Consider the following 57671-nt stretch of genomic DNA (forward strand, 5'->3'; position numbering starts at 1 on the left):
AGGCTGTCGGCTTCACCGGTTCGCGCAGTGGCGGGCTCGCGCTGATCAAAGCGGCTCAAGCCCGGCCCGAGCCGATTCCGGTGTACGCGGAAATGAGTTCGATCAACCCGGTGTTGCTGTTTCCGGCAGCGCTGCAGAATCGCGCCGAGGCGTTGGCCCAAGGGTTTGTGGCTTCGCTGACGCTGGGCGCCGGTCAGTTCTGCACCAATCCCGGTCTGGTCATCGCCCACAAGGGGCCGGCGTTGGACGCCTTCATTGGCGCCACCACCGAACTGATCCAGCGCAGCCCCGCGCAGACCATGCTGACGCCGGGGATCTTCAACGCCTACGAATCCAGCGTGAATGCCCTCGCGGAAAACCACCGAACGCGTATTGCCGCCGTCGGCCAGCGAGCGACGGAACCGAATCAGGGCCAGGCTCATGTGTTCATCACCGACGCCGCCGACTTCCTCGCCGATCATTCGTTGCAGGCCGAAGCCTTCGGCGCCGCGTCCTTGATCGTGCAATGCGCCAGCGACGCTGAAATCCGTCAGGTGCTCGAACAGCTGGAAGGCCAGTTGACCGCCACGCTGCACTTGGATGACGAGGATCTGCAACAGGCCCGCGCCTTGCTGCCGACCCTGGAGCGCAAGGCCGGACGCCTGCTGGTCAACGGCTGGCCGACCGGCGTTGAAGTCTGCGATGCGATGGTGCATGGCGGGCCGTTCCCGGCGACCTCCGATTCGCGCACCACCTCAGTGGGCACGGCGGCGATCCTGCGTTTTCTGCGCCCGGTCTGCTATCAGGATTTCCCCGACAGCCTGCTGCCGGCCGCGCTCAAACACGCCAATCCACTGTCGCTGCGTCGCTTGCTCGATGGCCAAAGGGAAACCGCGAAAAATGCCGAATAACCCGCACGACATCGCCGTGGTCGGCGCCGGCATCATTGGCGTCGCCAGCGCCATGCGCCTGGCCCGTCAGGGTTTGCGGGTGGTGGTGATCGATCCGCAGGAACCGGGCCACGGCGCCTCGTTCGGCAACGCCGGGCATCTGGCGACCGAGCAGGTGTTTCCGATTGCCGACAGCTCGATCCTCAAACGTCTGCCGGCCATGCTCATGGACCCGATGGGGCCGCTGCGCCTGGACTGGAAATACCTGCCCCGCGCCCTGCCCTGGTTTACGCGGCTGTTGCTGAACCTGCGCTCGGCGCCGTTCCAGCGCACCGTTGCCGGGTTGCGCGCGCTGAATGAAAGCTCGCTGGGTGCCTGGCACCGCTTGTTGAATGACATCCAGCGTCCCGAGCTGCTGAAGATGGAAGGCTCGCTGCTGGTGTTCGAACGACCCGACTCACGCCCGGCACTCGAAGCACTGCAGCGACGCATGCAACAGCAACAAGTGCCAGTCGATTGGTGGCAGGCCGGAGCGGTACGCGAGACCGCGCCGCAACTCAGCGAACAGATTCAGGGCGGACTGTTTTTCCCGAACACCGGGCATTTCATCGATCCCTACCGCGTCGTGCGTGAGTTGGTGGAAGCGGCGAAAGCCAGCGGCGTGCAGTTTGTGAAACAGGCGGTTCAGGGCGGGCAACTGCATCAACATGGCGTCAATCTGATGACCGGAACCGGCACCCTGTCCGCTCGCCAGGTACTGATCGCCTGCGGCGCCCACTCGGCAAAACTCACCGCTGCACTGACCGGCAAAAAAGTCCCGCTGGACACCGAGCGCGGCTACCACCTGATGCTGCCTCACGAACACAACCGGCTGCCCTTCCCCGTCACCTCGCTGGAACGCAAATTCATCATGACCCCGATGTCCGAAGGGCTGCGCCTGGCCGGTACCGTCGAATTCGCCGGCCTCGAAGCCCCACCGACCATGGCCCGAGCGTGGCAGTTGCATCGGTTGAGCAAGGGGTTGTTTCGTGATGAATTGAGTGTCGAGGCGGCCACACCGTGGATGGGGTTTCGGCCGTCGCTGCCGGATTCGCTGCCGGTGATCGATCGGGTGTGTGACGGGAAGGTGTTGCTTGCGTTCGGGCATCAGCATCTGGGGCTGACGCAGGCGGCGGTGACGGCGGAGATGGTTGAAGAGATGGTTTCACCATCGGCGCAGGACACGGCTCGTATTCTGCCGGTGCGCGAGCCCTATCGGCTGGATCGCTTTTGAGTGGCCGTCTATCGGGCGCCCTGCTGATATTCACGGGGCGTACACCCGAACTCTCGGCGGAACACCGTGTGCAGGTACTGCGCGGATTTGAAACCGCACGTGCGGGCAACGTCCGCAATCGCCGTGTCGGTTTTTTCCAGCCCGCGGGTGGCCGCCGCCAGTTTGAAACGCAGAATCTCGTCATGCACGCTGCAGCCCCGCGCCGCGCGAAAATGCGACTCCAGCGAGGAACGCGACACGCCGACATAAGCCGCCACTTGCGCGGTCTTGATGCCCTGGCAGGCATATTGGCGGATGAACAGCAGCGCCTGCATCACGTAGGGGTTGCCCAACGGTTGATGCAAGCTCGACACCTGGACGTTGATCGCTTCGGGCGGGATCAGGACATGCACGCCCGTTGACGGTTTGCCGTGGAGCATCTGGTGCAGCAGTTGCGCGGCGGTGCGGCCCATGGTTTCAGTGCCCTGGATCACCGAACTCAGGGGGACCCGGGTCAGGCTGCGGGTCAGCGGGTCGTTGTCGATGCCGATCAGCGCCACCTGCTCCGGCACGGCGATGCCGGCGGTCAGGCAGGCTTGCAGCAACTGCCGGGCGCGGGCGTCACTGACCGCGATGATGCCAATCGGCTTGGGCAGGCTTTGCAGCCAGGCGATCAACTGTTCGACGGCGCTGTCCCACAGTGGTGCGCTGGTGCCCATGCCGCGATAGACCTCGGCGTGCAAGCCGTCCCGTTGCATCAATCGTAGAAAGGCTTTTTCGCGCTCCTGAGCCCAACGATTGGCCTGCGCCTCAGGCAGGCTGAAGCAGGCGAACCGTTGCAGCCCGGCCTCGACCAAGTGTTCGTAAGCCAGTGTGATCAGTGCGTTGTTGTCGGTGGCGACGTACGGGATTCCTTTCGGATAAGCCCGCTCATCCTGATAAGAACCACCCACCGCCACCACGGGCAGCTTGATATCGGCCAGCGCCTCGCCGATCAACGGGTCGTCGAAGTCGGCAATGATGCCGTCGCCCTGCCAGCGCTCGATGCCCTTCAAGCGGCAGAGAAAATCCTCTTCCAGAAACAGATCCCAGGACGCGCGCGTGCTGCTCAGGTAGTTGCCGATGCCGCTGATGATGCCGCGGTCATAGATCTTGCTCCCGTTGAACAACAGGGCGATGCGGTGAACAGGCGGTACGGTTTTCATTGTTTTCAGGCTTGTTCCGGGCCCCTTGCCGTAGAGGCGGTCTGCACAGACTAGGCGCGCATAGGGCGAATCTCAATACGCAAAATCGCACTGCGTGTTGTTGATTTTCGCAATCGGCAGGCACAGGGCCGTTGCTAGTATCGGGACACGCCCCAAGAACAACAACCGAGAACAACAACCAAGAACAACAAGGACATTGCCAATGCCGTACTTCCCCGATGTCGACCGGATTCGCTACGAAGGTCCTGCCAGCGACTCTCCCCTTGCCTTCCGTCACTACGACGCCGACAAAATCATCCTCGGCAAGCCGATGCGCGAACACCTGCGCATGGCCGCCTGTTATTGGCACACCTTTGTCTGGCCGGGCTCCGACGTGTTCGGCGCCGGGACGTTCAAGCGCCCGTGGCAACACGCCGGTGACCCGATGGAGCTGGCCATTGGCAAGGCGCAGGCCGCGTTCGAATTTTTCTCCAAGCTGGGTATCGACTACTACTGCTTTCACGACACGGATGTCGCCCCCGAAGGCAATTCGCTGAAGGAGTACCGCAACCACTTCGCCCAAATGATCGATCACCTGGAACGCCATCAGGAAGAAAGCGGAATCAAGCTGCTGTGGGGCACCGCCAACTGCTTCAGCAATCCGCGCTTTGCCGCCGGCGCCGCCAGCAACCCGGATCCTGAAGTGTTCGCCTGCGCCGCCGCCCAGGTCTTCAGCGCCATGAACGCGACTCAACGCCTCAAGGGCTCCAACTACGTGTTGTGGGGCGGTCGCGAGGGCTACGAAACCTTGCTCAACACCGACTTGAAACGCGAGCGCGAACAACTGGGTCGCTTCATGCGCATGGTGGTCGAGCACAAGTACAAGATCGGCTTCAAAGGTGACCTGCTGATCGAGCCCAAACCGCAGGAACCGACCAAGCACCAATACGATTACGACAGTGCCACCGTGTTCGGTTTTCTCCAGCAGTTCGGTCTGGAAAAGGAAATCAAGGTCAACATCGAAGCCAACCACGCGACCCTGGCCGGTCATAGTTTCCATCACGAGGTGGCGACGGCCGTCTCGCTGGGGATTTTCGGCAGCATCGACGCCAACCGGGGCGATCCGCAAAACGGTTGGGACACCGATCAATTCCCCAACAGCGTCGAGGAAATGACCCTCGTCACTTATGAAATCCTCAAGGCCGGCGGCTTCGGCAATGGCGGGTTCAACTTCGACTCCAAGGTGCGCCGCCAGAGCCTCGACGAGGTCGATCTGTTTCACGGTCACGTCGGGGCCATGGACGTCCTCGCCCTGTCGCTCGAGCGGGCCGCCGCCATGGTCCAGAACGACCAGCTGCAACGGATCAAGGACCAACGCTATGCCGGCTGGCAGCAGCCCTTCGGCCAGTCGGTGCTGGCGGGTGAGTTCAATCTCCAATCCCTGGCCGAGCACGCCTTCGCCAACGAACTGAACCCGCAGGCCGTCAGCGGTCGGCAGGAAATGCTCGAAAACGTCGTCAACCGGTTTATCTATCGCTGATCGCCAATGAGGACTGTAGGCGCTGTGACATTTGCGCGACAAATCTGTAGTCCGTTTCGCCTGCTGATTCTCTACAGTTCCACCAGCCCGATATTCATCGTCAGGCCGTGTCTTTCAAACAAAAATAAAAGGACGCACCACCATGAAGAACGTAAAACGCACGCTGTTTGCCGGCGCCCTGGCGTTGCTTTCGCTGCCGGTTATGGCCGACGCCGCCCACCCGAAAATCGGCTTCTCCATCGACGACCTGCGGCTGGAACGCTGGTCCCGTGACCGGGATTACTTCGTCGCAGCGGCGGAAAAAATGGATGCCAAGGTCTTCGTGCAGTCGGCCGATGCCAACGAGCAGAAGCAGATTTCGCAAATCGAAAACCTGATTTCCCGTGGTGTCGATGTCATCGTCATCGTGCCGTTCAACGCCACCGTGCTGACCAATGCCGTGGCCGAGGCGAAGAAAGCCGGAATCAAGGTCGTGTCCTATGACCGTCTGATACTCAACGCCGATATCGACGCCTACATTTCCTTCGATAACGAAAAGGTCGGCGAGATGCAGGCCAGCGGCGTGCTGCATGCAGCGCCCAAGGGCAATTACTTCCTGCTGGGTGGCGCGCCCACCGACAACAACGCGAAAGTGTTGCGCGAAGGTCAGATGAAGGTGCTGCAACCGGCCATCGACAAGGGCGATATCAAGATCGTCGGCCAGCAGTGGGTGAAGGAATGGAACCCTACCGAGGCGCTGAGCATTGTTGAGAACGCCCTGACCCGCAACGACAACAAAATCGACGGCATCGTCGCCTCCAACGACGCCACGGCTGGCGGCGCCATTCAGGCCCTGGCCGCTCAGCAACTGGCCGGCAAGGTGCCGATCTCCGGACAGGACGCGGACCTGGCAGCGGTCAAGCGGGTCATCGCCGGCACCCAAACCATGACGGTGTACAAACCGCTGAAACTGATTGCCTCCGAAGCCGCCAAACTCTCGGTGCAACTGGCGCGCAATGAGAAACCCGCCTACGGCTCGCAGTACGACAACGGCAGCAAAAAAGTCGACACCATCCTGCTAACCCCGACCCCGTTGACCAAGGACAACATCGACCTGCTGGAACAGGACGGCTTCTACACCAAGGCGCAGATCGCCGGACAGTGACACTCACTGAGTGATGCCCCCCGCAGGCGTTCTGCTCCTGCGGGTTCAGTCCCGTATCTGCCGCTTATGAGCCTCTGCCATGTCCGACTACCTGCTGCAAATGAACGGCATCGTCAAAACCTTCGGCGGTGTCAAAGCGCTCAATGGCATCGACCTCAAGGTCCGGCCGGGGGAATGCGTCGGGCTGTGCGGCGAGAATGGCGCCGGCAAGTCCACGCTGATGAAAATCCTGTCTGCGGTTTATCCCCATGGCACCTGGGACGGTGAAATCCTCTGGGACGGTCAGCCGCTCAAGGCGCAGTCGATCAGCGAAACGGAAGCCGCTGGTATCGTCATCATTCACCAGGAGCTGACGCTGGTTCCCGACCTCTCGGTGGCCGAAAACATTTTCATGGGCCATGAGCTGACGCTGCCGGGTGGGCGGATGAATTACCCGGCGATGATCCACCGCGCCGAAGCTCTGATGCGTGAACTGAAAGTGCCGGACATGAACGTTTCGCTGCCGGTTTCGCAGTACGGTGGCGGTTATCAGCAACTGGTGGAAATCGCCAAGGCCCTGAACAAACAGGCGCGCCTGCTGATCCTCGATGAACCTTCGTCGGCCCTGACCCGTTCGGAAATCGAGGTGTTGCTGGACATCATCCGCGACCTCAAAGCCAAGGGCGTCGCCTGCGTCTACATCTCCCACAAGCTCGATGAAGTGGCCGCCGTGTGTGACACCATTTCGGTGATCCGCGACGGTCAACACATCGCCACGACCGCCATGGAAAACATGGATATTCCACAGATCATCACCCAGATGGTCGGCCGGGAAATGAGCAACCTCTACCCCACCGACCCCCACGACATCGGCGAGGTGATTTTCGAGGCGCGCCACATCACCTGCTACGACGTCGACAACCCCAAACGCAAACGGGTCGACGACGTTTCCTTCAGCCTCAAACGCGGGGAAATCCTCGGCATCGCCGGGCTGGTCGGTGCAGGTCGCACGGAGCTTGTGACCGCGCTGTTCGGCGCCTACCCCGGTCGCCACGAAGGTGAAGTCTGGCTGGACGGCAAACCCATAGACACCCGCACGCCGCTCAAATCGATCCGCGCCGGCGTGTGCCTGGTGCCCGAGGACCGCAAGCGTCAGGGCATCATTCCCGACCTGGGTGTCGGCCAGAACATCACCCTGGCCGTGCTGGACAGTTTCTCGAAACTGACCCGCATCGACGCCGAAGCCGAACTGGGCAGCATCGATCGGGAAATTTCGCGCCTGCACCTCAAGACCGCGAGCCCGTTCCTGCCGATCACCAGCCTGTCCGGGGGCAATCAACAGAAAGCCGTGTTGGCGAAGATGCTGCTGACACGGCCCCGGGTGCTGATTCTCGACGAGCCGACCCGAGGGGTGGACGTCGGCGCCAAGTATGAGATCTACAAGTTGATGGGGATGCTGGCCGCCGAAGGCGTGTCGATCATCATGGTGTCTTCGGAACTGGCCGAAGTGCTCGGCGTTTCCGACCGCGTCCTGGTCATCGGCGAAGGCCAACTGCGGGGTGACTTCATCAACCATGAAGTCACCCAGGAACAGGTGCTCGCCGCCGCACTCAGCCAGCCTGACAGCCATAACAATAAAGATCGGAAATCCGCGTAAATGAATCAGGTCAAACAACTTTTCACCCGCTACAAGATGCTCGCACTGGTGTTTGCCGTGGCGTTGATCTGGCTGTTCTTCAGCTGGCAGACCGAGGGCGGATTTCTGACGCCGCGCAACCTCTCCAACCTGCTGCGCCAGATGTCGATTACCGGGATCCTCGCCTGCGGCATGGTGCTGGTGATCATCAGCGGCGAGATCGATCTGTCCGTCGGCTCATTGCTGGGCCTGCTCGGAGGCGTGGCAGCCATTCTCGATGTTGTCTATCACATACCGCTGCTGGCGAATCTCAGCCTTGTGGTGGTGTGCGGACTGCTGATCGGCCTCGCCAACGGCTACATGGCGGCCTACCTGCGCATTCCGTCGTTCATCGTGGGGCTGGGGGGCATGCTGGCTTTTCGGGGGATTTTGCTGGGAATAACCGGCGGCACGACCATTGCGCCGGTGTCGCCGGAACTCGTCTACATCGGCCAGGGTTATCTTCCACATGCGGTTGGCGCAGGTCTGGGCGTCCTGCTGTTCGCACTGACGTTGTTCCTGACCTGGAAACAACGGCGCAATCGCGCCCTGCACGGCCTCGCGGCACACTCACTGGTGCGTGACGTGGCACGCGTGTTATTGATCGGCGCGGTGCTGGCCGGTTTCGTCCAGACCCTCAACAGCTATGACGGCATTCCCGTGCCGGTCCTGCTTTTGCTGATCCTGCTGGGCGGCTTCAGCTACGTGACCAGCCAGACCGTGTTCGGCCGACGCGTCTATTCCGTGGGCAGCAACATGGAAGCGACGCGCCTGTCCGGTATCAATGTGCAGGCCGTGAAGCTGTGGATCTTCGGGATCATGGGCGTGATGTGCGCCCTCGCCGGCGTGGTCAACACCGCGCGCCTGGCCGCAGGCTCACCCTCGGCCGGCAGCATGGGCGAACTCGACGCCATCGCCGCCTGCTTCATCGGCGGCACCTCGATGCGCGGCGGTTCCGGCACAGTCTACGGCGCCCTCCTCGGCGCCCTGGTCATCACCAGCCTGGACAACGGCATGTCCATGCTCGACGTCGACAGTTACTGGCAGATGATCGTCAAGGGCAGCATTCTGGTGTTGGCTGTCTGGGTGGATGTGAGTACGCGGACTGGGCGGCGTTGAAATGAAGGCATCTCTGAGAATGCAAAAAGCCTGCTTTTGAAGGCAGGCTTTTCGTTACGCCTGGAGCTTTCTGATATCTAGGAAGGCATCAGCCAGTGCCGTTCAGTGGTCCACCCGAGAAAAACCTTACAACCCTCCCGCTCTTGGTGAGCCAAAGTCAACCGACATCCACATACCGCCATGCGCAACCCGATCATGGCGGGAAGAAATCGCCCCTGAAATGCACTGGGTTGAGCGGCAAAGTGCACTTCAATGTTTCCAAGCACACTCTCCAATCGAGACTGATCCAGCATCGACAGGTAAAACATCATCTGGCGCCACGCATACGCTGTGTTCTTCAACATGACCAGACGTGCGTGGTAGAGCTTGATCTGCATCTGCTGCCGACTGCATATCCATTTGAAACATGCTTCGGCCATTGAGCCCAAACGATCATGTAACAGCGTCTTCAGGTCCAGATCATCAAACAGGATTGCCAGATTTTGCGTGGTCAATATTTGTTGCTGTTCGATGATCGTGCCGTTGTTCGCTGGACTCCATCTACCGATGTCGGCATTCGCCCGCCGCGCGCACAAACCAGCCAGCACACCATTATTGCTTCGTGAATTCCGTTGCTTGGGTAGTGCAGCCAACTGATCCATATCGATATCGTAATAGCGTGCGTAAAGAGATCCGGCCATTAATCGCACTGAACGCTTGGCAGCCTTTACGAACTTGCCGGAGAAAGCGCCCATGAAAATATCAGCCGCGATCTCCTCTACGAAGGGAAGATCCAGCTTGGCCGATTCGGCAAGCGAGGAAAATTCCTGAAGCAACTTGTTTGGCAGAATGGCCTGAGGAAATGCAACAAGGGTCAATGCGGACGCCTCGACCAAAGCCTGTCTGGCACCTTCAATCGCCATTGCCCCCGCCTCGTACTCGGTCTCCAGGGCTTTCACCCAAGGCAAATCATCGACTCTCACCTGACGCTGCATATTCAGCAACAATAGAGAGCGTCGACGCCTGAACGCACGATAGGTAGCGACAGACAATGCCCGCAATGCTACGTCTCGATATCCGGCGCTACAGATTTGCGCCGTCATCGCCGGGAGCACTTTCGCCACTGTATCTGCGGATGTAATGACCCTATGTTCAATCAACTCTGCAACCGTTCCCTTTCGGCAACGTTCGAGGCGTCGACGAATCGAAGGAGGAATGGTCTCTCCCACCTTCAATGAGTAAGCCTTAGCCTCTTCGTCGGTGATCGGCGTCAATAATGGCGCGAAATCAGAGATGCCTTCCGAGACTGGATATCTCGCCAGTCGCACGGAAGCAGCCTTGGCAATCAGATGGTGTGCCGAAGCTGATACGTGATGACGCTGCTGTGCGCGCTTGCTGGAATGATCTTCGGACTCAGGGTGTCCATGCTTGGCTACAAAGTCATCGACGATTCTGCGAATTCGCCCAACCTGGCGCCCCGTTAGCGATGCAGGATCGATAGAGCATTGCTTGAGCAATGCCAGCAACTCCGTCACTCGATCACTGGAATTATCCGTACGACGGGGATCAGCTTCAGTGGCGTTATCAAACTCTTTACCAAGCACCGAAGCACGCTCGAACCACCCTTCAGGGTAATGCCGGCAAGGCCAACCATCGTTGTACGTCAGCAGGAATAGCGAGACCGCCGCGTCGTAGAGAGGCAACCTGCGTTCAACAACATGCTTTTGAACGGCAAGACGAGGCTGGGGTGAGAGAACGGACAGGCGCAGGCTGATTTGGCCAGCATTGAAAACTTCAACTTCAGCCATCGAGAGCGGGCGCTCGTTGGCTGCCGCGGGAAAGAAACGCACTCGTTCGAAGAAAGGCGCGATCTGCTCGATCAACGTCCTGGCTTCTTCGACGCGTTGCTGCCCCAGAAACCAGGCCACTGTCAGCAACGCGGCCTCTTCCGGTACATCGATCCGATAGTCTTCGTTCGTCAATCGCTCTTGCAGCGTTCTGATGCCTTCGTCTGAAAGATGCCACCTATTCAAATCGAGCCGTTCGTAACCCGCTCGAATGCCGGGAATCGATGACGCCAACAGGCGCTCATGAGCGGTCAACTCGCCACCGGCCACAAGGTTGCCCGTTGCAAAGCCGCCAGTGGCCACTTCCAGCGTGATCCATTCTGGCAGGTCGGTAAACGGCGTCCGCGAGCCATACAGTGCACGGCCATGCATCAGGTTTTCGAGAACCTTTTGCCAGCGTTCGATCCGGGCAAATGCTTTCGGACTGGCGTCGTTGTCGCGTGCAGTGAGCGCGCGAGACAGTTGAAAGTGCGCATAACCGGCGTTTATTCCGCCGAGCGCACCCGATTCATCCTCAGGCCTGGACATACTTCCTTGTGACCTACTATGTAGTGGGTCCGGGGGCTGGATTCGAACCAGCGCCCACCCGGTTAGGAGCCGAGTGTTCTACCGCTGAACTACCCCGGAACAGAGCGCGCATTGTCGATGAGTCGCGAAAGTATGTGAAGCTCGGATTCAGGGATTTTGTTGCGACAAATCTCTGATCGTTAAGCCTTCATCACTCAATGCAGCTCTTATCCAAACGTTGCACGCACAAAATCAATAAAACTCCTCAACTTCGGCGTCAGCCTCGGATCCGGCGCATACAACAGATTCATCGGCGAAACCGGCACCTTGTACTGCGGCAGCAGACCCACCAGCGTGCCGCTTCGCAGCGAATCCTTGACCAGTTCCAGCGGCAGCATCACCACCCCCAGCCCCGCAACCGCCCCGGACAGTAACGGATCGCCCTGATTAATCGTCAATCGGCTTTTAATCGGCACGTCGATACAGCCTTCCGGACCTTCGAATCGCAGGTGTGAGCGGCCGTCAGAATAGGCGAACGCCAGGCATTCATGTTCCTGAAGATCCCAAGGCGTGGTGATGGGTGGGCGGCGTGCAAGGTAGGACGGCGCTGCGCACAGCACCATTTGATAGGGCATCAGGGGCAGTGCCTTCAGGCCACAGTCGGCGAGTTCGCCGATGCGGAACACCGCGTCGTATCCGCCGTCCACCAGATCGACCAGTTCATTCGACAGCGTCAGGTCCACCGACACTTGCGGATAACGAACCATGTACTCAAGCAGCTTCGGCGACAGCGAACTGACGCCGAACGTGACGGGCGCATTGATCCGCAACCGGCCACTGGGCACGCCCCGGGTCACGGCGGCCATTTCTTCAGCGGCGTCCATGTCGGCCAGAATCAGTTTCGCCCGCTGATAGAACGTGCGGCCGAAATCCGTGAGGCTCTGCTTGCGGGTGGTGCGGTTGAGCAGCGAAACGCCCAGATGCTGCTCGAGCATTTTCACTTGCTTGCCGACCATTTGCGGGGACAGGTTGAGTTCGTCCGCCACCGCGCTGAAGGAACCCAGCTCCACCGCTTTGACGAAAGTGGCCATGAGTGTGAGGCGATCCATTGGAAACTCATTGTTTCTAGTGTTGCGCCATCCTAGGCCTTTATCCGGAGCGGGCCAAAGCCTAAATTGGCGTCCATGGCACCGGATCAAGTCGGTGCAATTTCATCGATAACCGAGGAAGTACAGATGGCACGCATTGTCAGGATTCATGAATACGGTGACGCGAGCGTCCTCAAACTGGAAAACGTCGACGTCCCGTCCCCCGCAGTGGACGAAGTGCAGATCGAGGTCAAAGCCTTTGGTCTGAATCGCGCCGAAGTGATGTTCCGCAACCACGCCTATCTGCAGGAAGCGGAGTTCCCCAGCCGTCTCGGCTACGAAGCCGCCGGCGTGGTGGTCGCGGTTGGCGCCAATGTCAGTGAATTCAACATCGGTGATGCCGTCAGCCTGATTCCGCCGCTGGACATCGCGCGCTGGGGCACTTACGGCGAGCTGGCCAACGTGCCCGCCCACCTCACCGTCAAGCACCCGCAGAACCTGTCGTTTGAACAAGCGGCGGCGTCCTGGATGCAATACGTCACCGCGTGGGGTGCGCTAGTCGAACAGGCCAAATTGCAAAAGAACGATTTCGTGATCGTCACCGCCGCCTCCAGCAGCGTCGGCCTGGCAGCCTTCCAGATCGCGAAAATGGTCGGCGCCACCTCCATTGCCGTCACCCGCACCCGCGCCAAGAAACAGGCCTTGCTCGACGCCGGCGCCGCACACGTGATCGTCAGCGATGAAGAAGACATGGTTGCAGCCGTCATGGCGCTGACCGACGGCAAAGGCGCGCGGGTGGTGTTCGATCCGGTGGGCGGCCCGTCGTTCGAACCGCTGACCCAAAGCATGGCGCGCGGCGGCATCCTGCTGGAGTACGGTGCCCTGAGCCCTGAGCCAACGCCGTTCCCGCTGTTCACCGTGTTGGGAAAATGCCTGACCCTCAAGGGTTACCTCTACTCGGAGGTCGTCTCCGACCCGGCCACCCTGGCACGCGCCAAGACTTTCATCGGCGACGGGCTGGCGTCAGGTGCGCTGCAACCGATCATTGCCAGGACATTCGCCCTGGATGACATTCAGCAAGCGCACCGCTTTCTTGAAGCCAATCAGCAGGTCGGAAAGATTGTCGTCACGGTTTGAGGTGACGAGCCCCCTGCTCTGCTGTTTGCGGTAGAAACGACGAAAGCCTGCTTTTTTCAAAGCAGGCTTTCATCTATCCAGCATCCGGTTATTTCTGATGCGCCGTCAGTGCGGCATAGCCGTTCATCAAGTTGCGGTAGTTCGGAATGCGCTGGGACAGCAGGTTGCCCAGGCCTTCGATGTCATTGCGCCAGTCGCGGTGCAGTTCGCAGGCTACCGAGAACCAGTTCATCATCTGTGCACCGGCCTGGGTCATGCGGTTCCACGCCGCTTGCTGCACGGTGGTGTTGAAGGTGCCGGAGGCGTCGGTCACCACGAACACGTCAAACCCTTCCGCCAGTGCCGACAAGGTCGGGAACGCTACGCACACATCGGTCACGACACCGGCAATGATGATCTGCTTGCGGCCGGTGGCCTTGATCGCCTTGACGAAGTCTTCGTTGTCCCAGGCGTTGATCTGGCCTGGACGGGCGATGTACGGCGCGTCCGGGAACATTTCCTTGAGTTCCGGCACCAGCGGGCCGTTCGGGCCTTGTTCGAAGCTGGTGGTGAGGATGGTCGGCAATTCGAAGAACTTGGCCAGATCGGCCAGCGCCAGCACGTTGTTCTTGAACTCGTTTGGCGAGAAGTCCTGAACCAGAGAAATCAGACCGGTCTGGTGGTCAACCAGCAGTACTACGGCGTCGTCTTTGTTCAGGCGGTTGTAGGTTGGAGTGCTCATGTGTGAATCCCTTTTTAGTTGTGGAAGTGCGTTTGCGTTCAAGATGGGCACAGATTACTGACTCGCCTGAAAGCGATAAATCGTCTCAAAAGCGTTTCACCGTCAACTCAAAACGGACAATTCGCTCAAACTGCCGAGCAGATCACACAGCCAGCCCGACCTTCCCCCCGATCCTTGTCATACTGTTCACTCGCTCACAACGACAGCCAGGGAATGTTGATGCCCGGACGCAACACGCAAGCGCCCACCCCAGATGAAACACCGCGCGCGCCTCGTCAAGGCGTGAAGGCCGGTTCGACCTTTCGCCTGACCGTCAGTTTCATGCTGATGGTGGTTGTGGCTTTTCTGGCGGTCGAGAGCTGGCGGACGTGGCGCGACTATCGCTCGGTCTTTGCTTCCGCGCGCGATTCGGTGACCAACCTTGCCCGCGCCACGGCGCAGCATGCCGAGGACACCATTCGCCAGGTCGATGTGCTGACTGCGGGGCTGGCCGAGCGTGTCGAGGGCGATGGGCTGCAGAACCTCGATGTGGCGCGGATTCACAAACTGCTCATTCAGCAATCGAAAATCATGCCGCAGCTGCACGGCCTGTTCATTTACGGCCCGGACGGCCAGTGGATCGTGACCGACAAGGAGGTCACGCCCGAAACCGCCAACAACGCCGACCGCGATTATTTCCAGTACCACCGCACCCATGAAGACCGGCACGTGCGCATCGGTCAGGTGGTGGAAAGCCGTTCCACCCATGACCTGATCATTCCGATCTCGCGGCGTTTGAACAACCCCGACGGCTCGTTCGCCGGTGTGCTGCTGGGGACGGTCAAGGTCAGTTATTTCGTCGACTATTACGGTGACTTCCGCATCGATGACAAAGGCGCGCTGGTGCTGGCGATGCGCGACGGCACGATCCTCGTGCGCCGGCCGTTCATTGCCTCCGTGGTCGGCAAAAGCCTGGCGAACAGCGAGATCTTCAAGACCTACCTGCCCAATGCCAACCAGGGCATTGTCCAGATCAGGGCGGTGGTCGACGACACCGAACGCCTTTATGGCTATCGCGCGCTGACCACCTATCCGCTGGTGGTCGAGGCCGGTTTGTCCCGTGACTCCATCATCGCGCCGTGGCGCCAGGACCTGCTGAAAAACGGATTCGTGCTGGTGTTCCTGATTCTGGTCCTGGCCTGTTTCGGGCTCATCGTTCTGAGCCAGTTGCGTCAGCGGATGGCGATGGAACGGGAGATCCGTTCCGCGCACAAGACCATGCGCGACATGGCGCTGACCGACAGCCTCACAGGCCTCGGCAATCGCCGACGCCTGGACGCGGCGCTGACGGACGAGATTCGCCTGGCCCGGCGTCAGGGTTCGCCGCTGTCATTGATCATGCTCGATGTCGACTACTTCAAGCGCTACAACGACCAGTACGGTCATGCCGCCGGCGATGACTGCCTGATCGCGGTCGGCGACGGCATCCGCAAAGCGGTCAAACGCCCCTCGGATCTGGCCGTGCGCTACGGCGGCGAGGAATTCACCGTGCTGTTGCCCAACACCGACAACGCCGGGGCGATTCAGGTGGCCGAAGACATTCTGCAGACCATTCGTTCACTGGAGCTTGAACATGCCGGGCATCCACTGGGATACGTCACCGCGAGTGCGGGGATCACCACGCGCTATCCGGTTGACGATGCGGTGACCCCGGCCACTTTGCTCAAGTCGGCGGACACTTGCCTCTATCAGGCCAAGCAACAGGGCCGGAATCGCTGGTGTTCGGCGCAGGCATCCCGGCAAATACAGCCGATTGCGGCCATGCCGCGTACCGATCGCTGAGAGCAACTACCACCCGCCAATTCCAGCGTCCTTCAAGTACATAAGCAGCGTCCTACATCAGCCGTCCCTCACGCCTGATTACGTGGGCGCCCTCGCCTTCGATACCGTCTGCTGCCTGATCCGGACAGAACACAGACGATGCGAAGAAAAGGCAAAGGTACCGAACTCCGAAACCAAACGCTCAAATCAGAAGCCCGCAAACTTGCGCATGAAACACTTTCCATGGATCCAGGAGCTCTGGCAGCCGGGATTAATGCTCAGTTGCTCAGGATCGACCCGATCACGCCCTTGGCAATCAACGCATATCATCAGTGGAGCGGGCCCATTGGGTACCCATGGGATGATGTACTTGAGTGGAAAACAAAAGATGCAAAAGGTCTGGACTTGGCTTTCTGGTACGAAGATGAGCTGTGCGGTTTGTGCTATGCAACGCCACGAAAAAGCACAATCTGCATAAAAATCGTTCTTTTGCAGGGTCACACCTGCAAGGCCCATACCCTGCGAGGCTGGATCGCACCAATGGCACTACTGACAACAGAGTTCTATGCCCGAAAGCTGGGATGTACCGAAATTGAAGTTCAAGAACCTGACTCAGGTGCTATCTCCTACTACCAAACGCTTGGATTTTATTTTGACACGACTGACCGCCTTGTCTTTCCACTGGCCCCCCCATAAGATCGACTCAAGCAACCAGACACGAGAGGTGTCCATGAAACACAAGAAGCCAAAAGCTCAACCAGCGCTTGCTTCCAGACTTCGTGCCGAAGAGCCCGGTTTGCCCATCAGGGTTTCCGCTAGTCAGCGGCACTTTTTGAAAGTAGCCGCAACGTGTGGCAAAGAAATGGAGCCTGATGGTTGGCTCGCCGGTGGCAGAACCTGAATCCCGCTTTGAAAAAACCGCCTGATTGGCGGTTTTTTTTCGCTTCAATATTGGCGCGCCCCGCGCCGGGCGCTCCAAAGACAGTGACGTGAAGCAAAAGCAGGAGAATTCCGAAAGCCCGCGCTTCATGATTTATTTACCGACTCAACCTTGGAATCGGCCCACACTCCCTCATATCAAGGAACATCTGCGACCCATTCGAGAGGAAGGACATGCCATGACCACTCAAACCGAAACTGCGATTCTCGCCGGCGGCTGCTTCTGGGGCATGCAGGATCTGTTGCGCCGCTACCCCGGCGTGCTGCAGACGCGGGTCGGTTACACCGGCGGCGACGTGCCGAACGCCACTTACCGCAATCATGGCAACCACGCCGAAGCCATCGAAATCGTCTTCGACCCTGCCGTGATCAGCTATCGGCAGATCCTCGAGTTCTTCTTCCAGATCCACGACCCCAGCACACCCAACCGTCAGGGCAACGACCTCGGTCCGAGCTATCGTTCGGCGATCTACTACCTGAACGAGCAGCAACGCGATATCGCCGAAGACACCGCTGCCGACGTCGACGCATCAGGCCTGTGGCCAGGCCGGGTGGTCACCGAAATCGAACCGGCGGGCCCGTTCTGGGAAGCGGAGCCGGAGCATCAGGATTACCTCGAGCGCATTCCGAATGGCTACACCTGCCACTTCATTCGCCCGAACTGGAAGCTGCCGAAACGCGGTTGAGGTGCAGCGGGGTCGGTGTGCAACGCAGTTTTCGTTGCGTTGCGCCTGAACCCTTTCTCTGGTGCGGCCTTACGATCGAATAGCGCCCATGCCATCCACGCTCATCAGCCTCGTCACCTGGCTTGCCCTTGTAACGCCTGCCCAAGCTGACACCTGCCCCGCCGGCGAAAAGCAAGTGTGCCTCGACAGCTGCATTTGCCTGCCGGATCCGGGGCGGCTGTCTGAAGACCTGTTCCTGATCGCGGCACCCGCTCTGGCGATGGGATTGACCCAGGCCCGCGCCGAAGCCGCCAGCACCGACATCAAACCGATTCCCCCGCACATCCGGGAGCAACTGCTGCGTTGGTATGACCCCGGCGTCCTCGATGCCGTGCACTACAAAGTCACCAATGACGGCCAATACAACGCCGCCACGGCCATCCTGCAAAACCCGGATGTCGGAGCGGTTACGCTGATCGACATCATCCTGTTCCGCGACGCTGAAACCGCAGAACACAACGTCACGCTCTGGGCGCACGAACTGAAGCACGTGCAGCAGTTTCAGGAATGGGGAGTCGACGGGTTTGCGCAGCGCTACACGCAGGATTTCAATGCGGTCGAGGCTCCGGCGTATGCGATACAGGGCGAGGTCAGACGTTGGCTGCGAGCCGAAGCCCGATGATCGGACATCCCCTGCGTCCATGCCGGGGATAGCCCCACCGTTCAAGCATCAGAAAAACCCTAGGCCTTGCCCGCCGAAACCGCCGCCCTCACCTGCCCATGTTGCCGCGTGGTCACCAGCCCGATAAACGAAATCGCCAGCGCCAGCCCAATGGTCGACGTCACTTCCAGACGATGCTCGGGCGTCACCATCATCACCGCGAGCGCGGCGCAGATGAACGCGATCACCAGCCACGTCAGCCACGGAAACAGCCACATGCGAAACGTCAGCTCGACGTTCTGCCGACGCAGCATCCGGCGCATGCGCAATTGCGAAATCGCGATCACCAGATACACCAGCAACGCAATCGCACCGGAACTCGCGAGCAGAAACTGGAACAATCCGGCCGGCATGAAATAGCTGAACAGCGTCACCCCGGCACCGATCACGGTGCTGGCGATCACCGCCGCCCTCGGCACGCCCGCAGCGGAGGTCACTTTCAGCGGTTGCGGAGCATCGCCGCGTCGACCCAGCGAGAACAGCATTCGTGAAGAAATGTAGATCGAGGAATTCATGCAACTGGCCACCGCGATCAGCACCACCACATCGACCAGGAATTTGGCGTTGGGAACGTTCATCAGCTCCAGCGCGCGCTGGTAAGAGCCGACGGACGCCAGCAGCGGATCGTTCCACGGCACCACGGAAATCACCACGAAAATCGACAGCAGATAAAACACGCCGATGCGCCAGATCACCGAGCGCGTGGCCTTGGCGATGTTCTGCGCCGGGTTGCTCGATTCGGCTGCCGCGATGGTCACCGCTTCGGTTCCGATAAAACTGAACATGATGGTGATGAACGCCCCGACCACCGCCGACAAGCCATTGGGCGCAAACCCGCCATGCTCTTCCATCAACCGGCTCAAACCGCTGGCCTCACGCTCCGGAATCCAGCCCATCAACACCGCGAAACCCAGCCCGATGAACCCGATGATCGCCACCACTTTAGCCATCGCAAACCAGAACTCGAACTCACCGTACTTGGACACGCTGAACAGGTTGGTCACCACCAGCAAAATGATCGACAGCAACGCAAACAACCACGCATCGACCTGAGGAAACCACTGATTCAAGACATGCCCGGCGGCCAGCGCTTCGATCGGAATGACCAGCACCCAGAACCACCAATACAACCAACCAATGGTGAACCCCGCCCAGCGGCCGATGGCCTGATCGGCATAGGTGGAAAACGATCCCGTGTCCGGGTGGGCCACGGCCATTTCACCGAGCATGCGCATGACCAGCACGACCAGCAGACCGGAGAAGAGATAAGCGAGCAAGACGGCCGGGCCGGCGGCGGCAATGGCGTGGCCGGAGCCGACAAACAGCCCCGCACCGATGATGCCGGCAATGGAAAGCATGGTGACATGACGCGGCTTGAAGCCCTGCGCCAACTGACCGTTCGAGTCCTTCGAGTTCAAGCTATTCATTGTTTTTGTTGTTCTCTGGTGATCGACGTTTGGGCGTACTGACGACGTGTCAGGCGATCATCATTTCTTCCTCTTGCCCTGCTCCAGAGCGGCGCACCTCAAGCGCTGCAGCGTTACAAATCGGTCGGACGACGACGCAGGGCGATGAAATGATGCGTCACCTTACGTGCCCGGCGTTGATCGCAAATAGCCTGGGAGCGGCACGACGGTGTCTGATTTCGACATGGTGAATAGCGTTCGGGCCCGTTCGAGAGCGCCTTCACAAAATTAAAAAAGGTAAAAAAGGGTAAAAAAGGGGACTGATTTATTTAGGAAAAATAGATCAGTCCCCTTTTTCACAAGCCGATGTCGCTGAACAGTTGAGCGACCGCCGGCTTCAGCTCTTGGTCAGATCAACCAACGGTGTCTGCCGCACCTCGGTCTCCCGCCCGGCCTGAATGTCGCTCACCTGCTTCAAGGCCTTGTCCACGGCCGCCTTATCCGCCAACAAGCTGTAGCTGATGCGGAAGTTTTTGTGTTCCTTCGGCCCGATTGTCGGTACCAGGTTCAGTGGCCGCTGATAACGGCGGTTGTAGGAAAAACTCGTCCCCGGCTCCAGCCCGGTGACATAACCCTGGCGTTGGGTATCGGTGTTCTTCCACAGGGAAAACACCGGCAACGTCTGCGTATTGAAGCCAACCGAAACGCCCAGGCTGCCGGCCTTGTTATGCAACACGGTCAACGTATCGCCCTTGGCATCGGCATACGGCACGACGTTGTAAACAGTTTCGTCGTAGTCCTTGGTCGGTGCGCGGTAGGTTTGCCATTCGGGCAAATCGCCCTTGGCTTTGTCGTTGAACGGCGACACCTGTTTAACCGGCGCGGCGAAACGAGCGCCCTGCTCCAGAAACGGGGTGCTGAAGTTGCTGTGGTACAGCGCCTGGTATTCCTTCGGATAGTCACCGTTGTTGGTCAGGGTGTCGTTAAGCGCGAACACTACGCTGCCGGGTTCGGTGACCAGTTCGGTGGCGACGGAGAAGTCGACTTTCTTGAACGCCTGCTCTTTCAGCTCACCGCGCAGGGTAATGGCGTACGGTGGCGTTTCATCGATGTGCAGAGTGACTTTGTTCGCAGGAATGTTGGCGGCCCGGCCGTGCAGGGTCAGCAGTTCGCCGTTGTCGACGCCGGGGTGACCGACCCATTCGTATCCGCAGCGGGTCACCAGCTCGTTGAAACCTTCCAGCCAGCCCAGACCACCGCGGCCATTGAGTTCGATGAAGGACGGATTGACCACTTCCTTGACCGGCGAATCCCAGCCCATGCGCACATCGCCGACCGAGGCCTGCAAGACGTTCATTCCCCGCGTCGGCACCACCGAGATTTTCATCGTGCCGTTATCGATGTCGACAATGCTGACGCCCTCCTGCCGACCACCATGCAAGGTGCGCAGGCTGACGCTGAAGGGTTTGTCGGTTTTCACGCCGAGTTGCTGGCTGGTGATCTGCCAGTTTTGAGCAGCTTTATCGCTGTCGAGCAGAACGTAATCCCAGGCCATGGCATGGGAGGCAGCGGACAGTGCGCTGAGGGCAACAACGAGTTTGAGCGGGGTCATGGGAGCAGCCTTTCTTGGAGTTGTGTCGTTTTTATAAACCTGCTGAAACGATTCATCAAGCTTAAAAAGTGATGCGCGCTGGTAGGTGCCGAGAAAGAATGGGTACGGACAGGAAATTGAAATTGATGGGATCGCGTTATCCCGCAGACAGGAGTCCGCTTTTATTCAGGAGCGATATGGACGACTGATTTCGACATGGCGAGGTCGACGTGTTTAAGCGTTTTTCGAATGGTGTTTAGAAACGCCCGGCATTACTTCCCCACGGCTACAGCGTCTTGCGTCATTGCCTACGACTACGCCAGAATCCGCCGGCTTGTGCGTCTGGGGTGCGGGTTTTATCGTTTCCGGGTCACTGAAAAACAGTGATCGGGTTTGGTAGCCCGGATTACCTGTCGCATCGCAACACCAGATTGCAGGGACTATTTCGTCCTCTGTTTTATGGTGGCCATGCGTAGGGCGTCTTCGGACGCGCCGGGTATCCAGGTGACCGGTCTACCAACCTCCGTATGGCCACCACCCTCGTTTGGTAGCGAGGCTGATGGCTCCACTTTCTCACCCTGGAGTTACATCTATGTTCAAGCCAACACCGAACCCACCGGAAACCGATCCGGTTTCTCCCTACAAATTCCCCGATTCCCGAACGCTCAACGAAGCGGCCGAACGCGCCCTCGATCACTACCTCACCCCGCAGCAACGGATCATGGGTAGCCACCACAGACACGACCCCATGTACCTGGCTAATCCGGCCTACAACACCGAATCCCTCCTGGCCAACGCCAGCGAATCACTGGGCTCGGCCAGTGAAATGCTCAATAACTTTGCTGCGACGCTGGAGCCGGCCCATCGCAAGACTGCGATCGGGATTGCGCAGTTGGTGATGTTGAGTGAGTTGGCGGTGAATCAGGCGTTGGATCATGTTGAGGTGAAGACCTGAAAGCCAACCCCTTTGTCATGACTGATTGACAGGGCGCTTGAGAAAACGATGTCAGCCGAAGCTGCCACAGTAAATGGCAGCTATCGGCCAGAAGCAGACGTTGCATCGGGCTGTTTTTTGCTGCAGAGGATTCTTTGGCAAAAGTGCCTGAAAGTTCGGATGACGTACGCGCCACTCGGCAACAGTTCGAGCGAGAACATGCCTCATGGAGAACGTATGTGCACGAGCATTGCAGTTTCTATGGCGGGGTCTCGGAAGAAGCCAGTGCCTGGATAAGTCTTGCTGCATTGCGTTGAGAGCTTAATGAGTTAGATGCCCGCAGCTCTTTTTTGCAAAACATCTCGTGGAATCCAGAGCGTTATTAATCAAAAAACGGAGACCAATGTATTCTCCGTAAAAATAAATCCGTCACCATTTTTTTCAGATACAGCTACTCAGGATTACCCGCACGAAGATTCGCCGCATCGATCTCGCACACCAAATCGCGCAAGCTCCCGATCAGCGACTGCCGCTCCAACGGTCTCCATTGCGGAATATCGTTCTTGCGTGTCACCTCATGCCCTTGGACAAAGGGTTCGGAGAAATAAACCCGGCCGAACTGCGCTATTTCGTCCCGCTCGCAGTTGATCACCCGGATCGCCCGCGAACTACGAATCTCTGGAGGTTTACCGCTAGGGGCGGCGAGTTCAAGGTAATTGTTGATTAGGTAGAACTGGCGCAAATGCTGATTGCCCTGGTACAGGGCGACGGAATGAGCGTCGAAGTAGGTTGCCAGTTCGGCGTCCTCCAGCAGTTTGAACATTCCAGCAGGCGTCGTGGCCGGCGCTTCGGCCACGGTTTTCTGCGGCACAGTGCCGTGGGCACAGCCACCCAGCAGCAATACCGCGGCCAAGCATGACAGGAGCCTCATCGTGTGGTTCCCTGCGCCACGTCCGGGCGTTCCTGCTGCAACAGACGCTCATTGACGCTGCCCTGCAACGAACAGAGCAGGTGGGTCTTCCCGTCCTCGACGCTGAGCATCAGGAGCTTTTCCGCGGAACCTGCCGCCGGAGCGATGCCCGAGGCCGCCGCAGGGTTGTGCTGCCAGGCGGAATTGGCGTCCGCCTTGATCTGTGGTTTGGAAATGAAATACTCGCCTGCCTCCTGCCATTCCGCATGCGGCAACTTGGCCATCACTTGCTCGCGACTGGCATCTATTTCAAAACCCCAGAAGTAGTAAATGCCTTGCTCACCCAGATCCATGACCCGGTCGTAGTAGCTGGTCAGGCGCAGGCCCTGATCGTCGACAGCGGGGGTGAAGTGCTGGTAAGCGGTGTCGAAGTTGCGGCGGTCCGGCACTGGTGGCCAGGCCAGGCCGCGCTGATCGTTGCGGGCCAGCTTGACGGTCTTCCCCAGATCGGCGCGCTGGGAATACAGGTGTTTGAAAAATGAAGGCTCACACGAGACCAAGCTCTCGCTGAGGCCGATGGCCAGTGCATTACCGGAACACAGTCCGAGGAAAAGAGGTAGTAGAGCTTTGTTGCAGGAGAAGGATAAAAGGCGACGCATGTCCATTGCTTGGAGAGTTCCAGTGGGGTTAAAAGACGCAATCTTAATTGCGTCAGGACATTGTTACAAATTGAAAGGATCGGAAAAGGAGGCTGGCACCAATCAATGCAGAGCAGGTGAGATAGCCTTCCTCCCAAGGCACAGCGGGAGTCCATACCGGGGCAATTATTATGCGCTGGGACCGGGGACTGGGACCGGGGACAGATTTATTTTCCGTAAAATAAATCCGTCCCCATTTTTCTCTTAAACCCGTGATGAGCACGTTGCCTTGCAGATTCTGTGCGGCTTCCACGCCGTCCATGGACACGATTCGCGCGCGTATCCTTTCAGGGTACCTTGGCCGCAAGGACGTCAACCTTCTCGATTGATGGCGGTTCGGCAAACAGCTCGGCAGCGTTTGCCATAAGCGCCGCCGCGACCTTGCCCGAAAGATGAGCCTGCCGGCCCGCTTCATCCGGGAATGCGTCAAAGATGCCAAAGGTAGACGGCCCCAAGCGGATTCCAAACCAGGCTGTAGTGGCTGGCTCCTCCTCCACTAAAGGAAGGCCGCTCAAGAGAAAGCGCTCCACCTCTTTCTCTTTCCCAGGTTTTGCTTCCAGACGAACGAACAACGCTACTTTGACCATGACGTGGCTCCTGTTGTTACGATGCGGCTGGTGCTATCTGATCGCAATAGCTAAAAGGGGCATCCGGCTATTAACTATGGTCGACGACACCAGGATCACAAACCCAAAGAGACCAAGGGTAGCGTCGCATGTCGCTTGGACACTGAGAATGACGTAGTAGGCAGCGCGCAAACCAAAAAAATGGGGACGCATCTATTTTCGCCCAAGCTGCCATTGAACAAAATGCTCATTCCAGCGAGGTCACCAAGCAGGTTTCGATGCCCTCCAACCTCTTGGGCCATTCGTTAATCAGAACGACTGCATCGTCACCTTGATTCAGGTAGATCAGGTAGTCGCCTGTCTCGAAGGCAACTTGAAAGCCGACAAGCCAAACCTCTCCGCCCGCCACTTTATCGACAACACCTTGAACCGCTGTAATGATTTTGCCTTCGAGGAAGAGAGCTGACCTGTTGCGAAGCAGATTTTCCCTACGCCACGAGCAAACGCTGGTGGCATCAAGTGCGAAGGATGTGGGAGGTTCCAGATCGGACTCATCAGCTCCAACACATTCCCCATCGCTCAACAGGTACATCGCAACTTTCTGATGTTCGCCACACCGCCAGAGCAACGGCCCTACGTCAGACAGGCACTTTTCCTCGTTGAAGTAATGTTGGTCATGCAATAACTCAGCAAGTCGCTGCCCCTGCAGCAGCTGCGCATTTCTCAAGTCATTCGCCATCCTGTCACGGGAGGCGGCATAGCGGTCAAACACTGGGCACTTCCCTATTTATTCGCAATCCCGGCTCTCGGAATCGCCCGACTTCTCCGACAAGATCGCCTGATATCCACCCTCTTCCGGAACATATGAAACGAACTGATTACCCGCGCCCTTCTGCACCCAAAGACGCCCACAGTTCGTGCATTCATAAACATCTAACGTCCGGTGGATGTGGAGGCTCGATAATCGGCTTACCAACTCGTCGGTCGCGTTGACCCAAGGTGCAAACTCACCGAACGCCTCCGCGATCACGGCCTTGTCTCCCGACTCGGCAGCAGTCATCAGGGGCTTGAGTTCTTGGTTTACCTCTTCCCAGAATGCATCTTCTACTTCGTCGCGAAGCAGGCTCGCCTTATAGGGCAAGCTGTCAGTCTGATCGACAATCACATGCCCACATCTGCAACCCAATTTGCTCATTTGCTGCTCAAACCTTTGAGGTTTCCCTCGTCATTAAAAGGCGGACAAGTCTTTGGCGAACATCTCGATTTGGGCAGGCGTGACCAGCAACGAACCATTTATCTGCCAATCGCAGTCGTCATCTGAAGTCGAGCCCAAGTAGACACGCAGAAAAACGAATCCCGGGAAGGACGGATCCAGGCTGGCAGAGAAAGCCAGATCTTCGGTTTCGGAACGCCAGTCTTGCGAATCGTCTTCACTCGGCGCTATAGAGGTGAAGAACGCGTCCAATCGATGCCGGTTATCCGAAGAAGAGATACTTTCCGACGTGATTTCTGCATGCAGGTCAGTACCCGTGAGTCGAACCCGGATACAGTCAGCCCGGCCACTTGGGCACGGCATGACGGTCAGGGTCAGCCCATCTTGTTGCTTTAATTCTGCTTGCATTGCTGCACCGTCATCATGAACGAAATTGACTGAGAACCCTGCGGCGTCAAACAACGCTTTCACGTTGCAAACTGCTCACATGCCCGACACCCGCAGCCTTCAATCGGACCACCAGGTCATCGCGCGCTGCTCGCCCGCCAGCACGAATGTACTCAAGCTCCGCCGCGGTGATCAGTACCACCGGGACCATTCTCACAGGGGATAACGGCATGTCATCCAGTCGGGTAGGGAAATCCGGTTCCGGGGCGCCCAGCAGGACGCCGGTCGAGTCGTCTTCGGTCACGAAGTGTTTGGGGAATTGATCACACATGTGATTCGAGAGGCTGAACCCGGGAAGTTCAATGGACATCGCACCGTACTTGTCGAGTCCGCGAGTGTAGCCTCCAGCGTCTGCAACCGTTTTGGCAACGTGTTCCACCAGCTCGAATGCCCAGCTGCGCTGAAAAGGATCGACGTCACCCACCGGGCCACGGGCGTGTTCGGGTATATCGGCGGTTTCTAAGAACAACTCCATCTCGAAACCATTGCCCGTCTCTTCCGCATCATCGAACGGGTCTGACATACCCTCCGTGGCGATGATGATTGTGTCGTCACGGCGAACTACCCGGTAGGCCTGACGAGTCGAGGGCCAGTAAGGCCCGCCGGAAAAGCTCGGACTGATCATGTAGGCAAGGACATCGCGCTCGACTGTGCCGACTGATGCCCAATGACGATCCAGACACGCAGCGCTGGCCTCTCGGGCAGCCAGATTTGCCGCTTCAGCCTCTGTAATGCTGTCGTAGATATCCGGCTCCTGGACTTCAAGGGGTTGTGGTGTTGGCTCGACGTCTTCGGTTTTAGGACGTTTCAATGAAACGAGAAGCTTCTTGAAGAAATTCATGTGCTTTCCTTGCGGGGTTTCGGTTCGCTCTCCATGAAAGGGGCGAATCTGTTTTGATGAAATGGATCTGTTTTTTGAATGTTGGCACTATGCCTCAAACCGCCCCACCGAAAACAACGAAAGATCCAGCTCACTCTCCCCCCGCAAACACCACTGCGCAAACGCCTCCCCCAGCGCCGCCGAGTGTTTGAACCCATGCCCGGAGCACGCAGACACCACCAACGTGTGCTGCAACCGTGGATGCTCATCAATGATGAAATGCCGATCCGGCGTAACGGTGTAGGCGCAAACCGCTGACTTCACCACCCGATCCGTCAGCCCGGCAATCCGCCCCTTCACCTGCTGTTCGTACATCTCGCGTTCTTCCTCGGCCGAGACTGTGCGATCCAGAGTTTCAGGCGTGGATGCGCTGTGATACTGCGCCGTCGCCACCTTCAAACTGCCCTCCCCCGGCAATGCGGGGAAGCCATAGAAATCGTCGTCCGGGCCGTGAGTGAAGATGAACGTGGGTGAGTGGCCGACCAGTTCCGCGTCGGGCTCGGTTTCGAACCAGAACAGTTTTTGCCGATAGACGCTGAGCAGTCTGTCGAACGGTGCGCCGAGCAAGCCGCCCGCCCAGTTGCCGGCGGTGACCACCAGTTTTTCCGCTCGCACGGTGCGCTGGTCGGTGGTGACGGTGACGCCCTGTTCGTCCGAGCTGATGTGGGTCACGGTCTCGCCCTTGTACAGCGTGGCGCCGTGTTGTTCGGCCAACCTCAGTTGTACGTCGATGCAGCGTTCGGGCCGTACAAAACCGCCTTCGGGCTCGAAGTAGCCAATGGCGTCATCGCGCACCTGGGCAAACTGCGGGAAGCGTTGGCGGATCTGGGCGGCGTCGAGGACTTCGTGTTCGATGCCGTAGGTCTGTGCCAGGGCGATGGTGCGCAGGGTGAAGTCGGTTTCGTCGGCGGGATCGAAGTCGGGGCTGGAGGTCAGCACCAGCAGGCCGGACTGTTCGAACAGCGACTCGCCTGACAGCGCTTCCAGTTCGCGCCAGATGCGGTGGGAGTTGCGCACGATGGGCACGTATTGCGCGCCCTCGCCCACGGACAGTCGGGTGATGCGGCTGTCGCCATGGCTGGAGCCGAACGTGTGCGGCGGATGGTGGCGGTCGATGCCGACCACGTTGACCCCGGCCTTCGCCAGTTGATACACCGTGGCCGCGCCCATGGCGCCGAGGCCGATGACCAGTGCTTCGCATCGTTCCATGATTGATTTCCGCTCAGGCAAAAGAGCCACAGTGAAGCGGATCAGGCGATGGAAAACAATCCGCTGAACGCCGCGCCCAGGCAAAAATGCGGGAAGCGAGCTAATGGGTGTCCCATTTACTGTCAATCAGCCGTCTGTCGGTGCTAGCTGTAGTCAAACGAAACTTGATAGTCGTTGGTACTCAGAGCGATCTGGTGCTGAAAATACGGCTGAATGGTCGCAACCCACTGTTCGACGACGTTGAAGCCGCCATTATTGATGTTGCCCTCCACTGGAATGCCTAAGGCATTCAACACTGATTCATCATCCCCCAGATCTTTTGACGTCTCCTCGCCCTGGAATTCCAGGGTTGCTGTGTCATACCACTCCAGTCTCAGTTCCAGTCCCATCTATTCCTCACAGCTATTTTTTGACGAAAAAAGGACGGAAGCCCCATCCCCTTTGCTCTCCGCAGTATCAGTATTTCGCACAGGTGCCCATGAAATACTCCAGTCCGCTCGGGAAGCTGACATTCAGCAGGGCTCCCAGTGCCGCTACCTGATCCTCACTCAGTAACAACTCACCAGGATCCAGTTCGCTCAGGGGCTTGGATTCAATGAGCTGTGCAACTTTTTCATTCATTTCGCTACCGTCGATATCCAACTCGAACTGCAAAGTGTCGTCTTGGACGTGACCGGGGTAAAAGCCGGTTATTGAAAGGAAGAGCATCGCTTGTTCCTTCATGAAAAAAAGGCCAAATATATTCTCGTGAATAGATCCGCCCCCTTTACTTTTTCTGTCTATACATTGCATGTCAGTTGGAAATAGAAATTTCGATCCGCAATCGACCTACCGGCAAGCTCTTCGATTGCTTGCATTTGTGGCTGGCTCAAATCATAGCCTTCCCACCCCTGCGGTTCTTCTTTCCAACCCATGATGGCTTTGATTTGCTCATCACATCCCTGTGGCAACTCGATAACGAAAGCCTGGAAGTCTGTCTCGATGTCAAAAGCTTCTACTAAAAATCTCAAGGTTCAATGCTCCTTTTCTTGCCTTTTTTAGATTTTTTATTCTTTTTTGTAGATGTCGGCTCGCCTGTGTTCGGATCGAACTCTCCGAGGTGTTTACCTCTCGCATCATATTTTTCGACCGTACCGTGCATAGAGTCCCACTCAAGAATCAAGCCCTTTGAAGTTTTCCATCTTTTGCGCTTCGCCCCACCACCTTGTACAGACGTTTTACGGCCTACGATTCTTGCATCAGGAAAGGCTGGGAGCACGTCAGGAGCCGGATGGTACTCGTGGTCCCCCGCGTGGGTGCTGACAACAATGTATACCGGCTTAACCCCCGACTCTGCCGGAAACACCAATATGAAATCCCGATACTCCGGCGGATAAACCGGATTCACCAGAATCCCCTCCGCCGCTTTCGTCGGCGGATACACCCAGATATGCGGCGCTTGCGGAGCAGCCTCCAGTGCCGGAATACCAAGAATGTCGGAACCATCCACAGCCGGCGTCCAGACCAGCTCAACACCGTCACCAAGGTCTGCAACAAACCGGCTATCGCGTGCAGCGAACTGCACAACATCAACCATCTCCCAATCGCGATTCTTGCCGGTGTAGAAGCCGTAACCCTTCAGGTTGCCATCGGCCTGCTGTTCAACGCGCAGGCGCACGCGGGTTCGGGCCTGTTTGAGGGCGAGCAACTGGTCTTCGGTATAGAGCGCGCTGTCGCCCAGGTTCGAGGGCATGAACATCGCCACCAGCCCGAGCAGCGGGCTGATGACGGCAGCAGAGGCCAGCGCGGGCAATGCCTTGAACGCCTCACCGGCAAGGGCAAAAGTGCCCAGCCCCGCAGGAATGGCAGTGCCGCTGATTTTCTTGAGTTCAATCCCACCGCTGTCATTGGCCTCACGCCCACCGAGCAAAATCAGCTCGCCGTAATCCTTCAGGCTGTCTGTCGGCACCATCCCCGACGGATTCGAGTAATCGATGATCGCGTCCGGCAGCTTGCACGACTTGGCAAACACGCAGCCCGCGCGCACCGGCTCAGGCTTGTTCGCCGCCACCTCACGGCTGCGCTCGAAGGCGTCCTGCCTCGTCAGCATGGCGTCGTACTTGTCTTGTCGTTCTTGCTGATCGGCCAGTTCGGTGGCCGTCATGTAGCGGTAGGTAACGTGATGCCCGTCGCCCGCCGGTGGGTTGGGAACCCGAGGAATGTCCTTTTGACCAGCCACTGATTGTCCTTTCGTTCATGCATCGACAGCCCCTCGCAAGGGGCTGCACGACGTTAACGAAGCAGGAAAATCGGGGCTGTAGGACGCGTCTCTAAAAACGTGGGGATTGTTCGACGTGAACGGATTGCATCTCGCCAACCACAGCCTCAATCACACACAACGCCGTCGGCGACAAGCTTCTACCCTGCAAACTCACCACCCCGATTTCAGAATGAAATCCCGGCCTGTCGACAACATGAAGCTCGATCAAACGCCCCACCCGAATGTCTTCAGCCACGGCGCCATGGATAACGCCGAGGATGGTGTCGGTTGAACCAGCAACGGTCTTGAGCAACGCCACATCATCGCACTCCAACACGATGGGCAGCGCCTGGCGGGTGGAGATGCCGAGGGTTCGGGCGGTCTCGAGTTTCACCACTTCCGGCAGGCGCGTCGTGGCGATGCCGTAGCCTTCCAGTTCGCCCATCGACACCTGGCGTCCGGCCAGCGGGTGCTCCGGTCGTACGAAAAAGCCTGCCGAGACCTGGCCCAGCGAACGGATCAGCAGATCGGATTCCGCGGTGAAGTTACGGATATCAGCAACAAAGAATTCGATCGCTTCAGCACGCAACCGCGCTTCGAGAATCTGCCAGTTGTTCACTTCAACGCGCAGGGTGACCGCCGGGTGATCCAAACGCAGTCGCGGCACCACCTGATGCATCAACATCGCGGCCGGGAACGGGCCGACGCCGAAGGCGAGGCTGCCCAGTTGGCGATCGCTGTAGAGCGCCATGTCCCGCTCCAGCGAACGGGCATCGAACAGCAACCGCCGCGCCCGCTCGATCAGAAACTCTCCCGCCGGTGTCGGGCGGACATCGCCGGTGTCGCGATCGAACAGGCGCTGCCCGGTTTCGCTTTCCAGCGCCTGAATGCTGCGGCTCAGGGCCGGCTGGCTGAGGTGCACGCGCTCGGCCGCGCGGCCGAAATGGCGTTCATCGGCCAGCGCGAGAAGGTGTGACAGTCGTTTGAGGTCCATTCCCGCGATGCTAGCGACGCATTATCCGGATGTAAATAATGCATTGGATACATCGCTGCCCTGCCCCTAGGCTGGAGCGCATTCGACCCTCGGAGAACAACAAGAATGAAACCGACCCTTTACACGATCCTCGCCCTGACGCTGGTGTCCCTCGCCGGCTGCGACAACAAGCCCAGCATCGCAGCCGGCGACGCCACGCCCGCCACGGCCGCGCTGATCCAGGCGTCGATCAAGGGCCTGGATCTCAGCGACAACCGCGACATGGAAGATGCCCAACGCGGCTTCATCGCGCGCCCCACCGGCAAGATCCTCGGCTCCGACGGCAATGTCCTGATCGATTTCGACGCGTACCGTTTCGTCGAAGGCCAGGCGCCGGCCACCGTCAACCCGAGCCTGTGGCGGCACGCGATGCTCAACGCACAGATCGGTCTGTTCAAGGTCCGCGACGGGATTTACCAGTTGCGCGGTTTCGACATCGCCAACATGACGCTGATCGACGGGCAGACCGGCTGGATCGTGGTCGACCCGCTGACCTCCCGGGAATCCGCCGCAGCGGCGCTGGCATTTGCCCGCGAGCATCTGGGCAACAAGCCTGTCACCGCGATCATTTTCACCCACGACCATGCCGATCATTTCGGCGGTGTGCTGGGCATCACCTCGAGCAGTGAAGTGGCCCAGCGCAACATTCCCATCGTCGCGCCCGCCGGCTTCATGGAGGAAGCCACCAGTGAAAACATCCTGGCGGGCCCGGCGATGGCGCGGCGTTCGATGTATCAGTTCGGCAAGAACCTGACGCCGGGCGCCACCGGCATCGTCGACACCGGGCTGGGCAAAAACGTCGCCTACGGCAGCATGGGCATCCTGCCGCCAACGCAGATCATCGACCAGCCGATCCAGCCGCTGGAACTCGACGGCGTCAGCTTCGTATTCCACAACATGCCCGGCGCGGAAGCCCCGGCCGAGCTGACCTTTTCGATCCCCGCGCTCAAGGCATACGGCGGTGCGGAGCTGCTGACGCAGACCATGCACAACCTGCTGCCGATCCGTGGCGCCAAGGTGCGCGATGCGCTGCGCTGGTCCGACTACATGCAAATCGCCCTCGACGAACTGGGCGACACCGAGGTCTATTTCGGTCAGCACAACTGGCCGATCTGGGGCAACGAGCGGATCCGCGAATTCATCACCAAGCACCGCGACGTCTACAAATACCTGCACGACCAGACCGTGCGCCTGATGAACGCCGGCTACATCCCCAACGAGATCGCCGACAAGATCCAGCTGCCGGACTCGCTGGCCTCGTACTTCGGCACTCGCGGCTATTACGGCGACCTGCGCCACAACGTCAAGGCGATCTACCAGATGTACCTGGGCGCCTACGACGGCAACCCCGCCCACTTGAATCCGCTGGTGCCCAAGGAATCGGCAAAGCGCTACGTCGAATTGATGGGAGGTAACGCCAAGGTGGTCGAGGCCGCGCGCGTGGCCTATGACAAGGGCGAATACCGCTGGGTCGCCGAGCTGCTGGATCAGGCCGTGCTGGCCAAACCCGACGACACCGCCGCCAAGGAACTGCTGGCCCGCGCGTACGAACAGATGGGCTATCAGGCGGAATCCGCAACCTGGCGCAACAGCTACCTGACCGCTGCCATGGAGCTGCGCAACGGCCCGCCGGCCAAGGGCGTCAAACGCTCCGACCTGATCGAGCTGATGAAGCAGACGCCCACCGAACGTTTCCTCGAAGCCATGGCTGCGAGCCTCGACGGACCGGCGGCGGATGGCAAGCACTGGACGTTCAATCTGGTGCTGACCGATACGAATGAATCGTTCGTGCTGTGGATCGAGAACGCCGTGCTGCACTATCGAAAAGGCCCGACCGCGGCGAACGCCAACGCAACGCTGACCGTCACCAAGGACCTGTTCGTCCAGCTGCTGGGCGGCGCTGCCGGACTGAAGGAAGCGTTCACCTCCGATGATCTGAAGGTGGATGGCAGCAAGGTCGATCTCGTGAGATTCCTGGGGCTGCTGGAAAAGGCGTCGGGGAATTTTGCGATAGTCGCCCGGGCAGGAAACTGACCCACCGAGGCCATCGATTGATCAAACTCCCGGTCGATGGCCTCTGGACGCTTACCCAAGCAAAATCCAATGAAAACCGGAGGCTCGGTCAAAGCTTTCCATTGGATTGTTCAGCATCCTGCGCAACCCGATCGCCGCGAAGCCATCCAGCGTATGGACGTAGAACTTGCACCCGAGCGAAACCCCGAATCCATCGTTTTCATCATTGATGATGACGCTCCTCTACGTGAGGCGCTTGGCAGCCTGCTGCGCTCCATCGGCCTGCGCGTCGAGCTGTTCGGATCGGTCGCCGACTTCATGCAATACCAGCGACCTGACCTGCCCAGTTGCCTGGTGCTGGATGTGCGATTGCAAGGCACCAGCGGGCTGGTCTTTCAGCAGGCGCTCGCCGACGCCAACATCCATTTGCCAATCATTTTCATGACCGGGTACGGCGACATCGCCATGACCGTTCGCGCCATGAAAGCCGGTGCCGTCGATTTCCTGGAAAAACCGTTTCGCGAGCAGGCCATGATCGACGCCGTGGTCGCCGCGCATACGCGGGACAGGTCACGCCGCGAGTGCGAACGCCGCCAAAATGAATTGCGCACACGCCATGGGACACTCACGGTCAGAGAGCAAGCGGTGATGGCGCTGGCCGTCTCGGGTCTGATAAACAAGCAGATCGCCAGTGCCATCGGCCTGAGCGAGATCACCGTGAAGATTCACCGCAGCCAGGCCATGCGCAAGATGCGCGCGCAGTCGTTTGCCGATCTGGTTCGAATGGCCGAAAGTCTGGGCATTAACCATTAGATGTATCGCCCTTATGCGGCGCGCATAGAGTTGTTTATATACGTTGGTATGACTTCTCCATACGCTGGCAGGATAAAACTAAACTTATGCAACATGGTTGATCCCTACCGCCAACAGTAAAATCCCTCCATCAAATGCGACGGCCGGCAAAGTTATTGACTTCGTGGTTTCCTCGCGCGCCGACACTTGTCGATCCACTCATTGACTCAGGGATGACTGATCAACATGTATGACTTTTTTGAAGACTCGTACCGCGTGCTGAAGTTGTCCCACGTGTTGCTGGTCGGTGGCCTGGGCATGTTGATGGTGGGGATTTTCCTGGCTTATGTGTTTGACGCTCACTTGAACTTGCCCACGCTGGTCGGCGCGCACGGGATGACGATCCTCGGGCCGACCGCGATCAAGCTGGGCTACGTCATGCGCTTGATTGCGTACAACCGTATTCGCCTGGCAGCACAGGAACATGGAGTTTCCCACTAGAAGTATTCGATTGAGTTCAGACCTGTCTGGTTGCAACCGGAAGTTCATTAACGAAATCCCACTACGACTCAGGATGATCATGATGAAAACTATTGGATTGGTATTACCCGTCGCCATTGTTTCAACCACCTGGATAGTTGCCACTCATGCATTCGGCGCAAGTTGCCTGCCCGATATGCCGGTGGCGAACAGGCAGGAAACAAGTGCTCCGGATTCAGAAACTTCATCAGTGCAACAGCACCGAGCCAGAAAGGCGCCGACCCAGATTGCCGAAGGGGGTTCGGATCGGCTGATGGAGCGTCGTGTTGCCGAGGGCGGTTCGGATCGCCTGAACGAACGTCGCGTGGCCGAAGGCGGCTCTGATCGCCTGATCGAACGCCGGGTGGCCGAAGGCGGCTCTGATCGCCTGATCGAACGCCGTGTTGCCGAAGGCGGCTCTGATCGCCTGATCGAACGCCGTGTTGCCGAAGGCGGCTCCGATCGCCTGCTCGAACGCCGTGTTGCCAGCAATCAGTACGATGCCGCGATGAACATGCAAATGCATTTTTCGATGGATTGATTGGCCGGCTGAGCCCTTACTCCGGCAACCCCGCCAACCGCAAACCTTCGGCAAACCGGGCAATGTCTTCAGGTCGTTGAATGGGCAACCACGCGCGCAGGCTGGACACCCGCAACGTCGGGTCCAGCTGACGCACCCGTTCCATGGCCTGCCCGGCTTTGTCGGCTCGTTCATTGAGCGCGTGGCTGGCGGCGATCAGGGCCGCCGCTACCAGCAGACTGGGCAGATTTCCCTGCGCTTTCTCGGCCCAGGAAACCGAACATTCGAAGCGACCGGCGAAGAAGTGCGCCAGCGCCATCCCGACCTGCATGCGGAACATTTCCGGATCCAGCGGGCTCAGGCGTACGGCATGTTCAAGGTTGGCAATGGCGGCTTCGGTTTCGCCACCCAAGGCGCGCAGGATGCCACCCAGATACCAGGCCGGCGCCAGGTTGGGGTTGAGCAGTCGAGCCCGATCAATCAAAGCAATGCCACAATCGACATCCCCGGTCAGATGGGCAAGAGCATGGCCGCAGCGGGTCAGCGCCACGGCGTCATCGCGCCCCAGTTCCACACCCATTCGCGCCAGCCGCGCACCTTCGGCGATTTCCCGGGGCCGGTCGGTCATCCAGCCGTTGAGCTTGCGCCAGAAGTGGCACCACGCAGCCATGCCATACGCCGAGGCAAATTCCGGATCCAGTTCGATTGCCCGGTAGAACAGCGCCAGTGACTGCTCGATCGCCTCACGGGTGCCGATGTGCAGTTTGGCCGTACCACGCAGGTAGTAATCGTAGGCATCGAGGCTGTCAGTGGGCTTGCGCTTGGCCCGCTCGATTTCCGCGCGTTCGAGCTGCGGCGCAATGGCGCCCACTACGCTCTCGGCCACTTGATCCTGGAGTTCGAAAATATCGTCGAGCAGGCCTTCGAAGCGCTCGGCCCACAGATGCGTGCCGCTGCACGCATCAATCAACTGGCCGGTGATGCGGATCTTGTTGCCGCTCTTGCGCACGCTGCCTTCCAGCACGTAACGCACGCCCAGTTCCAGCCCAACGCCCCGCGCGTCGACCGCCCTGCCCTTGTAGGTGAAGCTGGAGTTGCGGGCGATGACGAACAGCCAACGCAGGCGCGACAGCGCGGTGATGATGTCTTCGACGATGCCGTCGGCGAAGTAGTCCTGCTCGGGGTCGCCGCTGAGGTTCTGGAATGGCAGGACAGTGATCGAAGGTTTTTCCGGCAGGACGAGTGTCGCGACCACCTCGGGTTTCGCAGGTGCTTCAGGCGTATTGACGGGGCTGTCGCACGGGATGATTTCACCGACAAAGCGATAGCCCTTGCGCGGCACCGTGCGCACCAGGCGCTGCTGCTCGCCGGTGTCGCCGATGGCCTTGCGCACGGCGTTGATGTGGCTGGTGATGGTTGATTCGGAAACGATTCGGCCACTCCACACGACGCTCAATAGTTCGTCCTTGCTCACCACCCGCTCACGGTTGCTGACCAGTAACAGCAACAAGTCAAAGACCTGCGGCCCGACAGTCACGACTTGCCCGCGCCAGGTCAGTTCCCGGCACTGCTGGTCGAGCACGTAGTCTTCAAACACGAATTGCACGGTGGCTGTTCTCTGGTCTGGCGCCCCCGACTCCGTGTCCGAGCGGGCGATGGTTTTGCGCTCAATCATACGGCAGACCTTGGGCCGCCGCACCGGCCTGCACAGTGGTCTACGCATCTGCCGACGGATTGGCCTGTCTGGACAAAAAACCAAGGTAAATCCAAGGTCACCACAAGGATTCATCCGAACGCCGCAGGCATGCTCAACCCACATCGACAGCAATGGTTGCCGTCGGCAAGTGGAGAGATGCCATGAAGATTGTCGTTATCGGAGGCACCGGCCTCATCGGATCGAAACTTGTGAACAATCTGCGCGAACGCGGCCACGATGCCCGCGCCGCCTCCCCTAATACCGGCGTCAACAGCATTACCCGCGAAGGCCTGGCCGAAGCAATGGACGGTGCCCAGGTGGTGGTCGACGTGTCCAACGCGCCGTCGTGGGAAGACCAGGCCGTACTCGACTTCTTCGAAACCTCCACCCGCAACCTGCTTGCCGCCGAAGCCGCCGCCGGGGTTCGCCATCACGTGGCGCTGTCGATTGTCGGCAGTGAGCGCCTGCCCGCCAACGGTTACTTCCGCGCCAAGGTCGCGCAGGAGAATCTGATCAAGGCGTCCGGCATTCCGTACAGTCTGTTACGGGCCACGCAGTTCTTCGAATTTGTCGGCGGCATTGCCCAGTCCGCCACCGTCGGCGAGGAAGTGCGCCTGTCGCCGGCGCTGATCCAGCCCATGGCTTCTGACGACGTCGCTGCTGCGCTGACGGATGTGGCACTGGCAGCGCCGATCAACGGCACACAGGAAATTGCCGGCCCCGAAGCCATGCCGCTCGACGAGTTGGTCCGGCGTTTTTTCCGCGCCACCCACGACACCCGCAAAGTGATCCCGGACGTCCACGCCCGCTACTTCGGCGACGTGCTCGACGACCAGTCGCTCACCCCCGGTAGCAGCAACCCGCGCCTGGGCTCGACGCGCTTTGAAGAGTGGCTGGCGCAATCGATCCAGCGCTAACCCCCCCCCATCCGCTTAGAAGGAGTCTCGCCATGTTCAGCCGAATCCTGCTGGCCGCCACGTTTGCGGCCCTTTCAATCTCATCCGTCTCGGCCGCCGAGCCGCAGGCAGGCAAGGTCACCGTGGTGTTCGACCGCGCCCTGCCGAACGTTCCGGGAAAATCCATGAAGGGCGTGCTGGTGGAATACGCGCCCGGTGGCTCTTCGCCGGCGCACTTCCATCCGAAGTCCGCGTTCATCTACGCCACGGTGCTTGAGGGCGCCGTGCGCAGCAAGGTCGGCGACGGGCCGGAGAAGGTCTACAAGGCCGGGGAAAACTTCGTCGAACAACCGGGCGACTTCCACGCGGTGAGCGCCAATGCCAGCACCACTGAACCGTCCCGTCTGCTGGCGGTGTTCGTGCTCGACAGCAGCGAGACCGACCTGGTCAAACCGGTCAAGCCGTAACCGATCCATTCGCCAATCCACCTCCGGCGGCCTGGCTGCCGGAGAGCACCGCTACGGGGCGCGTTCGAGGTCGGCGTTGCAAACCATGCCCGATCAAAGCATTGATCTTTCGCCCCACACCCAGTAAAAAACCGTCTTCCCTTTCCGCCCTTGCAAGGAGCAGCGGATGCTCGAACTCGCCACGCAACGCCTGGATCTGCGCACGATGGTCGAATCCGACTGGCCGCTGTTCCTCAGGCTGCATTCCGAGCCGCAAACCATGCAGTACGTGTTCGGTGAAATCGCCGAGGAACAGGTGCGCAAAGGCTTCGAGCATCGGCTTCCGGCCTGGGGGCCGCAGTCGGATCACTGGTTGTGTCTGGTGGTGACCGACAGGGCCAGCGGGCAGGAACTGGGCGTGACCGGTTTTCGTATCCTGTCGCCAGGGCATGCCGAGGTGGGTTGCCTGCTGTTGCCCGAGCATCAGGGCAAAGGCTTTGGCACCGAGTCGCGGCAGGCGATCATCGACTATGCCGCCGCCATCGGCCTGGACTCATTGGAGTCGACCGTGACCGACGGTAATATCGCGTCCTGCAAGGTTTTGGAGAAATGCGGTTTTGTATTCGAGCGCCGCGTGCCGCAGGCCTATCAGATTGGAGATCGGTGGTTTGACGACCTGATCTACCGCTATCAAATCACCTGACCCGTTTTATCAGCGACCGCCAAGGAGGCCCTCGTCGTGAATCCTTATCAATGCCTGCCACCCCGCGCTTTCTGGCGCACCGCCGTGGCTGACAAGCCCGCGCTGAACATCGATCAACTGTGGACACCACAATTCGAGATCGGCAACAAGGACGCCATCGTCACCGCTGGCTCCTGTTTCGCCCAGCACATCGGCCGGGCGCTGGGCGAACGCGGCATGAACTGGCTGGACGCGGAACCGGCCCCGCCCGAACTGCCCGAAGACAACTGGAAGGCCCACAACTACGGGGTGTTCTCATTCCGCACCGGCAACCTGTACACCCCGGCGATGCTGTGCCAATGGCTCGAATGGGCCTTGGGCGTGAGCCTGCCCCCCGACGAAACCTGGGCCCATGACGGGCGTTTCTTCGACCCGTTCCGCCCCGCCGTGGAGCCCGACGGCTTTGCCAGCGAGGACGCGCTGTTCACCTCGCGCGAAGCCACCCTCGACGCCATTCGCAGCGCCCTGCGCCGAGCCAAAGTGTTCGTGTTCACCCTCGGCCTGACCGAAGCCTGGCAGAACCGCCAGACCGGGCTGGTGTATCCCGTGTGCCCCGGCACCGTGGGTGGCACCTTCGATCCGCAGCTTCACAAGTTCTGCAATTTCGGCTTCATGGACACCTATGGCGACATGGTGCGGGCGCTGGAATTGATGCGTTCGATCAACCCGCAACTGCGCCTGCTGCTCACCGTGTCACCGGTGCCCCTGACGGCGACGGCCACGGGCGAACATGTGCTGAGCGCCACCACCTATTCCAAATCGGTCCTGCGCGCCGTCGCCGGGCAGCTGTGTGAAGACCTGCACGACGTCGACTATTTCCCTTCTTACGAAATCATCACCGGCACACCGTTCAAGGGCGCGTTCTACCAGCCCAACCAGCGCGAGGTCACGCCGGAAGGCGTGGCGTTTGTCATGCAGCAGTTTTTCGCCGGGCTCGACGCCGTTCAACCGCTGCAAACGCCGGCCAGCATTCCCTCCACCTGCGTGTCCAGCGAGGAGCTTGTCTGTGAAGACGCCGTGCTCGATTACTACGCCTAGGTTTCTGCTGCTGGGCGACTCCCATGCCGGGGTCATCGGCAAAGCCGCGCAGGCCCGCGAGCTGCCGTTCAGCGGCGGCCCGCTGGGCACCGGCCGGGATTTCGCGGTGGATTTTTTCAGCCTGACCCGCCATGACGTGCTGTTTCGGGACGCCGAGATGGAACGTCTGTATCGCCAGGCCCTGGCGCCGTTCGAAGTGCCGCAACTGGCGAAGGTCGGGGTGCCGCTGGTGAGTACCATTGGCCTGAGCCTGCACTACCTCGCCACCGCGCCGAACTGGACCTGCTACCAGACACCGGACGGCGAATTCGACGAAGGTTTTCTCGCAGGTCCCCTGTTCGAATCCATCGTCGACACCTTGTCCAAACCTGCGCTGGCGTTCTATGAACAGGCCCGGGCGATGAACCTCAAGGTGTTCGCCGTGCTGCCGCCGCAGCGGGTGCCGGAGTTGTCCGATCCGCGTGTGTTCATGGCAGCGCAGGCGCTGCTGATCGAGCGCCTGCAAGGGCTCGGCATCCAGCTGATAGATGTGCGTGCTGCTGCGAATGATGAGCAGGGTTTCCAGCTTCCGGCGTACTGCGAAGTGGATGACCCGTTGCACGGGAATCTGGCGTTTGGCGAGTTGATCGTCGAGCAGCTGCTCAAACAAGGCCTGTGAATGACCGGTGGGAACGGCACCGCCGCGCCCACCGTTTTTTTACAGCTCAAGCCTTGGGCTGCGTCCCCAGAATCGTCACCCGCTCGCCATACCGCGAGTGCGGGAAATAATCCCAGACCGCATGGTGCTGGGTGCAGCGGTTGTCCCAGAACACCAGCGTATTCGGCGCCCAGCGCACGCGACAGCTGAGGACCGGCTCCCGCGCCACCAGATCGAACAGCATGTTCAACAGCACCTGGCTTTCACCGCCAGACAACTGGACGATGTGCGACGTAAACCCGGAATTGACGAACAGCGTTTTGCGCCCGGTTTCCGGGTGGCGAACCACCACCGGGTGCTCGGTTTTCGGCAGGTTGGCCGGCGCCTCATAGCCCTTCCACGGAATCGCACCGTCATGGATCGCGGTCAATTCGCCGAGAAACTGCTGCATCGTCGGCGACAGCATTTCCAGCGCCAGGTGCATGTTGGCGAACAGCGTATCGCCGCCCGTGCCGATGGCCGGGGTTTCCTTGACGTACAGCATCGAGCCCATGGACGGCGCCAGATCGGCGGTGCCGTCGGTGTGCCAGGTTTCGCCGGCCACGTAGCGCGATTGCGCATTGGCGCGGATCACCACCAGCTCCGGGTCATCGCCGTCGATGTCCTCCACCGGCAGCGCCCGCAGCTCACCGAACAGCCGGCCAAACGCCTTGTGTTCATCCACCGTCAGGTGCTGATCGCGGAACACCACCACGTGGTTTTCCAGAAAGGCCCGGCGGATTTCCGCGAGCTGCTCGTCGCTCAGCGGCTGCGAAAGATCGACGCCGCCGATCTCGGCGCCGATGATCGGCGTGATCCGCTCGACCGTGATGTGTTGATACGGCGCGCGCCGTTCGGCGGCGATGCGCTCGATTGCCTTGAGTGCCAACTGATCCATGTTCCCTCACCTTTTTTATTGGAACGACACCGATGACTGCTCGCGCAGCGAACGCGGGCGCATGTCGATCCAGTGTTCGTTGATGTAATCCAGACAGACCTGGCGTTCGCCGCGCATCCCCGCCTCGCTCCAGCCGCTGGCCATCGGCTTGCCCGCCGGCCACAGGGAATACTGGCCCTGAGCGTTGACCACCACATCGAATTGCAGGTGTGCGTCATTCATGTCGTTCTCCTGTTGAACGGGATTGCAGCGTGGCCAGACTCCGGTCGAGCCCGGCGGCGAGATGGTTGAGTGCGGCCTGCCGCTGTTCGTCGCTCGAAGCGCAGGCCCCGACGTAAACCCGCACGGACGCCCCGCAGACCTGAGCGCAGGTGTCTGCATCGTCGTCCGCGAAAGCTCGGGCCGACACTTCGGCGTTGGCGCTGGCATGAGCCTGGGCAAACGCGGTGGCGGCCGCCTCGGTATTGAGTTGCGCGTAGTACTCGGCGAACGCCTCGGCATCGCCGAAGTGCTCGGCAATCATGGCGATGTTGGCCGGTGCGAGGCCGTAGGTCATCGCACTGGCGTGGGCCTTGCCGTACGCCGCGTCGTAGGCGTAGGCCTTGCGATACAGCGCCAGCAACACCGGTTTGAGCGTGGCCCGCCATTCGCCCTGACGCCCGAGCACGCCGAGCGCCGCCCGCTGATGCAGGCTTTGCAACGCGAGCAGCGCCTGCCGGTGTTCCGGCAAGGCTTCGCCGAGCATCGGCATGACCACGTCGGCCTGCCAGCGATGAAACAGCTGAAACGGCACCTGACCCTGCAGTTGCCTCAAGCGCAAGGCCGCGTTCGGCTCGGCTTCGCACAACACCTTGGTCAAGGCCAGCCACCATTGCGGCATCGAGATCGGTTCATTCATGGCGCCGGCTCATCCGTACCGATGACTTCGGCCATCAACCGCGCCCAGCGGCCCGCGACGATGCCGTAGTGATCGGTGTCGAGGGTTTGCCAGCTGCGCAACTGCGGCAACAAGGCCTGCCAGTTGCGTTGCAGGTCATCCGGGTTCCAGGCGCTGCCCAGCCCGTAAGGATTGGCGTGCCCGGCGATGAACAACCGCACCGCAGTGGTCGCCAGCTCTGGCGGTCGGAAGTCGACCATGCTGGCCATGTTATTGCGGCAGCACACGATCAGCCGTTGCAGATACGCCTGACGCTCCTCGGCCATGCCCTGCCCTTCGACCTCCGGCCAGCGCTGGGCGAACTCGCGCTGGAACACCTGCTCGATGGTCTGCTCATCAATGCCGGCCAGTTCCGCACCGGCATCCGGCGCGGGCGGGTCGATCAGGTACAACAACGGTTGCCTGAACCCGTCAGCCTGGGCCTGATGACACAGCGCCTGCGCCACCCATGCACCGAACGACCAGCCTGCCAGACGCCAAGTGCTGCCGTGCGGAAGGTGGGTTTTGATCGCCGCCAGATACCGGCGTGCACGCTCGTCAACGCTGATATTCGGCAACTGCGGCAGGCGCAGCGCCGGATCGGCGATCACGCACACGCCCAGTTCCGCCGGCAGCGCCGAGACCAGTTCCCGATAGGCCTGAACATCGCCACCCACCGGGTGGATCAGGTACAGCCAGTCACGCCCGGCTCCGGCATGCCATTGATCGATCCGCACCGCGTCGTGCCAGCCGTGCGGTGCAGCAGGGGGCGCCTCTTCAACCGTGGCGGTCGAGACCAGCCCCAGCACCTCGCTCAGGCTGACCTTGTGGCTGAATTGCGACAGCTGGAATACCTCACCCGTGGCCGCTTGCAGCTCGTCGATCAGGTCGAGCAGCGTCAGCGAATCCGCGCCCAGGTCGTACAACGAATCGTCATCTTCCAGCTCGGCCACACCGAGCCACTTGCACAGGCACTCACGCAGGCGCGCCGACAGATCCACGCCCTTCGGCGCCTCGACCGCTGCGGCCACGGCACCGTGGCGAACCGGATAAAACCGCCGCGCCGTGTCGATGCCGGTGGTGGAGATCAGCAACTGAGGCAACTGCGTCGCCATCGCCAGATCGAACACCCGACAGCCCTCTTCCGCCGACAGGCCAACCGTCAGATGCTCCAGATGCGCGGCGTCTCCACCGTTGCTGGTGGTGGCCATGCCGATGTCGCGCCAGATGTCCCAGTTGATTCCGAGGCGCAGGCAAGTGTCAGCCGGATTCGGGCGATAGTGGGTGAAGCCATCGAGTACCCCGCTGGCCGCCGCGTAGTCCAGATGCCCCGCGCCGCCGAACAGTGCCGACATCGACGAGCAGTACAGGACAAAACCCGGTTTCAGGTGTTCGATCAAGGCCTCGACCGCCAGCATGCCGCGAGTTTTGGCGGCCATGGCCTCGGCCATTTGCCGGGCATCGCGGTGGCGAATCAGGCTGCCCGCACCGACACCCGCCGCGTGAATCACCCCGCTCAGGCGACCGTAACGAACGGCCAGTTGATCGAGGATCTGCGGCCAGCGTGGCAGGTCGGCGATGTCCGCTTTGATGCAGTCGATCCGCGAAGCGTAAGCCGCTAGAGACGCCGGCAGTTGCCCCTGACGCGAGAGCAGCGCCACTCGGCGTGCAGGCGCCTGCAGCAGGTGTTCGCACAAGGTCCGGCCGATGCCGCCGCTGCCGCCCAGCACGAGAAACGTGCCGTCTTCCGGCAGAAGCCCTGATGTCGTTGCTGGGTCGGTCAATGGCTGAGGCAGCAAGCGTGGCTGCCACAGGTAACCATCGCGCACCGCCATTCGCCGAGGCAGTGAGGCCGGATCGGCAAGCAACGCTGCCAACTCGCCGGCCTGCGCTTCGAGGCGCGACGACGGCAAATCCAGCCAATGGCAACGCACCGGGTATTCCTGCGGCACCACTTCGGTGATGCCGGCCAGCGCTGCCAACTCGGGGCGCCGAACTTCGCCGTCCACCGGGCATGCCTGCCATGACATCAACCACAACCGCAGCCGTGTCGTGCGCGGTATTTGCCCCAAGACCTGCATCAGCGCACTGACCGTGTCCAGGCAAGCCCACTGCGCCAGATCCAGCGATTGCTCGCTGACCGCGCCCGACACCGCCAGCGGCAAGGCATGCAGCCAGTCGAGTTCGCCAAGGTCAGGTTCTGCGACCTCGGCGAGCAAGCGGTTCAGGGCTTCGATGTCCAGCGGATCAAGCTCGAAACGGTCCGGGCTCAAGCGCTTGAAGCCATTGCCCGCGCGCACTTGAATCACGCGTCGATAGACAGTGTGCAGGCTCGCCAGCAACGTCGATTCCGGCGTTTCATGGCTGCACAGAATCAGCACCTCACGGGATTGCGCCGTCGCTGTCGCGCTCAGGCGCCGGGTGCGCACCCATTGTCGTTGGTGAAACCAGTCCGCCAGCGGTTGTCGCGCAAGGGCTGGCGCTTCAGGTTCAGCAGCCACAGGCGTCTGGAAACGATAGGTCTGAAGATCGAACGATGACGGCGGCAAATCCCACGGCGGCGGTGCCGAGCGTTGCGGCCACTGGATATTCACACCTTCGTACCAGGCGTCCAGCAGATCCTGCGGCGATTGATCACGCGAGATCAACTGCGCACTTGAGACCGTGACCTCTTTGATCGCTGTTGGCTGCAACGGAATGTCGTCACCCGGCCGGCAGACCATCGCGAAGCGCCAGCGCAATTGCCGGCGACCTGACTGCAAGTGCCGCAGCAACGCGGTGTGCTGCTCAGGATTGGTTTGCAGATATTCACGAATCACCGCGATGTCACGCAGCAACTCCGCTCGGCTGTGAGCCGAAATCATCAGCAACGGCAGCGTTTCCTCGACCCCTTCCTGAGCCTTGGGCGCAGCACCAACGATGACATGCGCATTGGTCCCGCCAATCCCGAAACTGCTGACACCGGCCAATCGTCGCCGACCTTCCGGCCATGGCCGGGAGGTGGTCGGAACATAGAACGGCGAATGCTCCAGATCGATCTGCGGGTTAATCCGGCCAAAACCGAGGTTCGGCGGCAACACGCCATGGAACACCGCGAGACTGGCGCGAATCAGCCCGACTACCCCCGCCGCCGCGCCCAGATGACCGATCTGGCTTTTCACCGAGGCCAGCGCGCATTGGCCGGCCGGCGCATCGCCGAAAGCCTTGGTCAACGCCGCGACTTCGATCGGATCGCCGAGCAAGGTGCCGGTGCCGTGGGCCTCGATATAGCCGATGTCGGCACCGGTCAACCCGGCCCGACTCAAGGCATCGCGGATGATCGCGCTCTGCCCCGCCACCGACGGCGCGGTGTAACTCATCTTGGCCCGGCCATCGTTGTTCAGCGCCGAGCCTTCGACCAACGCATAGATCCGGTCACCATCGGCCCGCGCCTTGGCCAGCGGTTTGAGCACCACCACGCCGTAGCCACTGGCGCCGAGGGTGCCGCTGGCGTCATCGCTGAATGGACGGCACAGACCGTCGGCGGAAAAGATGTGCTGCGAGCGATGCCGATAGCCCTCGGTCAGGGTCGGATCGATCAGCACCCCGGCCGCGAGCATCACGTCGCTGTCGCCCTGGCGCAGCATCGAACTGGCCAGGTGCACGGCGATCAGCGAACTGCCACACGCAGCCTGCACGCTCAGGGCCGGGCCGTTGAGGTCCAGGTGATACGCGGCTTTGGTCGCCAGAAAATCCTTGTCGTGGTGCAGCGCCAGTTGAAAACCGTCCGGCAGATCGTCGTCGGCGGTTTCGCGCAGCATCTGCTGGAAGTACGTGGTTTCGCCGCAACTGGCGATCAGACCGATGCGCGGACCATCCGCCGACGGGACGATGGCCGCGTGTTGCAGGGCCTGCACGCAGGCCATCAGCAGATGCCGCTGTTGCGGGTCCATCAGCCGTGCTTCCTGACGGCTGATGCCGAAGTACTCGGGATCGAAATCGAGCATGCCCGCCAGTTGGCTGCGGGCACCGACCAGGCCTTCTTCGGCAGCAAAGTGCTCGATGCCCAGCTCATTGCCTTGCACCATGGCCCAGAATTCGGACAGATTCTGCGCCCCGGCCACATTGACCGCCATGCCGATGATCGCCATCGGCTGATGGCCTGCATCGGTCTGCCGTATACGCTCCGCCGCTGCCACCGGCGCCGTCGACAGGTGCGCAGCCAGACGCCGCACCGTGACGTGTTCGAACAGATCGGCCATCGTCACCTTGTGCGGCAGTTCTTCGGCGTAACGGCCATGCAAACGCATGAGGCCGAGGCTGGTGGCGCCGGCCTCGAAGAAGGTCTGTTCCGGCTCGATGTCACGGCCGATCACAGCCTGGAACAACTCGCTGAGTTGCCGTTCCAGTGCACTCAGTTGAACAACCGGTTGTGGCGTGCTGCGCCGCTCCATCGCCTCGCCCAGATTCGGCAAGGCCTTACGGTCGATCTTGCCGCTGGGGGTGCGTGGCCAGAGGTCGATCCGCCGGTATTCATCGATTCGCACATGGGCCGGCAGCCACCGTGCAACCTGACGATCCAGCTCGCCGGATGTCGCAGGTTGACCATCGAGTTGCAGCCAGGCAATCAGCCGTGGCGGATCGGCCTGCACCGCGACCACCGCGTTGACCACTTCCGGCATCTGCATCAGCGCCGCCTCGATCTGCCCCAGTTCCAGACGATGGCCGCTGAGTTTGATCTGCTGATCGTCACGCCCCAGGTAATGCAGGCAGCCCCGGGCATCGGCCCACGCCAGATCGCCGGTGCGGTAGTACAAACAGCCGTCTGCCAGCTCGACAAACCGTGCGGCGTTCAGGGCAGGATCGGCCAGATAACAGCGGGCAACCATCGGCCCGGCCACCAACAGATAGCCGCGACTGCCGATCGGCACCGGGCGGTCGTGCTCATCCACCAGCAGCAACCGCGCATTGCCGACGGCATGGCCGATCGGCGCGCGCAATGGCCAGTCCCGCGCCACGGGCGGCAGGCGCAAGGCGCTGACCACGTGGGTTTCGGTCGGGCCATAGTGGTTGAACAGCGACGCGTGCGGCATGCCGTCGAACCAGTTGCGCAGCGCATCGGTGCAGAGCAATTGCTCGCCGGCCGTGATCACCTCACGCAACGCCAACGGGTAAATGCCCCGACTCACGGCGGTTTGCGCCAGATGCTGCAAGGCCACGTACGGCAGAAACAGGCGCTCGATTCGCGCCTCGACCATGTAATCCAGCAACGCCTCGGCGTCCTGACGCCAGCGCGGCGTGATCAGGTGATAACAGCCGCCGCCGCACAGGGTGCTGAAAATCTCCTGGAACGACACATCGAACGACAGCATCGAGAACTGCAGGGTCACCGCTTTCGCCGGCAACTGCCCTCCGGTGCGCTGCCATTGCAGCAGGTTGCACAGGGTGCGTTCCGACACCTGCACGCCTTTCGGTGTGCCGGTCGATCCGGAGGTGAACAGCGTGTACAGCGGCCGTTCGCCAGCGTGGCGTGGACGCTCGAACGTTCCGGCATCGGCGCGCAGATCGACCCGATGGGTGGCGAATCGTCCGGCGTTCAGGTCATCCAGTGCAGCCTTGGTCGCGTCGCTGAACAGCACACACAGAGGCTGCGCCTGCTCCAGCACCTGACGCTGGATCGCCACCGGATAAGCAGGGTCGAGCGGCACGGCGGTCAGGTTGAGTTTGGCCAGCGCCAGCAAGGCGACGATGTGTTCTACCGAGGCATCGAGGAACAGCACGACATGCAGCGGCGCGTTCCCGGTCGCCAAGGGATGACGCTCGATCAGGGTGGCCGCCAGAGTATCGGCCAGCGCATTCAGTTCGCTGTAGCTGAGGCGGTGCTGGCCTTGAACCAGCGCGACCGCCTCCGGCGTGCAATGCACTTGATGCTCGAACCCGTCCGCCAGTGTGTTGAACGGCAGCGCAGTTCGGGGCCCCTCGCTGGCCGGTGGCAAACCACGTCGATACGGACCGAGCAAATCTTCGAGGTTGGCCGCCGGGTTTTCCAGCAACAGATCCAGACCCCGGCGGAACAGCGCGTTCAACGCCCGCATCTGTTCGGCATCGAAATAGCTGCACTGATATTCCCACCAGCATTCCAGCTGCGAACCGCTGCCCACCATCAACAACGTCAACGGGCACTTGGCGTGTAACTGCTCGTTGAATGCCAGCGTGGCGTGCAGGTTCGAGTCGGCCAGTGCGGCGTAGTCAGTGTTTTCCAGCACGAACATGAAGTCGAACAGCGAGGGGCTCGACGACAGCCGCAGGTCTTCCACTAGATCCGCCAGCGCCACGTCCTGCAACGCCAGCACTTCACGCACGGTGGCACTCTGTTTGCGCAACTGCTCGCTCAGGGGCAATGCATTTTCAACGGCAGTGGGGATCAGCACGGTGTTGGCAAACATGCCGACCGTGTCTTCGAACTCCGCCAGTGGCCGGTTGGCCACCGGGCTGGCGATCCGTGGCCGCTCGCACCCGGTCAGGGCGTACAGGCTCCAGGCGAAGACACTGAACAGCACTTCGAAACGGGTCAGCCGTTGTTGGGTGCAAAAGCGCTCAAGAGCCGCACTGCGCAGGGTGCCCAAGGGTTCGCGGTGCAACCGGGCGTCCGGGCTGATTTCGCGCATTGGCATCAATGCAGGCGACGGCTCTTCCTGACGGCGATGCAACTCGGCAAGTGCGCGGCGCTGGTCGCGATAATGCGGATCGACGCTCCACTGGCGCTGCCACTGGCCAAACTCCAGCGTCGTCAATCGGACGGCCGGTTGCAGGCTGTCACGGCCTTGCAGGGCATCGGTGTAAAGCTGCGCCAGATCCTCGAACAACAGGTTCACCGACCAGCCATCGACGATGATGTGATGCAGGTTCAGCAACAGCCGGCAACTGCCATCGGCGAACGGCAACAGCCAGGCCTTAAACAGCTCCCGGGTGGTCAGATCGAACGGCGCGGCGAACACCAGCTCGGCGAAGGCCTGCCAGTTGTTCTCGGTGAAATGCCCGACCGCGAAGGTGCGACAGGTCGACCCCTGCTCGGCGATTACCTGATCCAGTCCATCGGCACCCGCCACAAATGCCGTGCGCAACCCCGCATGACGCTGCACCAGACGCCCCAAAGCCTCGGCCAGTGCCGCAACTTCGACACCTGCCGCCAGATGCAGAATCAGCGGCACGCTGTAGGCGGTCGAGGTCGGCGAGCGTTGTTGCAACAGCCATAGGCGGCGCTGTTCGGCGGTGGCCGGCAGGCGTTTGGCGCTACTGATCGGTGGCGCAGGTGGGTAAATCGACTCTCCGTTCGTCTCACCGCTCAGTTGTGCGGCCAATGACGAGAAAGGCTCGTTGAGCAACGTATCGATGGCGATCTCGCGCTGCCAGTGGACACGGATCGCCGAACGCAGGCGCAGCGCCTTGAGCGAATCGCCGCCACTGCCCAGCCAGTCGTCCTGCGCGCTCAGGGCCGGTTGGCCGAGCAGCGAGCGGGCCTGACTCAACAACCACTCCAGCGCTGGTGAAACGCTTTCGTTATCCATAGCCGCCAGGACTGGATGCCACGGGCTCAACCCTTGCGCCAGCAACCCGTCACGGTCGATCTTGCCATTGGCCGTCAGCGGCAGGCGCTCCAGCAGAAACAACTGGTGCGGCCGCATATACGGCGCCAGTTGTGCCCGCAGATGGTTTTCGAAGGCGTGATAGTCCAGATCCCCGCGCGGCACGATGAACGCCAGCAACTGATGGTCTTCTGCCGCCTGCCGCCGGGTGCAGACGTACACCTGCGCCACGCCTGGATGCTCCAGGATCCGTTGCTCCACCTCCCCCGGTTCGATCCGGAAGCCGCGAATCTTCACCTGCCGGTCGACCCGCCCCAGGTACTCGATCAAGCCTTCGGCATTGCGTCGCACCAGATCGCCGGTGCGGTAATGCACCTGCGCGCCACCGTCGAGGTCGGGCAAACGGACGAACTGGCGAGCAGTTTCTTCGCGCCGGTTGCGATAGCCACGAGCGACACCGCTGCCACTCAAATACAGCTCGCCGACTTCGCCCGCCGGCACCGGCCGTTGCTGTTCATCCAGCACCAACACGCCAGTGTCCGGCAACGGTCGGCCAATGGGCGCCGAGTCACCGGCAAAATCGCGGCTGATCGGCCAGCACAGGGCAAACGTGGTGCATTCGGTGGGGCCGTAGACGTTGAAGATCCGGCAGCGGCTCTCAGGGTTGGCCCGATACCAGCCGCGCACGGCGGCAGCGCTGATCTGCTCACCGCCGATCAGCACCTGACGTACGCTGGAAAAGCACGACGGCCACTCGGCAATCAAGGTGTTGAACAGCGACACGGTCATGAACAGATTGTCGACCTGCGTCCGCTCCAGCACCTCGGCCAGTCGACGCGCATCCAGCACGTCCTCGTCGGCGATCATCACGCAGCAGCCGCCGTTGAGCAGCGGCGCCCACAGTTCGAAACTGCACGCATCGAACGCCGGGTTGGACAGGCAGGCAAACCGGTCCGTCGGGCGAATCTCGATATAGCCGTCGGTGTGCGCCAGACGCAGCAGGCCGCGCTCACCCACCTCGACTGCTTTTGGCGTGCCGGTGGTGCCCGAGGTGTAGAACAGGAACATCACCTCGGCAAAGTCTTCGGCCAGTGTTTGCGGCGGAGCGTCCGGCTGATCGAGCAAGGCCTCGACACTGGTTTGCCACAGTGACGGCGACCACAGCGGTTCTTCGTCCAGGGTAATCAGGCCGACACACGCCGCATCCGCCAGCATCAGTTCCCGGCGTTTGCGTGGGCTGGCGCGATCCAGCGGCACCACCACCGCGCCGACTTTCAGGGCGCCGAGAATCGCCGCCAACCATTGCCAGCAACGCGGCATGCACAACGCCAGCGACTGGCCGGGTTCGACACCGCGCGCCAGCAATCCTCGGGCGATACGTTCGCTCGCGCTGGCCAGTTCCGCGTAAGTCAGCGTGACCGACTGATCAATCACCGCCGGCGCTTGCGGATTACGCCGCACTTGCTCGGCGAAACGCGCTAGCAACGGCATGTCTGTGGACGCACTCATCATTTCGCCTCCTGCGCGTCGAAGCGTTGCAGCTCCCGACGGATGATTTGCGAGACCCGGTGGATTTCCGCGCTTTCGAGCATGTCCCAGTGCCCGCCGCTGACCAGTTTCGCCAGATAACCGCGGCCTGCGCGGCGACGCCAGAAGCCGCGCAGTTCATGCAACTGATGGCGGCTGAAATCTTCCCGCGCCTGGATCAGCACCACGCGGCCGGCGCGCGGCGCGCACTCATAGGCGGCCATGGCCAGGCGGTTATGGTTGTAGATGTTGAAGTAGCGCTCGACCTGCGCGTCTTCGATGCCGGGGTACATGCCGTTGAAACGCACCAGTTTGTCGCGAAACTCGGCCATGTCCACGGTGCCGATCTGCTCGCGGAAACCGGGGTCGTCACTGCCCTGGGTGTCGAGCAGCACCACCGTCACCTGACGATGCCCCGCCGCCGTCAACCGCCGCGCCATTTCATAGGCCACCAGGCCGCCGAACGACAGCCCGGTGAGGATCAGCGGTTGCTGCGTCAGCGGTTCGATCTGGCGCAAGTAAGCCTCGGCCATCGCTTCGACCGTCGGCTCGCTGCTCTCCCCCGGATTCAGCCCCGGCGATTGCACCCCGTACACGCCGGTTTCATCCGGCAGCACCTTGGCCAGCGACAGGTAACAGAACGCCGTGCCGCCCGCCGGGTGAATGCACACCACGTTGTGCTGGCTGCTGCCGCGACGGAATTCGATCAGGTTGCTCTGGGCCAGCGCCGGATTGGCCCCGACCCGCAGCCAGCCCCCCAGCGCTTCGATGGTCGGGTAGCTGAGCACCACGCGCACCGGCACTTCAACCGCGAACTGCTGGCTGATTTCATGGGCCATTTTGATCGCAGCAATGGAGGTGCCGCCGACATTGAAAAAGTTGTCACGAATGCCGATCTGCGGCGCCAGCAACAGGCTTTTCCAGATCTGGTACAGCGCCAGTTCGATGTGATCGCGCGGGCTGCTCAAGTTTACTTGGCGGTTGGTCATCTCTTCATCCGCCAATGCTGTCAGCGCGGCACGGTCGACTTTGCCATTGGCGGTCAGCGGCAGCGCGTCGAGCCACAGATAGCTGCCGGGGATCACCGCTCTGGGCAGGGTCGTCGCCAGATGGGCGTGCACTGCAGCTTCGTCCACGGTCTCGGCCACTACGCAACAGGCCACCAGCCGCTGGTCCTGCGCCGCTTCGCCGACCATCAGCACCACGGCGCTGCGGATGCCGGGAAACGCTTCGAGCCGGGCTTCGATCTCGCCCAGTTCCAGGCGCACGCCGCGCAACTTGACCTGGAAGTCGTTGCGACCCAGAAACTCCAGCTGACCGTCCGGGCGATAACGCGCCAGATCGCCGCTGCGATAGAGCCGATCACCTGCCACAAACGGGTTGTCGATAAAGCGCTCGGCACTCAGTTGCGCCAGCCCCAGATAACCGCGGGCCACGCCCACGCCGCCAATGTGCAGATGTCCGGTCACGCCCACCGGCACCGGCTCGTCGCGGTCATCAAGCACGTAAAAACGATTGTTGGAGATTGGCCGGCCGATCGGCAGTTGCCGGGCCGGCACCTCGGCGCCGGGCTCCAGCGTCCAGATGCTGTTGATCACCGTGGTTTCGGTCGGGCCGTAGACGTTGTGCAGCCGCGCATGGGGCAGACGCTCCTGAAACCGCCGCGCCAGCGCTGGCGGCAGTTCACCGCCGCCGCTGAACACATCGGTCAGCGACCCACACCGGCTGACCTCGTCGACCTCCAGAAACAGCTGCAACATCGCCGGCACGAACACCAGCGCCGTGACCTTTTGCTCGCGCACCTCGCGGGCCAGATACGCCGGTTCGTAATGCCCGCCGGGCCGTGCGATCACCAGCCGTCCGCCGGTTGCCAGCGGCCAGAAGGTCTCCCACGCCGAAGCATCGAAACCGAACGGGATCTTGTGCAGCATCGCCCCTGCTTCGCCGCAGACCTGCAAACACCACAGCAGCAGGTTGCTCAAGCCACGGTGGGCGACCATAGCGCCCTTGGGCAACCCGGTGGTGCCGGAGGTGTAGATCACGTAGGCGAGATGGTCCGGGGTGACGCCGACATGGCGCGGATCAAGATTGTCCGCCGGCAACGACGCCCAGCTCGCGGCATCTTGTTCGAGGTCGAGGATCGGCGCTTCCCAGGTCGAGCCTTGCACGGCTTGGCGCAAAATCCCGTGCGCCGAACCAAGGGTCAGCAGCACCGCCGGCGTGCTGTCGCCGAGCATATGGCTCAGGCGTCCCAACGGATAATCCGGATCCAGCGGCACATAGGCGCCACCGGCCTTGAGCACCGCCAGCAGCGCCACCGGCAACTCCAGCGAACGCTCGATGCACACCGCCACGCGCACGTCCGGGCCAACGCCCAAGGTGCGCAAGTGCCGTGCCAGGCGGTTGGCCCGGGCATTGAGTTCGGCGTAGCTCAGAGATTCACCTTCGAACACCACTGCGCAAGCCTGAGGGTTGCTCGCGGCCTGCGCTTCAACCAGTTGATGCACGCAGGGCGCCGTTTGCGTCAGTGGCGCGGCGCGGTTGAAGTCCACAAGCACTTGCTGACGCTCCGCTTCGTTCATCAATGGCAAGGCATTGATCGGTTGCTTGGCGTCGGCGGCGATCTGTTCGAGCAGATGTCGGTAGTGCCCGCTCAGGCGTTGGATGGTCGCGATGTCGTAGAGGTCGGTGTTGTATTCCACCAGCAAGTCCAGCCGCCCTGCCCGCTCGACCCATTCGAATGCCAGATCGAACTTGGCGGTGGCACTGCTGGTGCCGTACGGCGCCAGTTCCAGGCCAGGCATCTGCACTGCGTTGCCCGGGGTGTTCTGCAGCACCAGCATCACCTGGAACAACGGCGAATGACCGGGATCGCGCTGCGGGTTGACAGCCTCGACCACGCGGTCGAACGGCACGTCCTGGTGGGCGTGGACGTCGAGCATCTGGCCCCGCACTTCGCGCAACAGTTCGGCGAAGGTCTGCTGCGGATTCAGGAGCTGACGCAGCACCAGGGTGTTGACGAAATGGCCGATCAGCGGCTCGACTTCCGGGCGATTGCGGTTGGCGAACGGCGTGCCGATGCACAGATCCTGCTGACCGCTGTGGCGCCACAGCAGCACCGCCAATGCGCCCAGCAGCACGTTGAACAGCGTGCCCTGAGTCTGCCGGGCCAGCGCCGTGAGTTCGCGCAAGGTGCCGCCATCGACGGAGGAACTGAACGTGGCCCCGACATAGCGCTGCACCAACGGGCGCGGCCGGTCGGCGGGCAACGTCGATACCAGCGGCGCGTCGTCCAGGGTGCGCCGCCAGTAATCGAGCTGTGCGTCCAGCGCGGCGCCGCCCACTCGCTGTTGCTGCCAGCAGGCGTAGTCGGCGTATTGCACCGGCAACGGCGCAAGCGTCGGGGTTTCACCACGCAGATAATCGCCGTACAGCGTGGCGACTTCGTGCAGGATCACGCCCATCGACCAGCCGTCGGCGATGATGTGATGCACGCTGTACAGCCACAGGTATTCATCGTCGGCCACGCGCAGTAACGACGCCCGCAGCAACGGCCCGCTGGCCAGATCGAATGGCGCCCGGGCGTCCTGCTCGACGGCGGATCGCACGTGCTGCTCGCGCTCTTCGGCAGGCAATTGGCGCAGATCCGTCACCGACAACGACAGCGGCATCGACGGGTGCACCACCTGACGCGGTTCACCGTCGACGCGGCAAAACGTCGTGCGCAAGACTTCGTGGCGGGCCACCAGTTGGTTCAGCGCCCTCTCCAGTTGCGCGACGTCCAACTGCCCTTTCAGCGTTACCGCCGTCGGCACGTTGTAGAACGGGTTGCCGGGTTCCAGTTGATCGAGAAACCACAATTGCCGCTGCGAGAAGGACAACGGCCAGGACGTGTGCGTGCCGGATCGGCGGGGAATCGCCGCGTCATCGCACCCGCCGAGCAAGGCGATCAGTTCCTGTTTGTGACGTTTGAGCGCCTGGGTCAGTTCTTCGGTGAGAAACCCGCGCGGCGCCTTGCAGCGCAGCCTGTCACCGTCCACTTCGAGCACCACACCATGGCGAGCGAACAACGCCAGCAATTGATCGGCATTCATACTTCGAACTCCTCCATGTCTTCATCGTCCAGGCTGGCGGTCACAGGCTCGCTGGCAAACACTTCGACTGGCGCGCGGTGTTGTTCATCGGCCGTGCGCAGGCCGCCGATCATCGAGTAGATCAATTCATGGCTCGGCCCGAGATCGAACAGCGTCGTCAGTTGTTGTTCCTCGACCGAGCCAATGCCGCACAGACCCAGACCGTGCTCGACGGCGGTCATGCTCAGCAACTGGGCCATGGCGCCACTTTCGATGTGGCAGAAGTCGCGGCTGCGCTCGCCATACAGCGGGCGGATAGCGGCCATGTCGGCGATGAAGAACAGCGAGAACGCGGCATTCTCGTACACCGGGCGGTTGACGAAATAGTCGTAGGTGTCCGGGTCGAGCAATCCGCTCTGGAGCGCCAGCAAACGATGCTGGCGGGGATCGTAGTAATACGCGCCACCGGGCACGCCAAGCACGCGATCCGCTTTGATGTAGAGGTACGCCTGAATCGGGTACAGCCCGCCCGCCGACGGGAACTGGTATTTCACTTCGCCGTCGAGTTGCCCCTGGGCCAGTGCCGCCAACACATGGGCAAAGGCCTGGGTGGCGATCGGTTGCCGATCGTATTGACGCACCGAGCGGTAATCGCTCAAACGTCGGGCGAAGGCCGGGTCTTGCGGCAGGTCCAGCGCCAGCGCCGGCAGGGTCTGAGCGAAGTCGCGGCGTCCGCGCTGTTCGGCCTTGAACTGCGCCCGCTGCTGGGGATCTTCGATGATGTCCTGCACGGGCTCCGAGGCCTGCTGCACGTTGCCGAGCAGATCCTGCCGCGCCCGGTTCTGGCGGTACATGCCGAGCAGATGCAGCAGCGTCGGTTGGGCCAGCAATTGCGCCACGTGCGGGCGGAACTGCAAGGCGCCGGACAAGGCGTTGCTGATCCTGACGATATCGATCGACGTTGCGCCCAAATTCAGCAGGTTGGCGTTGGCGGCAATGGATTCGCGTTTGAGCACGTCCTGCACGATCTCCACCAGCCGCTGTTCCTGCGGGCCCTCGACTTCGAGCGCCGGCCCTTGTTCCTCGATCTGCTCAGGTTCCGGCAGGCGTTTCTTGTCGACCTTGCCGTTGGACGACAACGGCCACGCTTCAACAAAGGTGAACGACGGCGGAATCATGTAGGCCGGCAGTTTGTCGCTCAGGTACGCGCTGAAATCGCTGGCCTGCAACGCCGGATCGGCCTTGAGCACGTAACCCGCCAGGCGCTTCTCGCCCAGCGTGCTGCCCAGAATCCGCACCACCGCGCTCTGCACGCCGGGATGGCGATTGAGCGCGGCCTCGATCTCACCCAGCTCGATGCGATAACCCTGGACCTTGACCTGATTGTCTTCGCGACCGAGGAATTCTATGTTGCCGTCCGGCAGCAAGCGTCCCAGGTCGCCCGTGCGATACAGCCGCTCGCCGGTCAGTGGATGATCGAAGAAACTGCCAGCGCTGAGTTTTTCATCGCGCCAGTAACCTTTCGCCAGACCGATACCGCCGATGTACAGCTGCCCCGCGACCCAGGTCGGGCGCACTTGCAGCGCTTCGTCCAGCACATAGAAGCGCTGATGATCGAGGGCCTTGCCGTAGGGAATGCTGCGCCACGCCGGGTCGACGTGCTGTACCGGGTAACAGATCGACCAGATCGACGTTTCGGTGGCACCGCCCAGGCTGATCAGTTGCAAATCCGGCTGCAAGGCCCAGACCCGCTCGGGCAGAGTCAATGGGATCCAGTCGCCGGACAACATCGCCACCCGCAGGCTGGCGGGCAACGTGCCGCCCTCGCCCTCTACGTACTCGACCAGCATGCCGAGCAGCGCCGGCACCGAGTTCCACAGGCTGACCCGATGACGCTTGATCAATTCGAGCCAGTGCGCCGGATCGAGGGTCAGTTGCGGGTCGAGGATGACCACCGCCGCGCCCACCGCCAACGTGCCGAAGAAGTCATAGACCGACAGGTCGAAGCTCAGCGACGAGATCGCCAATACGCGGTCGTTCGGGCCGACAGCAAAGCGCCGGT

48 protein-coding genes and 1 tRNA gene (2 of these 49 cut by a window edge) are annotated in these 57671 nt (G+C 60.9%); 21 read left to right on the forward strand and 28 right to left on the reverse strand.

Annotated features, from left to right (window positions below; translation table 11 throughout):
- Positions 1-890: the 3' portion of an aldehyde dehydrogenase (NADP(+)) gene (locus AC07Y2_RS15100; protein ID WP_103386252.1), read on the forward strand. The gene continues 703 nt to the left of window position 1, outside the view; only the last 890 of its 1593 coding nucleotides appear in the window; its start codon lies beyond the left edge, outside the window; its stop codon occupies positions 888-890.
- On the forward strand, positions 880-2142 hold the full coding sequence (locus AC07Y2_RS15105) for an NAD(P)/FAD-dependent oxidoreductase (RefSeq protein WP_103386253.1): 1263 nt from the start codon (positions 880-882) through the stop codon (positions 2140-2142). The genes AC07Y2_RS15100 and AC07Y2_RS15105 overlap by 11 nt, the downstream gene beginning before the upstream one ends.
- 8 nt (positions 2143-2150) lie before the next feature.
- Here the strand turns inward: AC07Y2_RS15105 and AC07Y2_RS15110 are convergent, their stop codons facing one another.
- Positions 2151-3326 (reverse strand): XylR family transcriptional regulator, encoded by a 1176-nt coding sequence (locus tag AC07Y2_RS15110; protein ID WP_103386254.1) that lies wholly within the window; start codon positions 3324-3326, stop codon positions 2151-2153.
- A gap of 202 nt (positions 3327-3528) precedes the next feature.
- On the opposite strand from AC07Y2_RS15110, the gene xylA reads away from it, so the two are divergent.
- The 4 genes from xylA to AC07Y2_RS15130 all read left to right on the forward strand — a co-directional run bounded on the left by xylA (position 3529) and on the right by AC07Y2_RS15130 (position 8762).
- The gene (gene xylA / locus AC07Y2_RS15115; protein WP_103386255.1) at positions 3529-4845 is read left to right on the forward strand and encodes a xylose isomerase; all 1317 of its coding nucleotides are present in this window, start codon (positions 3529-3531) and stop codon (positions 4843-4845) included.
- Between the two features lie 142 nt (positions 4846-4987).
- Entirely contained in the window at positions 4988-5989 is a 1002-nt protein-coding gene (gene xylF / locus AC07Y2_RS15120; protein ID WP_103386256.1) for a D-xylose ABC transporter substrate-binding protein, read from the forward strand.
- Between the two features lie 79 nt (positions 5990-6068).
- Positions 6069-7625: a D-xylose ABC transporter ATP-binding protein gene (gene xylG, locus AC07Y2_RS15125; RefSeq protein WP_103386257.1), complete on the forward strand. Its 1557-nt coding sequence runs from the start codon at positions 6069-6071 to the stop codon at positions 7623-7625.
- Positions 7626-8762 (forward strand): sugar ABC transporter permease, encoded by a 1137-nt coding sequence (locus tag AC07Y2_RS15130; RefSeq protein ID WP_039771099.1) that lies wholly within the window; start codon positions 7626-7628, stop codon positions 8760-8762.
- Between the two features lie 77 nt (positions 8763-8839).
- Here AC07Y2_RS15130 and AC07Y2_RS15135 read toward each other — a convergent pair whose 3' ends face one another.
- The 3 genes from AC07Y2_RS15135 to AC07Y2_RS15145 all read right to left on the reverse strand — a co-directional run bounded on the left by AC07Y2_RS15135 (position 8840) and on the right by AC07Y2_RS15145 (position 12204).
- Positions 8840-11116: a hypothetical protein gene (locus tag AC07Y2_RS15135; RefSeq protein WP_103386258.1), complete on the reverse strand. Its 2277-nt coding sequence runs from the start codon at positions 11114-11116 to the stop codon at positions 8840-8842.
- Between the two features lie 24 nt (positions 11117-11140).
- A tRNA-Arg gene (locus tag AC07Y2_RS15140) sits at positions 11141-11215 on the reverse strand.
- Between the two features lie 107 nt (positions 11216-11322).
- Positions 11323-12204 carry a LysR family transcriptional regulator gene (locus AC07Y2_RS15145; RefSeq protein ID WP_039771096.1) on the reverse strand — a complete coding sequence of 294 codons (882 nt, stop codon included), beginning with the start codon at positions 12202-12204 and terminating at the stop codon, positions 11323-11325.
- A gap of 126 nt (positions 12205-12330) precedes the next feature.
- Here AC07Y2_RS15145 and AC07Y2_RS15150 point away from each other — a divergent pair, with 126 nt between their 5' ends.
- Positions 12331-13320, forward strand: a complete 990-nt coding sequence (locus AC07Y2_RS15150; protein WP_103386259.1) for a zinc-dependent alcohol dehydrogenase family protein — start codon at positions 12331-12333, stop codon at positions 13318-13320.
- Between the two features lie 88 nt (positions 13321-13408).
- Here AC07Y2_RS15150 and ycaC read toward each other — a convergent pair whose 3' ends face one another.
- Positions 13409-14041, reverse strand: a complete 633-nt coding sequence (gene ycaC / locus AC07Y2_RS15155) for an isochorismate family cysteine hydrolase YcaC (protein ID WP_007958138.1) — start codon at positions 14039-14041, stop codon at positions 13409-13411.
- Between the two features lie 219 nt (positions 14042-14260).
- Here ycaC and AC07Y2_RS15160 point away from each other — a divergent pair, with 219 nt between their 5' ends.
- Positions 14261-15862 (forward strand): sensor domain-containing diguanylate cyclase, encoded by a 1602-nt coding sequence (locus AC07Y2_RS15160; protein WP_103386309.1) that lies wholly within the window; start codon positions 14261-14263, stop codon positions 15860-15862.
- A 138-nt stretch (positions 15863-16000) separates the two neighbouring features.
- Positions 16001-16537 carry a hypothetical protein gene (locus AC07Y2_RS15165; RefSeq protein ID WP_039771094.1) on the forward strand — a complete coding sequence of 179 codons (537 nt, stop codon included), beginning with the start codon at positions 16001-16003 and terminating at the stop codon, positions 16535-16537.
- A gap of 7 nt (positions 16538-16544) precedes the next feature.
- Here the strand turns inward: AC07Y2_RS15165 and AC07Y2_RS15170 are convergent, their stop codons facing one another.
- Positions 16545-16871: a hypothetical protein gene (locus AC07Y2_RS15170; RefSeq protein ID WP_158248858.1), complete on the reverse strand. Its 327-nt coding sequence runs from the start codon at positions 16869-16871 to the stop codon at positions 16545-16547.
- A gap of 88 nt (positions 16872-16959) precedes the next feature.
- On the opposite strand from AC07Y2_RS15170, the gene msrA reads away from it, so the two are divergent.
- Both msrA and AC07Y2_RS15180 read left to right on the forward strand, forming a co-directional pair.
- A complete protein-coding gene (gene msrA / locus AC07Y2_RS15175) occupies positions 16960-17466 on the forward strand; it encodes a peptide-methionine (S)-S-oxide reductase MsrA (protein ID WP_011333723.1) in 507 nt (168 codons plus the stop codon).
- A 79-nt stretch (positions 17467-17545) separates the two neighbouring features.
- Positions 17546-18127, forward strand: coding sequence for an eCIS core domain-containing protein (locus AC07Y2_RS15180; RefSeq protein WP_103386310.1), 582 nt, complete (start codon positions 17546-17548; stop codon positions 18125-18127).
- Positions 18128-18186: 59 nt separating this feature from the next.
- Here the strand turns inward: AC07Y2_RS15180 and gabP are convergent, their stop codons facing one another.
- Together gabP and AC07Y2_RS15190 are read right to left on the reverse strand one after the other, a co-directional pair.
- A complete protein-coding gene (gene gabP / locus AC07Y2_RS15185; RefSeq protein ID WP_103386260.1) occupies positions 18187-19593 on the reverse strand; it encodes a GABA permease in 1407 nt (468 codons plus the stop codon).
- A gap of 376 nt (positions 19594-19969) precedes the next feature.
- Positions 19970-21184, reverse strand: a complete 1215-nt coding sequence (locus tag AC07Y2_RS15190; RefSeq protein WP_103386261.1) for an aldose 1-epimerase family protein — start codon at positions 21182-21184, stop codon at positions 19970-19972.
- A gap of 571 nt (positions 21185-21755) precedes the next feature.
- Between AC07Y2_RS15190 and AC07Y2_RS15195 the strand changes: the two genes are divergently transcribed.
- Entirely contained in the window at positions 21756-22118 is a 363-nt protein-coding gene (locus AC07Y2_RS15195) for a DUF6124 family protein (protein ID WP_103386262.1), read from the forward strand.
- Positions 22119-22548: 430 nt separating this feature from the next.
- Here the strand turns inward: AC07Y2_RS15195 and AC07Y2_RS15200 are convergent, their stop codons facing one another.
- The 13 genes from AC07Y2_RS15200 to AC07Y2_RS15260 form a co-directional block, all read right to left on the reverse strand.
- Positions 22549-23028 carry a surface-adhesin E family protein gene (locus tag AC07Y2_RS15200; RefSeq protein ID WP_103386263.1) on the reverse strand — a complete coding sequence of 160 codons (480 nt, stop codon included), beginning with the start codon at positions 23026-23028 and terminating at the stop codon, positions 22549-22551.
- Complete coding sequence (locus tag AC07Y2_RS15205) at positions 23025-23666, reverse strand: hypothetical protein (protein WP_256587000.1); 642 nt, start codon at positions 23664-23666, stop codon at positions 23025-23027. The genes AC07Y2_RS15200 and AC07Y2_RS15205 overlap by 4 nt, the downstream gene beginning before the upstream one ends.
- Before the next feature lie 326 nt (positions 23667-23992).
- Entirely contained in the window at positions 23993-24292 is a 300-nt protein-coding gene (locus tag AC07Y2_RS15210; RefSeq protein ID WP_103386265.1) for a putative quinol monooxygenase, read from the reverse strand.
- A gap of 226 nt (positions 24293-24518) precedes the next feature.
- On the reverse strand, positions 24519-25043 hold the full coding sequence (locus tag AC07Y2_RS15215; RefSeq protein ID WP_103386266.1) for a hypothetical protein: 525 nt from the start codon (positions 25041-25043) through the stop codon (positions 24519-24521).
- Between the two features lie 15 nt (positions 25044-25058).
- Positions 25059-25466: a DUF8617 domain-containing protein gene (locus tag AC07Y2_RS15220; RefSeq protein ID WP_103386267.1), complete on the reverse strand. Its 408-nt coding sequence runs from the start codon at positions 25464-25466 to the stop codon at positions 25059-25061.
- Between the two features lie 33 nt (positions 25467-25499).
- The gene (locus tag AC07Y2_RS15225) at positions 25500-25955 is read right to left on the reverse strand and encodes a DUF6228 family protein (RefSeq protein WP_256587002.1); all 456 of its coding nucleotides are present in this window, start codon (positions 25953-25955) and stop codon (positions 25500-25502) included.
- Complete coding sequence (locus tag AC07Y2_RS15230; RefSeq protein ID WP_103386269.1) at positions 25939-26772, reverse strand: suppressor of fused domain protein; 834 nt, start codon at positions 26770-26772, stop codon at positions 25939-25941. Before AC07Y2_RS15230 ends, AC07Y2_RS15225 begins: the two co-directional genes overlap by 17 nt.
- Positions 26773-26859: 87 nt before the next feature.
- The gene (gene solA, locus AC07Y2_RS15235) at positions 26860-28020 is read right to left on the reverse strand and encodes an N-methyl-L-tryptophan oxidase (RefSeq protein ID WP_178082854.1); all 1161 of its coding nucleotides are present in this window, start codon (positions 28018-28020) and stop codon (positions 26860-26862) included.
- A 143-nt stretch (positions 28021-28163) separates the two neighbouring features.
- On the reverse strand, positions 28164-28409 hold the full coding sequence (locus AC07Y2_RS15240; RefSeq protein ID WP_103386270.1) for a colicin E3-like toxin immunity protein: 246 nt from the start codon (positions 28407-28409) through the stop codon (positions 28164-28166).
- Between the two features lie 67 nt (positions 28410-28476).
- The gene (locus AC07Y2_RS15245; protein WP_103386271.1) at positions 28477-28728 is read right to left on the reverse strand and encodes a pyocin S6 family toxin immunity protein; all 252 of its coding nucleotides are present in this window, start codon (positions 28726-28728) and stop codon (positions 28477-28479) included.
- A 71-nt stretch (positions 28729-28799) separates the two neighbouring features.
- Entirely contained in the window at positions 28800-29030 is a 231-nt protein-coding gene (locus AC07Y2_RS15250; protein WP_041475220.1) for a DUF7683 domain-containing protein, read from the reverse strand.
- Complete coding sequence (locus tag AC07Y2_RS15255; protein ID WP_103386272.1) at positions 29027-30238, reverse strand: colicin E3/pyocin S6 family cytotoxin; 1212 nt, start codon at positions 30236-30238, stop codon at positions 29027-29029. Before AC07Y2_RS15255 ends, AC07Y2_RS15250 begins: the two co-directional genes overlap by 4 nt.
- Before the next feature lie 91 nt (positions 30239-30329).
- Positions 30330-31253, reverse strand: a complete 924-nt coding sequence (locus AC07Y2_RS15260) for a LysR family transcriptional regulator (protein ID WP_103386273.1) — start codon at positions 31251-31253, stop codon at positions 30330-30332.
- A gap of 105 nt (positions 31254-31358) precedes the next feature.
- Between AC07Y2_RS15260 and AC07Y2_RS15265 the strand changes: the two genes are divergently transcribed.
- The 4 genes from AC07Y2_RS15265 to AC07Y2_RS15280 all read left to right on the forward strand — a co-directional run bounded on the left by AC07Y2_RS15265 (position 31359) and on the right by AC07Y2_RS15280 (position 35157).
- Positions 31359-33326 carry an alkyl/aryl-sulfatase gene (locus AC07Y2_RS15265; RefSeq protein ID WP_103386274.1) on the forward strand — a complete coding sequence of 656 codons (1968 nt, stop codon included), beginning with the start codon at positions 31359-31361 and terminating at the stop codon, positions 33324-33326.
- A gap of 153 nt (positions 33327-33479) precedes the next feature.
- Positions 33480-34118, forward strand: a complete 639-nt coding sequence (locus AC07Y2_RS15270) for a response regulator transcription factor (protein WP_074690961.1) — start codon at positions 33480-33482, stop codon at positions 34116-34118.
- 225 nt (positions 34119-34343) lie between these two features.
- On the forward strand, positions 34344-34598 hold the full coding sequence (locus AC07Y2_RS15275) for a hypothetical protein (RefSeq protein ID WP_039771078.1): 255 nt from the start codon (positions 34344-34346) through the stop codon (positions 34596-34598).
- Positions 34599-34680: 82 nt separating this feature from the next.
- On the forward strand, positions 34681-35157 hold the full coding sequence (locus AC07Y2_RS15280; protein WP_103386275.1) for a phage infection protein: 477 nt from the start codon (positions 34681-34683) through the stop codon (positions 35155-35157).
- Positions 35158-35173: 16 nt separating this feature from the next.
- On the opposite strand, the gene AC07Y2_RS15285 is transcribed toward AC07Y2_RS15280, so the two are convergent.
- A complete protein-coding gene (locus AC07Y2_RS15285; protein ID WP_103386312.1) occupies positions 35174-36742 on the reverse strand; it encodes a winged helix-turn-helix domain-containing tetratricopeptide repeat protein in 1569 nt (522 codons plus the stop codon).
- Between the two features lie 251 nt (positions 36743-36993).
- Between AC07Y2_RS15285 and AC07Y2_RS15290 the strand changes: the two genes are divergently transcribed.
- From AC07Y2_RS15290 to AC07Y2_RS15310, 5 genes are all read left to right on the forward strand, one after another.
- The gene (locus AC07Y2_RS15290) at positions 36994-37749 is read left to right on the forward strand and encodes an SDR family oxidoreductase (protein WP_103386276.1); all 756 of its coding nucleotides are present in this window, start codon (positions 36994-36996) and stop codon (positions 37747-37749) included.
- Positions 37750-37781: 32 nt separating this feature from the next.
- Positions 37782-38195, forward strand: a complete 414-nt coding sequence (locus AC07Y2_RS15295) for a cupin domain-containing protein (RefSeq protein ID WP_103386277.1) — start codon at positions 37782-37784, stop codon at positions 38193-38195.
- A gap of 166 nt (positions 38196-38361) precedes the next feature.
- Positions 38362-38877 (forward strand): GNAT family N-acetyltransferase, encoded by a 516-nt coding sequence (locus tag AC07Y2_RS15300; protein ID WP_103386278.1) that lies wholly within the window; start codon positions 38362-38364, stop codon positions 38875-38877.
- A gap of 36 nt (positions 38878-38913) precedes the next feature.
- Positions 38914-39954: a GSCFA domain-containing protein gene (locus AC07Y2_RS15305; RefSeq protein ID WP_103386279.1), complete on the forward strand. Its 1041-nt coding sequence runs from the start codon at positions 38914-38916 to the stop codon at positions 39952-39954.
- The gene (locus AC07Y2_RS15310) at positions 39923-40612 is read left to right on the forward strand and encodes a hypothetical protein (protein ID WP_178082855.1); all 690 of its coding nucleotides are present in this window, start codon (positions 39923-39925) and stop codon (positions 40610-40612) included. Before AC07Y2_RS15305 ends, AC07Y2_RS15310 begins: the two co-directional genes overlap by 32 nt.
- Before the next feature lie 46 nt (positions 40613-40658).
- On the opposite strand, the gene AC07Y2_RS15315 is transcribed toward AC07Y2_RS15310, so the two are convergent.
- The 6 genes in view from AC07Y2_RS15315 to AC07Y2_RS15340 are tightly spaced (at most 15 nt apart) and all read right to left on the reverse strand, a layout consistent with a single transcriptional unit that may run on beyond the window.
- Positions 40659-41528, reverse strand: coding sequence for a TauD/TfdA dioxygenase family protein (locus tag AC07Y2_RS15315; RefSeq protein ID WP_102686671.1), 870 nt, complete (start codon positions 41526-41528; stop codon positions 40659-40661).
- 15 nt (positions 41529-41543) lie between these two features.
- Positions 41544-41750: an MbtH family protein gene (locus AC07Y2_RS15320; RefSeq protein WP_039771063.1), complete on the reverse strand. Its 207-nt coding sequence runs from the start codon at positions 41748-41750 to the stop codon at positions 41544-41546.
- Positions 41743-42426, reverse strand: coding sequence for a hypothetical protein (locus AC07Y2_RS15325; protein ID WP_103386280.1), 684 nt, complete (start codon positions 42424-42426; stop codon positions 41743-41745). The genes AC07Y2_RS15320 and AC07Y2_RS15325 overlap by 8 nt, the downstream gene beginning before the upstream one ends.
- Complete coding sequence (locus AC07Y2_RS15330) at positions 42423-51521, reverse strand: hybrid non-ribosomal peptide synthetase/type I polyketide synthase (protein WP_103386281.1); 9099 nt, start codon at positions 51519-51521, stop codon at positions 42423-42425. Before AC07Y2_RS15330 ends, AC07Y2_RS15325 begins: the two co-directional genes overlap by 4 nt.
- Entirely contained in the window at positions 51518-55630 is a 4113-nt protein-coding gene (locus AC07Y2_RS15335) for a non-ribosomal peptide synthetase (RefSeq protein ID WP_103386282.1), read from the reverse strand. Before AC07Y2_RS15335 ends, AC07Y2_RS15330 begins: the two co-directional genes overlap by 4 nt.
- Positions 55627-57671, reverse strand: partial view of a non-ribosomal peptide synthetase gene (locus AC07Y2_RS15340; RefSeq protein WP_103386283.1) — the 3' portion only. Its footprint extends 6964 nt past the window's final position; the window shows 2045 of its 9009 coding nt (coding positions 6965-9009); the start codon falls outside the window, past its right edge; its stop codon occupies positions 55627-55629. The genes AC07Y2_RS15335 and AC07Y2_RS15340 overlap by 4 nt, the downstream gene beginning before the upstream one ends.

It is taken from the genome of Pseudomonas sp. GW456-12-1-14-TSB6, from assembly GCF_059424205.1.

What these genes read in the sequence shown, in the direction of transcription:
- AC07Y2_RS15105 (WP_103386253.1), top strand. Translation starts at nt 880, where the DNA reads ATGCCGAATAACCCGCACGACATCGCCGTGGTCGGCGCCGGCATCATT.
- AC07Y2_RS15110 (WP_103386254.1), bottom strand. Translation starts at nt 3,326, where the DNA reads ATGAAAACCGTACCGCCTGTTCACCGCATCGCCCTGTTGTTCAACGGG.
- xylA (WP_103386255.1), top strand. Translation starts at nt 3,529, where the DNA reads ATGCCGTACTTCCCCGATGTCGACCGGATTCGCTACGAAGGTCCTGCC.
- xylF (WP_103386256.1), top strand. Translation starts at nt 4,988, where the DNA reads ATGAAGAACGTAAAACGCACGCTGTTTGCCGGCGCCCTGGCGTTGCTT.
- xylG (WP_103386257.1), top strand. Translation starts at nt 6,069, where the DNA reads ATGTCCGACTACCTGCTGCAAATGAACGGCATCGTCAAAACCTTCGGC.
- AC07Y2_RS15130 (WP_039771099.1), top strand. Translation starts at nt 7,626, where the DNA reads ATGAATCAGGTCAAACAACTTTTCACCCGCTACAAGATGCTCGCACTG.
- AC07Y2_RS15135 (WP_103386258.1), bottom strand. Translation starts at nt 11,116, where the DNA reads ATGTCCAGGCCTGAGGATGAATCGGGTGCGCTCGGCGGAATAAACGCC.
- AC07Y2_RS15145 (WP_039771096.1), bottom strand. Translation starts at nt 12,204, where the DNA reads ATGGATCGCCTCACACTCATGGCCACTTTCGTCAAAGCGGTGGAGCTG.
- AC07Y2_RS15150 (WP_103386259.1), top strand. Translation starts at nt 12,331, where the DNA reads ATGGCACGCATTGTCAGGATTCATGAATACGGTGACGCGAGCGTCCTC.
- ycaC (WP_007958138.1), bottom strand. Translation starts at nt 14,041, where the DNA reads ATGAGCACTCCAACCTACAACCGCCTGAACAAAGACGACGCCGTAGTA.
- AC07Y2_RS15160 (WP_103386309.1), top strand. Translation starts at nt 14,261, where the DNA reads ATGCCCGGACGCAACACGCAAGCGCCCACCCCAGATGAAACACCGCGC.
- AC07Y2_RS15165 (WP_039771094.1), top strand. Translation starts at nt 16,001, where the DNA reads ATGCGAAGAAAAGGCAAAGGTACCGAACTCCGAAACCAAACGCTCAAA.
- AC07Y2_RS15170 (WP_158248858.1), bottom strand. Translation starts at nt 16,871, where the DNA reads ATGAAGCGCGGGCTTTCGGAATTCTCCTGCTTTTGCTTCACGTCACTG.
- msrA (WP_011333723.1), top strand. Translation starts at nt 16,960, where the DNA reads ATGACCACTCAAACCGAAACTGCGATTCTCGCCGGCGGCTGCTTCTGG.
- gabP (WP_103386260.1), bottom strand. Translation starts at nt 19,593, where the DNA reads ATGAATAGCTTGAACTCGAAGGACTCGAACGGTCAGTTGGCGCAGGGC.
- AC07Y2_RS15190 (WP_103386261.1), bottom strand. Translation starts at nt 21,184, where the DNA reads ATGACCCCGCTCAAACTCGTTGTTGCCCTCAGCGCACTGTCCGCTGCC.
- AC07Y2_RS15195 (WP_103386262.1), top strand. Translation starts at nt 21,756, where the DNA reads ATGTTCAAGCCAACACCGAACCCACCGGAAACCGATCCGGTTTCTCCC.
- AC07Y2_RS15200 (WP_103386263.1), bottom strand. Translation starts at nt 23,028, where the DNA reads ATGAGGCTCCTGTCATGCTTGGCCGCGGTATTGCTGCTGGGTGGCTGT.
- AC07Y2_RS15205 (WP_256587000.1), bottom strand. Translation starts at nt 23,666, where the DNA reads ATGCGTCGCCTTTTATCCTTCTCCTGCAACAAAGCTCTACTACCTCTT.
- AC07Y2_RS15210 (WP_103386265.1), bottom strand. Translation starts at nt 24,292, where the DNA reads ATGGTCAAAGTAGCGTTGTTCGTTCGTCTGGAAGCAAAACCTGGGAAA.
- AC07Y2_RS15220 (WP_103386267.1), bottom strand. Translation starts at nt 25,466, where the DNA reads ATGAGCAAATTGGGTTGCAGATGTGGGCATGTGATTGTCGATCAGACT.
- AC07Y2_RS15230 (WP_103386269.1), bottom strand. Translation starts at nt 26,772, where the DNA reads ATGAATTTCTTCAAGAAGCTTCTCGTTTCATTGAAACGTCCTAAAACC.
- solA (WP_178082854.1), bottom strand. Translation starts at nt 28,020, where the DNA reads ATGGAACGATGCGAAGCACTGGTCATCGGCCTCGGCGCCATGGGCGCG.
- AC07Y2_RS15240 (WP_103386270.1), bottom strand. Translation starts at nt 28,409, where the DNA reads ATGGGACTGGAACTGAGACTGGAGTGGTATGACACAGCAACCCTGGAA.
- AC07Y2_RS15245 (WP_103386271.1), bottom strand. Translation starts at nt 28,728, where the DNA reads ATGCTCTTCCTTTCAATAACCGGCTTTTACCCCGGTCACGTCCAAGAC.
- AC07Y2_RS15260 (WP_103386273.1), bottom strand. Translation starts at nt 31,253, where the DNA reads ATGGACCTCAAACGACTGTCACACCTTCTCGCGCTGGCCGATGAACGC.
- AC07Y2_RS15265 (WP_103386274.1), top strand. Translation starts at nt 31,359, where the DNA reads ATGAAACCGACCCTTTACACGATCCTCGCCCTGACGCTGGTGTCCCTC.
- AC07Y2_RS15270 (WP_074690961.1), top strand. Translation starts at nt 33,480, where the DNA reads ATGGACGTAGAACTTGCACCCGAGCGAAACCCCGAATCCATCGTTTTC.
- AC07Y2_RS15275 (WP_039771078.1), top strand. Translation starts at nt 34,344, where the DNA reads ATGTATGACTTTTTTGAAGACTCGTACCGCGTGCTGAAGTTGTCCCAC.
- AC07Y2_RS15280 (WP_103386275.1), top strand. Translation starts at nt 34,681, where the DNA reads ATGAAAACTATTGGATTGGTATTACCCGTCGCCATTGTTTCAACCACC.
- AC07Y2_RS15290 (WP_103386276.1), top strand. Translation starts at nt 36,994, where the DNA reads ATGAAGATTGTCGTTATCGGAGGCACCGGCCTCATCGGATCGAAACTT.
- AC07Y2_RS15295 (WP_103386277.1), top strand. Translation starts at nt 37,782, where the DNA reads ATGTTCAGCCGAATCCTGCTGGCCGCCACGTTTGCGGCCCTTTCAATC.
- AC07Y2_RS15300 (WP_103386278.1), top strand. Translation starts at nt 38,362, where the DNA reads ATGCTCGAACTCGCCACGCAACGCCTGGATCTGCGCACGATGGTCGAA.
- AC07Y2_RS15315 (WP_102686671.1), bottom strand. Translation starts at nt 41,528, where the DNA reads ATGGATCAGTTGGCACTCAAGGCAATCGAGCGCATCGCCGCCGAACGG.
- AC07Y2_RS15320 (WP_039771063.1), bottom strand. Translation starts at nt 41,750, where the DNA reads ATGAATGACGCACACCTGCAATTCGATGTGGTGGTCAACGCTCAGGGC.
- AC07Y2_RS15325 (WP_103386280.1), bottom strand. Translation starts at nt 42,426, where the DNA reads ATGAATGAACCGATCTCGATGCCGCAATGGTGGCTGGCCTTGACCAAG.
- AC07Y2_RS15330 (WP_103386281.1), bottom strand. Translation starts at nt 51,521, where the DNA reads ATGATGAGTGCGTCCACAGACATGCCGTTGCTAGCGCGTTTCGCCGAG.
- AC07Y2_RS15335 (WP_103386282.1), bottom strand. Translation starts at nt 55,630, where the DNA reads ATGAATGCCGATCAATTGCTGGCGTTGTTCGCTCGCCATGGTGTGGTG.